This window comes from Brevundimonas sp. GN22, assembly GCF_054824005.1.
This window is the reverse complement of sequence record NZ_JSYD01000041.1, coordinates 1-57,029: the sequence shown is the minus strand read 5'-3', so window position 1 is coordinate 57,029 and position 57,029 is coordinate 1. Positions and strand designations below refer to the sequence as shown.

Here is a 57,029-nt window from a genome sequence, read left to right as displayed (position 1 = left end):
TCCAGCGCCTGAGCCGGAGCCGAGGTTTTCGGACCCTTCAGCTCTTCGTTCAGGTCCGGCGTCGCGGCAGGCAGGCCTTCAACCACCAGCGTCAGGCGGCGCGGGCCGCCATAGGTGGTCAGGCTTTCCCACGTCAGGCCGGCCTTCTTGAAGGCGTCGGACGCCATGCGCTCCAGATCACGCGCACCGCCTTGTTGCATGCGGGCGGGGATTTCTTCCGAGAAGATTTCAATAAGAAGCTGGGACATGATCAGGCGTTTTTCGCTTCGGCAGCCGCTTCCTCGCGGCGCTCTTGTTCGACTTGGGCGGTGGCGCAGGCCTTACACAGGTCGCGGATGCGGCCGATGTAGGACTGGCGCTCGGCCACGGCGATGGCACCGCGTGCGTCCATCAGGTTGAACAGGTGCGAGGCCTTCAGCACTTGGTCATAGGCTGGCAGCACCAGCGGCTGGCCTTGCGGACCCTTCATGGCCAGCAGGCGCGAAGCCTCGGCTTCCATGTCCTCGAAGCGGCGCTTCAGACCGGCGACGTCATAGCCGTGGAAGTTGGCTTCCGATTGCTGGCGCTCGTTCTCGAGGAAGACCTCGCCGTAGGTCAGGCCTTCCTTGTTGAACTTCAGGTCATAGACGTTGTCTACGCCCTGAACATACATGGCCAGACGTTCCAGACCGTAGGTCAGCTCGCCCGAAACGACGTCGACTTCAATGCCGCCAACGCCCTGGAAATAGGTAAACTGGGTGACTTCCATGCCGTCACACCAGACTTCCCAGCCCAGACCCCATGCGCCGACGGTCGGGTTTTCCCAGTCGTCCTCGACGAAGCGGATATCGTGCAGGCTGGGATCGATGCCGATGGCCTTCAGGCTGTTCAGATACAGCTCCTGAAGGTTGTCGGGGTTCGGCTTCAGGATGACCTGATACTGGTAATAGTGCTGCAGGCGGTTCGGGTTTTCACCGTAACGGCCATCACCCGGACGACGCGACGGCTGAACATAGGCAGCCTTCCACGGCTTCTTACCCAGAGCACGCAGGACCGTCGAAGGGTGCAGCGTTCCTGCGCCCACCTCGATGTCATAGGGCTGCAGGATAGCACAGCCTTGCTCGCTCCAATAAGCGTGAAGGGTCAGGATCAGGTCCTGAAACGAAAGAGGTTCAGTTGCGGCCACGGGTCGACATTCAGTCCGATTTCGGGAGGCGCGGACCATAAGCCGCTCGTCCGTGCGCGGCAAGGCAACCAACCCCCTTCATTTGTCAGCAATCAGCTTTGCCGTAAAGAAACGTCGTTATGCACGAACTCATCGATCCTATTCGTCGCCGCGCCGCCCGCATTTTGGGTACCCAGCCTGTACCTGTGGGGATCGAGGGCGGCGTTTTCAGCATCAGCTTCGACGATTTTCCCAAGAGCGCATGGGAGGTGGCGGGGCCGATCCTGAAAGATCACGGCGTATTGGCCACCTATTTCGTCGCGGGCGGGCTGTGCGATGCCGAGAATATCGGCAAGCGCCAGTTCTCGGTCGAGGACCTTCTGGCTTTGCATGCCGCCGGCCACGAGGTCGGGTGTCACACTTTCGACCACGTTAGCGCCCTCAGGATCACTCCACAGGCGCTGGGTGCCCAGATTAGCCGGAACGCGCAATGGGTGGCTGAGCGGTTGGACGGGCACCGCATGACCCAGTTCGCTTGGCCGTTCGGGGATGTGGCCCTGTCAGCTAAAGCCGTGGTCGCGCGACATTTCGAACGCTCGCGCGGGGTGCGTGACGGCGTGAACCTCGGGAAGGCGGACCGCAACAACCTGCAAGCTATCGGTTTGGAAAGCCGTCGCCTGCCCCACTACGATCTCGAAGGCCTGATGGCTCGCACGGCGCAAAACAATGGCTGGCTGATCGCCTATGGCCATGATGTCGAGCGTGAGCCGTCGCCGTATGGATGCACGCCGCAGGACCTGTTGCGGGTGATTACGCTGGCGCGTCAGGCAGGGCTGGCGATTGCGACGGTTTCTTCGGCCTGTTCGATGATGGCGGCAGCGCGCGCCTGACGTGCCCTCTCCGACGCGGCCCACTTCAATAGGGCACGGCGCGGCCAGACCATAAGCCAGGAGCGGGGCGTGTACTCACCCGCCTCGATCAAGGCGCGGCGGGTCGGGGAAGTCGCCCCTGCCCGCTGTGTGTGGATTTCGCCCGGCCCCTGATGGATCATGAAGGCCCCGTTTTTCAGAGGCGTTTCGCGCAGATAGGCCAGACGCGGGCTGATCTTGCTGAGCGGCGGATCATAAAACCAGCTCGAACCAATCCCCCCCACCAGCCCGGGGTATTTCTCGAGAATGCCCGCCATAGCGAGCCATGCGCGGTCCCAGCCTTCGGCAGTAAAATCGGCGGTGTCCCGGCTTTCGGTATGGACTTCCAGCCACGTGCCCCAGCCCTTGGCCAGCACCCAGCGGAACGGCGGCGATATACCCAGGCCAGCGCGTGAATGGCGCAGCGCCTGCCCCGGGCCCACAGGCGACGAAAGATCGATCAGGTGGGTGCGGGTGGCCGGAACACTGAGCCCCATAGCGAAGCGCACATCCTTGGCCCAATGGTCGGGATCATACGCCCCCTCGCCCTCGCTCAACTCGCCCGACAAACGGTCCAGCCAGTAGGGATAGGCGTCAAAGACCTCGGCAGGCAGGTTGTAGGCCGCGATCCGCCGCGGAAGCTCCAGACACCATGTCGCGATAATCCCGCGCCGAAGATGGCCCGTGGCCTCGTCATCAGGCGTCGTGCCGATAACCTCGTTGACCTTCTTTGCGCAAAGCTCGAAGTCCCAATGGGGTGCCGCAGTCACACTGTTGATGACAGCGTCCGGCAGCAATGCCTCCAGTCGCAGACGGTCTTCCGTCGGCAGCGAGGCCAGCGTCAGATGGAAACCATCAGTCTGTTTTGGGCTCAGGACCAGCATGGCACTGGGATAACACTACGATGTCACGAAGCCGTTAATCGCTAGCCATAATGGATTTTAACGGTTTATCCGAGGACCAGAGCCGGAGCGCCCAGTACCGTCGGACGTACCCACCAGCCGTCACGTTCCAGCGCAAAGGCCGCATCCAGCGCGGCGGCTTGATCGTCGAACAGTCCAAAGACCGTGGCCCCCGAACCGGACATCCGGACCATGCGGCAGGTCTCAAGATCCGAGAGCGCTTCAATCACCGATCCAATGGCCGGAGTTTCCGAAAGGGCGGGAGCTTCCAGATCGTTGCGCTGCTCCGCGAGCCACGCAATAACATCTACCGACGATGTCGAGGCTGGTGGTTGCGGTCGATCGGCGCGTCCCGAGGGATTGCGGTCAAAGGCGCGGTACACTGCCCCCGTGGGGGACGGCAGGCCCGGGTTCACCAGAACCGCATGCAGAGCCGGCAGATCGGCGGGTTCCAGCACCTCGCCCACGCCGGAAGCATAGGCAGGTTGGGCGCGATAGCACATGGGGCCGTCTGCACCGACGCTGCGGGCTACCCGTTCCAGCACCTCATCACCCAACCCTAGTTCCAGCAGCATATTGGCCGCACGAAGCGCCGCTCCGGCATCGGACGAACCACCGCCCAATCCCGCAGCCACGGGCAAGCGTTTATCCAGCGTCATCGCCAACGGCAGGTCATCGCGGCCCAGATGCGATGCCAGCGCCAGCAGAGCGCGAACCACCAGATTGTCCGCATCCTCGCCGATGCCCTGTGCGAAGGGCCCCACGACTTCGAAGCTAAAGCTTGGCGCATGCGAGACCGTGATACGGTCACCGACATCGGCAAAGGCTACCAGACTATCGAGGGGATGATAGCCGTCAGCCATCACCGGCGCGACGTGCAGATACAGATTGACCTTGGCGGGGGCCAACAGGGTCAGGGTGTCAGTCATCGGCGGCGTTCAGTCTCAGGTCTGGGTGGTATCTCAGGGCTGGGTAGCGGGCACGACCGCCGGAGCAACCCTGTCATAGGGAAGCTGGTTCAACCTGTCTTTCAGCTTGGCCTCGACCTCGGCGCGACGCTTGTCGTCGACGTCCAGCGTCAACACCCGTTGCCATTGGAAGCCAGCCTCTTTCTGGCGTCCCAAGGCCCAATAAACATCGCCCAGATGGTCGTTGATCTCGGCGTTGGCCGGCTCCTTGGCCACGGCCTTTTCGATGGGTTCAAGCGCCTGCTCGGGCTTGCCGCTCTTGAAATAGCCCCAGCCCAGCGAGTCCAGATAATGTCCATCTTCGGGATCAGCGGCCAGGGCGCGCTGGATCAGAGCAATGCCTTCGTCGACGCGTTCGCCGCTTTCGACCCAGAGGTAGCCGAGATAGTTCAGCGCGCTAGGCTCATTGGGTTGCAGAGCGAGGGCGGCGTTCAACTCCGCTTCGGCCTCGGCACGGCGGCCCACAGCCTCCAGTGCGGCACCGCGCATGAAGCGGACTTCGTAAATCTGGTCAGCAGTATTCAGCAGCGGACCGTTGAGGATTTCCAGCGCCTCTTCGAAGCGTTCCATTTTGATCAGCATATTGGCGAGGGCATAGACGATAGGCGCATCGTCCGGCGCGGCCTCGGCAGCCAGCTTGAACTCGGCCAATGCCTCTTCGTTCATGCCGCTCTTGTCAAAGCTCATGCCGCGCTGGGCACGGGCGTTGGCATAGAGCGGTCCCTCGCTGGGCGGAATCTCCGCCAGAACCGCACGCCCGGCACCCGGCAGATTGCCGTTAATCAAGGTCTGGCCAATGTAGGCCTGGGTTTGCGCATTGGGCGAAATCTGTTGTGACAGTCGCAGATACACGGCGGCGAACTCATTGGCGTTCTGGGCCACCATCTGGTCTGCGGCGGTGCGCAGGGACATGGCGACACCTTCGCGGTAGCGCAGGGTCGCTGGCGGGCGCTGTTTGTTCATTACCCGCTGCTGGGCCAGATAGATGCGCGGTTCGGCCTGCCCTGCCTGAATGGCAGCAGTGTACAAGGCCAAAGCTTCTTCACCGCGACGGCGACGCTCCAGAAACTCGCCATATCCAAGACGGAACAGGCTTCCGGCCACGGCATGCGCGGTCAGTTCCTTCCACTCGTTCTCGGCCTCTTCGTAACGTCGGCGGATTTCGAGCAGGCGCGCGCGGTTGCTGCGGGCGACCAAGGTACTGATGGGGTCGAAGTCTGCAGGCGGAGCCGCAAGCGCGCGGTTCCAGTCGCCCGCTTCGGCGGCGATCCAGACCTGCGCATAGGTAGCCGCGCGATCATGCGGCATTTCTACAGGGCGCTCGGCCAGCAGGCGGTTGGCCTTGCGCGCACCGTCGGCCAAATAGGTTTCAATGCCACGGATCAGTTGACCCGCTTCGGTGATGGTCGGTGACACCCCCGGCGCATCCGGAACAATGCCCGCTGCGAATTTCAGGTCACCTGCGAGAATAGCAGCGGTAAATGCCTGTTCGCGAAGGCGGGGCTGCTCGGGGGTCAGACGGTTCGCCTGCTGAAGCAGGACCGCACCTTGCTGCGTATCGCCCGAGGCCAAAGCCGAGCGTCCCGCAAGGTAGTAACCGTAGGCACTGCGGCCTTCCGGCGTGGTCGGAACGGGAGCCCATTCCTGAGGAATGGCGACCACCGGCTCGGGCGGAAGCTCCGTGCTCGCGGGTTCTCCGTCCTCGCCCTGCTCTTGCGGCTCTTCGACCTGTTCGTCTTCGGCGGGGGCCATACGGATCAGCGGCACCTGCGACGGCTCGGGAGCGGGAACCGGTTGCACCTCCTGCGCCAGAGCGGGAGACGCCACGATCAGCGCAGCGACAGAGACGGTCAGCAAAAGAGGGCGAATAGGCATCATACGGCCGACAGTTCACTTTTTCTGTGCGGTCGGCAAGGTGGCGTAACCCGCCGCGCACAAAAAAGGAGGCGTCGCGAACATCGCAACGCCTCCTTTAAAACATTCAAACCCTACAGGGCTTTACATGCCAGATTACATGTTCGGATAGTTCGGGCCGCCTGCGCCTTCCGGCGTGGTCCAGACAATGTTCTGCGACGGATCCTTGATGTCGCAGGTTTTGCAGTGGACGCAGTTCTGGGCGTTGATCACGAAGCGCGGATCGGTCTTTTCGGCTTCATTGGCGTAAACTACCTCGTACACACCCGCCGGGCAGTACAGACGAGCAGGCTCGCCATATTTGGGTAGGTTGACGTTGATCGGCACCGACGGGTCCAGCAGCTTCAGGTGAGCGGGCTGATCTTCGGCGTGGTTGGTGTTCGAGATGAACACCGACGACAGCTTGTCGAACGACAGCTTGCCGTCCGGCTTCGGATAGGCAATCGGCTTGTGCATCGAGGCCGGTTCGGTCGAGGCCGCATCCGTCTTGTGGTGCTTCATCGTACCGAAGAACGAGAAGCCGCCCGTCAGGTGGTTCACCCACAGGTCGAACATGCCGATCGCGCCGCCCAGCATGGTGCCGAACTTGGTCAGCAGCGGCTTGGCGTTACGAACGATCTTAAGTTCCTTATAGACCCACGAGGTCTTGTAGGACGCTTCATAGGCTTCCAGCACGTCGCCCTCGCGACCAGCGATGACGGCATCATAGGCGGCATCAGCAGCCAGCATGCCGGTCTTCATGGCATTGTGGCTGCCCTTGATGCGCGGCACGTTCACGAAACCGGCCGAGCAGCCGATCAGTGCGCCGCCCGGGAAGGCAAGCTTCGGCACCGACTGGAAACCGCCCTCGGTGATGGCACGTGCGCCGTAGGAGATACGGGTGCCGCCTTCGAGGTGATGCGCAACCGACTCGTGGTGCTTGAAGCGCTGGAACTCGTCAAACGGCGACAGGTACGGGTTCTTGTAGTTCAGGTGCGTCACAAAGCCGACCGACACATAGCGGTCGCCGAAGTGGTACAGGAACGAACCACCGCCGGTCTTGTCATCCAGCGGCCAGCCCGTGGTGTGCTGCACCAGACCCGGCTTGTGGTTTTCCGCCGGAATCTGCCACAGCTCCTTGATGCCGATGCCGAACTTTTGCGGTTCGGCAGCGTCGCAAAGGTTGTGCTTGGCCATGATGGTCTTGGCCAGCGAACCCCGCACGCCTTCGGCGATGAAGACATATTTGCCGTGCAGTTCGATACCCGGCTGGAAGTCGCCGGTCGGCTTGCCTTCGCGGTCGATACCGAACACGCCGGCGACAACGCCCTTCACGCGGCCATCGTCACCCCAGACAACGTGGCTGGCCGCCATGCCCGGATAGACTTCGACGCCCAGAGCTTCGGCCTGCTCGCCCAGCCAGCGGGCCAGATTGCCCAGCGAGCCGATGTAGCAGCCGTGGTTGTGCATGAACGGTGGCAGGGCAAACATCGGCAGGCCCATCTGACCTGCCGGGCCAAGCACCAGAAATTTGTCTTCCTTGACCGGAGTCTCGAGCGGCGCGCCCATTTCCTTCCAGTTCGGGAAGAGTTCGTTCAGCGCCTTGGGATCGATCACTGCGCCCGACAGGATGTGGCCGCCGATTTCGGCAGACTTTTCCAGAACGGCGACGTTGATTTCCTTGCCATCCTTCTCAGCACGCTGCTTCAGACGGATCGCTGCCGACAGGCCAGCAGGACCACCGCCAATGATGACGACGTCATATTCCATGACCTCGCGCTCGACACCGGTCAGCGCCTCCAGCGGCGGCAGATTGTCGATGACAGCCTCTTGCCAGGCGTTCTTGGCGCCGCCTTCGGTTACTTGTTCGGTCATGTGATCCCCGGAATCCATAATATCTTCGTGGTTATAAGCCTTATCGGTAGGTGACGCGGGGGCGGTCAAGGCTTAATGGCTATAACTGGAATGAACGCTCAAACTTCGGATATCGGCGCCTACGAATCCCTGCTCGCCTTTTGGCGCGATGCGGGCGTTGACGCCTGCTATCTAGACGAGCCGGTTGATCATACCGTTATTCAAGCTCTGCCGACACCTGCGGCTGTGCAAAAGCTTGCCGCCGTACAGCCGGTGCGCGGCCCGCTCGGGACAACCAATACCGCTGCCGGCGTTCCGGCGGCGCGGCAACTGGCCACGCAGGCTGACACCCTGGATGCCCTGATCGCCTCCGTCGCTGCCTTTGACGGATGCGCCCTGAAGATGATGGGCGCGCGCAACGCGTTGTTCGGGCGCGGCGCGGCAGATGCGGATCTTCTGGTGATCGGGGACGCCCCGACCGGCGACGATGACAATGCCGGACAGGCGTTTTCGGGACCCGCCGGACGCTTGCTCGACCGGATTCTTGTCGCCGCAGGTGTGGCCGACAGGACATATCTGACGCAAACCGTCTTTTGGCACCCGCCCGGAAATCGTCCTCCCACACCGGAAGAACAGGCCGTCTGCCTGCCCTTCATCGAGCGCGCCATCCAGCTCATTCAGCCTAAAGCTGTGCTGTTGATCGGCGCAGTCGCTGTTCGCGGGATTTTGTCGAGTAACGAGAGCCTGTTACGCCTCCAAGGCCAGTGGAAGGAGTGGACGCCGGAGGGGCATTCCGCCCTGCCCGTTATGACCACTTTCCACCCCGGTTTCCTGTTGCAACAGCCGCTCGCCAAGGGTGCCGTTTGGCGCGATATGCTTGCCGTAACGGCCAAGCTGTAACCTTAAAAAGTTGAGTGGATGTCCAAAAACGGGCATTATTCCCCGATCTGGTGACCAATCCACAGAGCGATCTGTCCGGTTCGCAAAACCGTCAGTACGCCGATGAAGGGGGCCTCCGCGCTCATGAAGTTCGACAACAGAGCGCAGTGCGCCTTTCGATTTTCTGTATCCCGCCCACAATCCGCACTGGCCCTGATTGCACTGCTCGCGCCGCTGGCACTGGCAACGCCATCCGCAGCGACTGAAGCGACCGATGTGGCGACGGGAGCGGCTGCGTCTTCCGCTGTGCCCTATGATGCCGATCAATCTTCGCCGTCGGCCCTCAGCAGCGCGGATCGCCTGACCTACACCACCGCCTTCGATGCCCTGCGTCGCGGCGATCTGGAGACCGCCCGCGCCAGCGCCCAGCGTGTTCAAGATCGCATCCTGCTGGGGCAATTGGAGTTCGAGCGCCTCTTCCACGCGAACCATGTCGCCACCTACGACGAACTCGTCATCTGGCTTCAGAACTTCTCGGACCTACCGATGGCCGAGCGGGTCTATAGCCTGGCCATGCGTCGCCTGCCCGACGGCGTCACCCCGCCCCCGCGTCCGGGCGGTTTCCTGACGCGCACTTGGGACAGCGTGACCCGCGCCGGACAAAGTTCTATCGATCCGTCGCGTGCCGCCCGCGTCATGCTGAACAATGACGATCTTCAAGGTGCCTACGATACGGGCATCGAGTTGGGGGACTGGTGGACCTCGGCCATGGCCGCGTGGCGTATGAGCCGTTTCAACGACGCCTACGTCGCGTTCCAGCATGTGCTGGATGATCCGACTGAAGACCCGTGGGTCCGCGCGGGCGCAGCCTATTGGGCCTCGCGCGCCGCAGCCCAGACCAGCCGTCAGGACCGCGTCCAGCCCCTGCTGCAACAGGCTGCCCGCTGGCCCGCAACCTTCTATGGCCAGATTGCCCTGCACCAGCTGGGGCAGGAACTGGTGATCAACAATACCGGCCCGCGCTCCTACTACGCCGTCAACCGATCCGCTGGTGGTGGGGAGACCGCCCCTCAGGTGGACGGTCGCGCATTGAACGCCTTTGTCCATCAGGACGAGACTGCGCGCCGCACGCTGGCTCTGTATGAAGTGGGTCGCCGTTCGGATGCCGCCGAGGCCGCGCGAGAAGGTCTTCGCCGCTCGCGCGATCTGCAAGCCCGGCAAATGTGGGCAGGCCTGTATAATCTGGTTGCCCCCGGTCGCGCCGCCGAGCGCGCCGCATCGTCGGTCGATGTTGCCGACTATCCGATGCCGACCCTGTTCCCAGAGGGTGGCTATACGGTTGATCAGGCCCTTGTGTACGCCTTGATCCGCAAGGAGTCAGCGTTTGACCCCGGTGTCCGTTCGGGCGCGGGTGCCTATGGCCTCATGCAGGTCATGCCGTCGACAGCCGCCTATATGACCGGCGATCAGTCCTATACCCGCCAGCCGCAACGCCTGCTGGACCCGTCGCACAATATGAAACTGGGTCAGGACTATCTGAACCGCCTTATGTCCATCGAGAGCTTCGGCGGCGATATCCTGAAGACGGTTGCGTCCTACAACGCTGGCCCCGGACCGATGATCGCGGCCATGCGCAAGTTGGGCACAGACGCCGATCCGCTATTGCTGATCGAGACGATCGACGTGCCGCAAGCCCGCGATTACGTGGAAAAGGTGGTCGCGGCCTATTGGATCTACAAGCGCCTGATGGGCGGCCCGCTTAACACGCTGGACGCAGTCGTTTCCGGTGCTCGCGCTATTCCGGTGTCGCTGGACTACCAGCCCCCGCTGCCCCAGCCGACCCAGACGGCGTTTGCCGAACAGGCTCCGACGGGCAACTAAACCTGTCCTAGTAGAAACTGCTCTGGACCAGTGCCCACCCGACACCCAGCGCCACCACTAAAATGGCGTAGGCTCGTGTGCGGCGTCCCCAATTCGTACCCCGGTCGATTGTTCGCATGCTGTCCGCCCTGTTATCCAACAGACTTTGGCGGGCAAGTTTTAAAACATCGTTCTCTTAGCTGTCGAAAGTTCCAATCTTTCAGACGCTAGCGGCCTTTTCCCATTCCAGATAATCGGGATTGGACAGCAAAGTCGCGGCATAGGTTTTGGCAATGCTCTGGTCGTCCCCGTGCGCACCCAGATCAAGCTGGAAATGACGCACCCGTGCAGCCACAGGCGTGAAAAGGGCATCGGCGATAGACCAGCGCCCGAACAGCCAAGGCCCTTCGCTACCGAACCGCTGACGCATCTGCGTCCAAACACCGACCAACCGCCTGATGTCTGCGGACAGATCGGGATGCTCGGGCGCAGGCGCGACTGAAGGTCCAACTTGCGGATGCTCATAGCTGGTGCCGCAGTAGTGCCGCAGCGCGTGATAGCCTGAATGCATTTCAGCCGTGACCGCGCGGGCATAGGCGCGGGCCATAGCGTCTGCTGGCCAAAGACCGGCTTCTGGATAGGTCTCTGCGGCCCACTCGCTGATGGCCAGACTGTCCCAGATCTCGTCTTCGCCAATCATCAGTAGAGGGACAAGCCCCGATGGCGACACCTTGGAAAGTGCCGCCTTTTGCTCGCGCGTATCATAGCGGGCATCGAGCGTTATGAAGTCGGCACCAGCCCTTTTCAAAACCAGATAGGGCCGCAAGGACCATGTGGAATATTGCCTTGGACCTATGAGCAGCTTCATTTCGCCCGCCTCCCCTCAAAAGCGTTAGTGGCTGGATGACAGTTTCAGCACAACCAGCCCCGACACGATAAGCAGACCCCCGGTCACCCGCATAGGCGTAATCGCCTCGCCCAGAACCGTAATACCGACAATGAAGGCACCAACGGCCCCGATACCGGTCCAGATGGCGTAAGCCGTTCCCAGCGGTAGCGATTTCATCGCCACTGCCAGCAGGCCAAAGCTGACGATCATGAAGCCGATGGTGCCGATGGACGGCCAAAGCTTGGTGAAGCCCTCGGAGCTTTTCATCAGAAAAGCCCAGACGATTTCAAACAGACCGGCGAGAAAAAGGAAAACCCAGGCCACGACAGACTCCCTATGCATGGCATGTCGGGTCGTCCCGACGTGAATGCCCGCTATGGGGGAGGTCGTCCTCCTGATCGGCCATAAAATAGGACCGTGTTCCGCGAAGTCAAACTGCCCTGCTCTATGAAGGTTTCGTGACCCCTGCATAACATGGCTTTGCGCGCCTTGACTCATGGCGCGTTGGGAAGGAATGAGCGCAACCATGATCACGCGCTACACCCGCCCCGAAGCCGTCGCCATTTGGTCCCAGGACACCAAGTACAAGATCTGGTTCGAGATCGAAGCCCACGCCGCCACCAAGATGGCCGAGCTGGGTGTGATCCCGACCGAAGCCGCTGAGGCGATCTGGACCAAGGGCAAGGATGCCACCTTCGATGCCGACCGCATCGACGAGATCGAACGCACCACCAAGCACGACGTCATCGCCTTCCTGACGCACGTTGCGGAAATCGTCGGCGACGAAGCCCGCTTCCTGCACCAGGGCATGACCTCGTCGGACGTTCTGGACACCTGCTTCGCCGTGCAACTGGCCCGATCGTCGGACCTGCTGCTGGCCGGCGTTGATCGCGTTCTCGCCGCGCTGGAAACCCGCGCCAAGGAACACAAGTACACCGTCTGCGTCGGTCGCTCGCACGGCATCCACGCCGAGCCGGTAACCTTCGGTCTGAAGCTGGCTGGCTATCACGCCGAGTGGCAACGCGCCCGTCGCCGTCTGGTCACCGCCCGTGAAGAGATCGCCACCTGCGCCATCTCGGGCGCGGTCGGCACCTTCGCCAACGTCTCGCCGGAAGTTGAACAATACGTCGCCGACCAGATGGGTCTGCAGGTCGAGCCGGTCTCGACACAGGTCATCCCGCGCGACCGTCACGCCGCCTATTTCGCGGCTCTGGGCGTCATCGCCTCGTCGATCGAGCGTCTGGCCACCGAAATCCGCCACCTGCAGCGGACTGAAGTGCTGGAAGCCGAAGAGTTCTTCGACAAGGGTCAAAAGGGTTCGTCGGCCATGCCGCACAAGCGCAACCCGATCCTGACCGAGAACCTGACCGGCCTCGCACGTCTCGTCCGCTCGTCGGTTGTTCCGGCTATGGAAAACGTCGCCCTGTGGCACGAGCGCGATATCAGCCACTCGTCGGTTGAGCGCGGCATCGGTCCGGACGCCACCATCCACCTCGACTTCGCCCTGCATCGTCTGGCAGGCGTCGTCGAGCGCATGAACATCTATCCGGACAACATGCAGAAGAACATGGACCGCCTTGGTGGTCTGGTCTTCTCGCAGCGTGTCATGCTGGCTCTTACGCAGGCTGGTATCAGCCGTGAAGACGCCTATGCCGCCGTGCAAGAGAACGCCATGAAGGTCTGGCGTGGCGAAGGACGCTTCATCGACTTCCTGAAGGCAGACGAGCGCGTGACCCTGCCGGACGCCGAACTAGAGGCCCTGTTCGACATTGGCTACCACACCAAAAATGTCGACGTGATCTTCAACCGCGTCTTTGGCGGCTGATAGGCCAATCGCGTTTTGAATGTGGGGAGGCTCCGAAGGGGCCTCCCCTTTTTCTTGTCTGACCAATCCTCCCCCGCTAAGCCTTGAGCGTAGGGGAGACGATCCATGAGTGTGCCGACGATCCGCATCAATCCGCGTGTAAAGGCCGCCGCTGCGCGTGCCGACTATATGCGTGCCGGCTTCGTACAGATTCCCGACATCTTCGAGCCGGACGTGGCCGAACACATCGCCACGATGCTCGAGACACTGCCCTACGATCTGGCATTCGAGGGCGAAGATGGCCGCCCTGTGGTGCTAAAGCCTGATCAAACCGCATCGGACGCCGATGCCGTGGCCCAACGGACGGCGGATATGATCCGTCGCTCGGGAAACGGGTACGGTTTTATCTATCGCGTTTATCCGCTGATCATCGCCTATCTGGAGCAGCGCGATCCGGGACACCCGATCCACCGCCTGACCGAATTCCTCAACGCCGAGTTTGTGGCCTTCGGGGCGTTTGTCACCAACCAGCCCGCAGTAGCCAAGGCCGACGGTCAGCTGACCCGCTATGGCCCCGGCGATTTTATCGGACTGCACAACGACGTCGGTAGCGAAGATAGCGACCGCCTCACCGCCTATACGCTGGGCTTTACGCGTGATTGGCGCCCCGACTGGGGGGGGCAGTTGCTGTTCCACGACGAGAACGGCGATGTCACGTGCGGCTATATCCCTCGGTTCAATACCCTGACGCTGTTCAGCGTGCCCCAGATGCACTCTGTCGCCCCTGTGGCACCCTATGCCCAACGCCCCCGCCACTCGGTCGTGGGCTGGCTGCGTAACCATCAGGGGCGCTGATATGGGCGAGCGCGCGATCGGCTTTGCGCCGCAGGTCAGCCCCGAAACGCGCGTCCTGATCCTTGGCAGTTTGCCGGGCGTCGCATCGCTGGCGGCCGGTCAGTACTATGCCCATCCGCGGAATGCCTTCTGGCGGATCATGGGGGATCTGGTGGCAGAGGATATCGCAGGCCTGCCCTATGAAGCGCGCCTGTCAGCCATAATGAGCCACGGTTTCGGCCTTTGGGATGTTCTGGCCTCGGCAGAGCGGGCCGGAAGTCTGGACGCCGCCATCCGCTCGCCCGAGGCTGCGGACCTTCTGGGCCTGATTTCAAGTTTGCCCGCCTTGCGCATTGTCGCTTTTAACGGCGCCAAGTCGGCCCAGATCGGCAGACGTATCCTTGAGGGCAATATCGGCACGGTGCGTCTGGTGGACCTGCCATCCTCCAGCCCGGCACACGCTCGCCCGTGGACCGAAAAAGCCGGCCAGTGGCGCGACAGACTTGGGATCTCCCAAACGGACTAATGTCCGGCACCGATCACATTTCGGGCGAAATCTGCATCCTTTGCCGTCCTGAACCGTACTTCTCCCGCAGTCGCCAGAGCGCGACCGAACAGGGAGAACCCAAGATGATCAAAACTCGCACGACTTTCGGCCTTATCGCAGGCGCTGCGGCTGCGCTGACTCTTGCCGCCTGCGGTAATAATTCGTCGACGCAGAATTCGGCACCGGCCAACGAGCCTGCCACTCCGGCACCGGCGACCACGCCGGCTGCTGCACCGACGCAGGACATTGTGGCCGCCGCCAGCACCGCGCCTGATTTCACCACCCTGACTTCGGCAATCCAGTCGGCCGGCCTGCAACAGCGCCTGTCGGGCACCGGTCCGTTCACGGTGTTCGCGCCGACCAATGCGGCGTTTGACAAGATTCCGGCGGCAGATCGCAACGCCCTGATGCAGCCGGCCAAAAAGGCCGATCTCAGCAAAATCCTGACCTATCACGTGGTCCCGGGTAAACTCACCGCTGCAGACCTTGCAACCCAAGCCGCCGCCAATGGCGGTGTTGCGACCCTGACGACGGTTCAGGGCGGCAAGCTGACGCTGCGTGACACCGGTGGCGGCCGCTGGGAAGTGACCGACGCCAAGGGCGGTAAAGCCATGATCACCGTCGCCGATCAGGCCCGCACCAACGGTGTCGTCCATGTCGTCGACACGGTATTGATGCCCTGAATGAAACCGACTGCTGTTTTGTGAGTTCTACAGTCGCGCTGGCAGTGCGCATGTCTGCCCTCTGAGTCCCCCCGAGGCAGGCCAGTAAAAAAAGGCCCGCAACCTTCCCCTCCGGTTGCGGGCCTTTCCTTTATCTCGGTGGAGCCGAAAGGCCCCGAAACTTATTCGCCCGAACGAATCTGCTCGCGTGCGATCGAGGCCAGCTCGTCCATCTTGGAGCGCACTTCGCCCTCGGAGACGGTCAGGCCAGCGCCCTTGAAGTCGCCCGCGATCTTGCGGAACACGTCTTCTTCGCCCGGCTGTTCAAAATCAGCGCGCACGACGGCAGCGGCGTATTGGTCAGCGCTCTCGGCGGACAGGCCCATCTTCTCGGCCGCCCACAGACCCAGCATCTTGTTGCGACGGGCGATGGCCTTGAATTCCTGTTCCTGATCGAGGGCGTATTTGGCCTCGTAGGCCTGTTCCCGATCTTCGAAGGTCGTCATGCGCGTCGTAACTCCTGCTAACGGACTGATTTGGGTCTCCGTATGCGGCTCTATGGCCTTGAGGATGCCCAAACGTCAACAAGCCTTAAACACGTTGATAACGCCAGTCTCAAGTTTGGATATTTGTGTCACAGCCGCCGTTCGGCTAAAGGGCACTCGGTTCTATTTAGCCGCCATCGATTCAAAGGCCGCGCCGCCCCGACGTTTAGGGGCGCGCGCTTTTTGTTTTGAAGGCCACCGTTACCTCCCCGTTCGGGAACGCCAGTGATGAACACCAAGCGCAAAATGCTCTATGAGGGCAAGGCAAAGATCCTTTACGAGGGTCCTGAGCCTGGCACGCTGATCCAGTACTTCAAGGATGACGCGACCGCCTTCAACGGCGAAAAGAAAGCCCAGCTGGAAGGCAAGGGCGTCATCAACAACCGCATCAGCGAGTTTGTGATGAGCCGTCTGAACCAGATCGGCATCACCAACCACTTCATCAAGCGCCTGAACCTGCGCGAGCAGCTCATCCGCGAAGTCGAGATCGTTCCGCTGGAAGTCGTGGTCCGCAACATCGCTGCCGGTTCAATCGCCAAGCGTCTGGGCCTGGAAGAAGGCACGCCGCTGCCGCGTTCGATCATCGAGTTCTACTATAAAAAAGACGAACTCAACGATCCGATGATCTCCGAAGAGCACATCACCGCCTTCGGCTGGGCCACGACCCAAGAGCTGGACGACATTCTGGCCACCGCCATCCGCGTGAACGACTTCCTGTCGGGCATGTTCTCGGCTGTCGGCATCACGCTGGTGGACTTCAAGATCGAGTTTGGCCGCGTCTACGAGAACGATTTCTCGCGCGTCATCCTTGCCGACGAAATCAGCCCTGACTCGTGCCGTCTGTGGGACACCGCCACGGGCGAGAAGCTGGATAAAGACCGCTTCCGCCGCGATCTGGGCAATGTCATCGAGAGCTACACCGAAGTGGCTCGCCGTCTCGGCATCATGAAAGATATGCCGACTGTAATCCAAGGGGGGCTGCATTAATGGCCAAGGTTAAGGTTCACGTCTTCCTCAAGCCGGGCGTGCTGGATGTTCAGGGCAAGGCCGTCGAAGGCGCTCTGCAAGGTCTGGGTTGGTCTGGTGTTTCCAACGCCCGCGTCGGCAAGATGATCGAGTTCGATCTGGCCGACGACGTCACCGACAAGGACGCCGAAGTTAAGGCCATGTGCGAGAAGCTCCTCGCCAACACGGTCATCGAATCTTACAAGATCGAGATCGCCTGATATGAGAGCCGCCCTGATACTCGGGGCGGCTTTTTTAGTGGCCGCCTGTCAGCAACCACAGCCTAAGATCCACACGACCGGACCAGAGCCGGAGATGCTGGTTTGCGAGATCGGCTTTGAGGCCAATGTGCGTGAAATCAAAGCGCGCAAAATGATCGAAAGCGATGAGCGAGAGCATGGCTCTTCAGCATACTTCGACAGGCACCTCGAGCGAGTGTACATCGTAACGCAACCCGACCATCCCGCTCATCCAGCCATATTCATGCGGTGGGTCGTGCTGACTACCGAAAGCATCAACTTCATGACCGATGCCTGCGGTTATGGAGACCGAGATGCGTTGAACGAAGCGGTGGGAAGATATCGCGCATTCGATAAATTATTGGATGCCGAGTATCCTTGTTACACCTGCGACAACCTCCGATCGCCTACGCTGAAATATCAATTTGAAGCGGAGTATGGCCCATCGCCGTGGTAATTCGTCCTGAAACCTCGCGCGACGCCGATGCTATCCGTGCATTGACGACGGCAGCCTTCAGCGGTCATCCCCACAGTGACGGGTCCGAGCCACGCATCATCGACGCTTTGCGCGATGCCAAGGCCCTGACTATTTCCATGGTGGCAGACCTCGAAGGCCAGATTGTTGGCCACTCCGCCTTCTCTCCCGTCCAATGGTGCGACCAACCCGGATGGTTCGGGCTGGGGCCTGTATCGGTGCATCCCGCTCTTCAGGGGCGCGGTATCGGGCAAAAGCTTATCGAAACCGGTCTTGAGCAGCTGCGCACTATCGGCGCTAGGGGCTGCGTTGTGCTGGGCGATCCGGCCTATTACAGCCGCTTCGGGCTCAAGCAGGACGAACGCCTCACCTACCGCGGACCCCCGCCGGAATATTTCACCGTACTGATCTGGAATGAGCCGACAACGGCCTTATCAGGTCAGGTGCGGTATCATCCTGCATTCGGTTAAAGTCCCCCGCCAAACATATCTTGCCTCTTGCGGGACGTCGTTCGCTTGCCCATCAAGGGTAGAGTTCAAGCGTCAATCTGTGGAGGCAACGCGCCCATGACCTTTACCCTGACTTCCAATGACCTGACCGACGGGGGCCAACTGCCGGACGCGCAGGTATACGCCAAGGGCAATGTCTCGCCGCACCTCGCTTGGTCGGGCGCGCCGGAAGGTACCAAGTCGTTTGCCATCACCTGCTATGATCCTGATGCGCCGACCGGTTCGGGCTTCTGGCACTGGACCGTCGCCAATATTCCGGCGGATGTGACCGAACTGGAAGCCGGTGCCGGTGCGCCGGATGGTGGCAAGCTGCCGTCGGGCGCCATTCAGGGCCGCACCGACTTTGGCCAGCCGGGCTTTGGTGGCGCTGCCCCGCCCGCCGGTCACGGCCCGCACCGCTATATCTTCACTGTCTTCGCCGTCGATACCGACCGTCTGGACGTGACGGCCGACAACTCCGGCGCGGTGTTCGGCTTCAACCTGCACTTCCACACCCTCGCCAAGGCCTCGATCACCGGCATCTACGAAAACAAGGGCGAGTAAGGCGCGATGGTGGCTCCCGACAGATTGTCGGCGTTGCCCGGCCTGTACAAACAATTGATGGCACAGCCACGGATGCCTGTCGTCCGTGGCTTCCTGCCCGAAACCGATGCCCTGTATGTCTTCTATGTGCAGGATGAGCCCGTCCTGACAGGTGCCCCGCCGCATCTGGACGAGGCTTCGTTGTTGTACCCGTCCTTCAGGGCGTCGATCTCGATTCAACTGGTGCGGGCGGCGTCACTGGCGGACAGCGTGTTTTCGAACTTCCGCCGGCGCGCTGTTCCGTTTGCGCCCTTGGCACGACAGCCGGTCGAAGCCCGCTGGCTGAGGGTCGAAAACGACGACGACCGGTTGATGCTCGAAATCTTCGTCTCGCAAAAGCTGGGGCTTTCGGTCTCACATCCCAAGGTTCGCGACTGGCTGAGCGGGATGCAGGACCACCAAATGCCGGGCCCCGCGTTGTAATGGGCCGCAGGAGGGCTATATCCCGCCCTCCTCCCCCACTACGCCAAAGCCCCACATGCCTGCTGATACGCCGACCACGCCCGACTTCCTGCCTGCCTGTCGGCTGGCGCTGGTATTGATTGCACTGGCGATGGGCGGCTTCGCTATCGGCGTGACCGAGTTCGCAGCCATGAGTGTGCTGCCGGACTTTGCCAAGGGCCTGGGCGTGGACGAGCCCACCGCCGGGCACGTCATCAGCGCCTATGCCGCCGGCGTCGTCATTGGTGCCCCTATTCTCGCTGTGCTGGGGGCGCGGCTGCCGCGCCGGTTTCTGCTGATCGGCTTTATGGGCCTGTTCGCCATTGGCAACGGACTGAGCGCCATTGCGCCGAACTATTCCACCATGCTGGTCTTCCGTTTCCTCAGCGGTATTCCGCACGGAGCCTATTTTGGGGTCGCGGCCCTGCTGATTGCCAGCATTGTACCGATCCAGTTCCGCTCGCGTGCCGTGTCCACAACATTGTTGGGCCTAACGGTAGCAACCGTTTTCGGGGTGCCCGTGGTCAACATGGTCAGCCAGAACTTCGGCTGGCGCTGGACCTTTGCCATTGTGAGCGCCGTCGCAGTGCTGACCATGGTGCTGATCGCCCTGTTCGCTCCGCGTGACAAAGGCGATCCCGACGCAGTGCCCATGCGCGAACTGGGCGCACTCAGAAGCGGTCAGGTCTGGTTGACGCTGGGCGTCGGTGCCATCGGGTTTGGCGGGATGTTCTGCGTCTATGCCTATCTGGCCTCGACGGCGCAGGCGGTGACGGGTGTAGGTCCTTCACTGTTGCCGATGATCTTCGCCATTTTCGGCGTCGGCATGATGATCGGCAATATTCTGGGGGGCTGGGCCGCCGACCGGTTCGGCATGAAAGCCGCAGCAGGACTTCTGTTGTGGAGTGCATTCGCACTTTGCCTCTACCCCGCCGCAGCACAGAATCTGTCGACCCTGCTGCCTGTCGTCGTGATGATCGGCATGGGCGGCGGTCTGGGATCGGTCCTGCAGACGCGTTTGATGGATGTGGCCGGTGATGCGCAGACCTTGGCCGCCGCGCTCAACCATTCGGCGTTCAATCTAGCTAATGCGCTAGGTCCCCTGCTGGGCGGAATGGCGATTGCAGCAGGGTTTGGCTGGACTTCGACAGGGTTTGTCGGGGCGGGTTTGGCGCTGGGCGGCTTCGCGATCTGGATCGTCGCCTACGTGACTGGTCGCAAAACTGTCGCGAAAAACCCCTGACCATCGACTGACATTTTCCGAGAAGGGTGCTAGGAGGCCCGCCCATGAGCGCAGCCGTCATCGTATTCCCCGGTTCCAACTGTGACCGCGACTGTAAGGTCGCCGTCGAACGCTCCACTGGCGAGCAAGTCTCCATGGTCTGGTACGCAGATAGCGAGCTGCCCAAGGGTCTGGACCTGATCGTCATTCCTGGAGGGTTCTCCTACGGTGACTATCTGCGCTGCGGCGCGATGGCTGCCCAATCGGCCATTATGCCAGCCATCAAGAAGGCCGCCGAAGACGGCGTGGCCATCGTGGGCATTTGCAACGGCTTCCAGATCCTGTGCGAAACGGGCCTGCTGCCGGGTGCGCTGCTGCGTAACAAGGGGCTTAAATACATCTGCAAGCCGATCAGCCTGCAGGTCGCCAACCCCAACACCCGCTTCACCAAGCTGTATGGCGAACAGTCCGAAGTCATCATGACCCAGGGCAATGGCGACGGTAACTACTTCGCCGATGCCGAGACTCTGAAGCGTATCGAAGACAACGGCCAGGTGGTCTTCCGCTATGTCGACAACCCGAACGGTTCGGTGAACGACATCGCGGGCATCACCAATGAAGCCGGCAATGTGCTTGGCATGATGCCCCACCCGGACCGCGCTTTCGAAGCCGAGCTGGGCAGCGCCGATGGTGCCACCCTGTTCCAGAGCATCTACGAAACGCTCTAAGGCGATTTATATAACGATTTCAGACACCTCCGCTCCGCAGGGATCGGAGGTGTTTTCGTTTTTCCCCATCACTGAACGGGAATAATCCGAACGACGTTATTTTCGCTTTGACAGAAATATTCTGCCCGCTCAACTAGCGGTTACAGGGGGAATATTCATGTTACGCCAACTCGCCGCCATCGCGGCTCTGATCACGCTGAGCGCGTGCGCCACACCTTATGTCGCCACGCCGTATGAACGCACACAGCACAACATCCGTCAGGTCTCGCTGATCGACGATTCATTGCCCGAAGATGCGATCGCCTTCGAGATCGCCTCGGTCGGTTCCAACTTCGGCCTGATCGGCGCTCTGGTAGATGCCGGTATCCAGGCCAGCCGCCGCAATGCGGTGAACGAGGCTCTCGATAGCGTCAGCTTCGACGCCGAGACCATGCTGGAGCAACGTCTGTCCAGCAGCCTTGCCAACCTCGGCTATAGCGTTGCGCCGCTGACCGAGAACACCCGCACCAAATACGATTTCCTGAAAGAGTATCCCGATAGCGCCACCGCCGATGCCCTGCTGGATGTCGCGGTTCAGCACTATGGCTATCTGTCTTCGGGTGCGGGTCAGCCGTTCCGCCCGTCGGTTGCGGCCAAAGTCCGTCTGGTGAAGGCGTCGGACAAGTCCACCATCATGGAAAACATCATCTACTACAATGTTTTGCATGCACCCGACGGCACCATCACCCTGCCGCCCAATCCGGAATACGAATTTCAGAACCGTGACGCTCTGTTGGAAGATCCGCAGCGTCTAGCGGATGGCATCTCGGATGCGCTGAATCAGGTCGTCGCGACCACTGTGCGACTGCTCCAATAATGGACGGGCCGATGTTTGCGCGTGTGGGCATTCTCTCGGGTCTGATGGCGGGGGTTGCGGCCTGCGCCTCGGCTCCGCCCATTCCGGCACCGGTGCTGAGCTATGCCAATGCGGGTTGCTCGACGACGCCCGACCTGAGCGCGCCCTTGTCGATGACGCCCGACAAGGAACGCGCGGTCCATCTGGTGGTCGCCGAAGTGGACGAGACAGCGGCCTGCATCATGCGAAACGGGGCTGCGGTGCCCTACGTCCTTCTCGCGCTGCCACAAGACTATGAGGACAAGACCCTCATCGTCGGCTCACAACTGGACCAGAACCGCATCTTCGCGCCCGAGGTTGTGGTGTTGGATGCGCAGGGTAACCAGACCCGCACCTTCAATCGTGACGAGTATTTCTATCGCGGCAGCATCTATTCGGTGCAGTTCCGTCCGCGTCAGGACGAGCGATATGTGCTGGTGGCCGCAGCGCCCGACATGGTGGGCAAGGCCTATGACGCGATCCAGATCGGTATCAGCACCACCGCGGTTTACACACCGTATGGCGGCGCGACGTTCAACTCGGGTACCGAGGCGGCCACATCCCGAACCTTTGCCTACAACGGCACGGTCAAGGTTTTGGTCAACGACGCCGATACCAAGGAAGAGAACTGATCCGACGTAATGTCCGGTCAAAAACGAGCCCCGCCTGATCCATCAGGCGGGGCTTGTGACTATTTGCGATCCAGCACACTGGCCGCGCGGCCACTGTCCGATTCGATGGTGTCGTCTTTCTTCTTGCCGGGGTGGGATGTTTCCAACGTCCCCTTCTCGCCGCTCTCGCCGATTGCGGCCAGTTCGCGAGCGCCGACTCCGAGCCCTTGACGCACGGCGCGGTTGGTATCGACTTCTTCGGGTTCGTTATCGAAATCGTCCTGTGGGCGATCAGCCATCTTGGCCTCCTTTGAGGGTTACCCTGTTCCAATCCACCAACAGCCAGGCCGGTTCCGTGAACCTTCGCGCCCGCCAAACGTAGTTATGCCGTTGCCTGTAACTCCGCAGGTCATGGTTGGGAGCTGCCATGTCGATCGTCCGTCCGTCCCCCGCACAGAAAACCCGCCGTGTGGTGGTACTGGCCGCCGCCGTGTTCGCGGTTGTGGTGCCCTTGCTGCAAAATCTGCTGAACTGGGGACTGACGCAGGCCGAGTTCGCCGCCGATGGCAACTCGACGTTGCGGGTCGCCGGCTATGCTTTCTCGATCTGGGGCCTGATCTACGCAGGAATTTTGGCCTATGCGATCCGGCAGGTACTGCCCAACACGGGTGAGAGCACCCTGATCAACCGGATGGGCTGGCCCTCAGCCGTAGCGTTCTTCGGTATCGGTCTATGGATCATCATGGCGGCGCTGAACCTCAAGGCTGCCAGCGTGATCGTTATCTTCGCCAGCCTTCTGGCCGTGCTGTTGCCGCTGTTGGCGCTGGCGGGTGTGATCCGTTCTACGCCATTGATGCACCGTGACCGGATGCTGCTGATTTGGCCGCTGGCTGCCCTGGCGGGTTGGCTGACGGTGGCATCGCCCCTCAACCTGATTACGACGGCCACAGCGCTGGAGGCCCTTCCGGCGGCCCTCTCTCCGCTAGGCTGGGCGATTCTAGCAGTTGTGGTCGTGACAATCGTCGGCTTGGGCGTCAGTTGGGCCCTGCGGACGCTGGCCTATCCCCTGCCCATTGCATGGGGCCTGATCGGTGCCTTTGTCGCCGAACAGGAAACCCAGCCCGCGCTCGCCTTTACGGCTTTGGGTGCCGCGCTTCTGCTGGTCGTGGGCGGCGTGATTTTTGCCTTTGGCCTGCGTCGTGGCGCAATGCGCGTGGGTTGACACAAAACAGTCGCCAAACGGTGGCTGACAGATGCTCCGTACAAGGCTAATACGCGCGCCATGAGCGCGCCCCAAAAGACCATCGCCCAACTGGCCGAAGAGTACGGCCTCGCCCCTAACGAATATCAGGTCCTGCTGGACCGGTTGGGCCGTGAGCCCAATCAGGTCGAGCTGGGCGTCTTCTCGGTGATGTGGTCCGAGCACTGCTCGTACAAATCATCGAAGAAGCAGCTGATGAAGTTCCCCGTTACGGGCGAGCGCGTGATCTGCGGTCCGGGTGAAAACGCCGGCGTCATCGACATCGATGACGGCGATGCCTGCATCTTCAAGATGGAGAGCCACAACCACCCGTCCTACATCGAGCCTTTCCAAGGCGCGGCGACGGGCGTTGGCGGCATTATGCGTGACGTCTTCACCATGGGCGCACGCCCTGTGGCCCTGCTGAACGCCCTGCGTTTCGGTGAGCCGGGTCACGAGAAGTCCAAGCGTCTGGTATCGGGCGTGGTGGCCGGTATCGCCGGTTACGGCAACTGCGTCGGCGTTCCGACTGTTGCGGGCGAGACCAACTTCCACAAGGGCTACAACGGCAACATCCTCGTCAACGCCATGTGCGTAGGCTTGGCCCGTGCCGACGAGATCTATTATTCGGCCGCACCGGAAGCGGGCCACGACGTGGTTTACTTCGGCTCCAAGACCGGCCGCGATGGCATCCACGGCGCGACCATGTCGTCGGCAGAGTTCGACGATGAGTCGGACGCCAAACGCCCGACCGTTCAGGTTGGTGACCCGTTCGCAGAAAAGCTGCTGATCGAAGCCACGCTTGAACTGATGCAATCGGGCGCGGTCGCCGCCATTCAGGACATGGGTGCCGCTGGCCTCACCTCCTCGTCGGTCGAAATGGCCGGTAAGGGCGGCGTGGGCGTCGAGCTGGACCTCGACAAGGTTCCGCAGCGCGAAACCGAAATGACCGCCTATGAGATGATGCTGTCGGAATCGCAGGAGCGTATGCTCGCGGTTCTGAAGCCGGGCTATGAAGAAACCGGCTACCGCATCTTCAAGAAGTGGGGTCTGGACTTCGCCATCATCGGCAAGACCACCGACACCGGACACCTCGTGCTGAAGCACAAGGGCGAAACCGTCTGCGACGTGCCGCTGGCTCCGCTGTTCGATGATGCGCCGCTGTATGACCGCCCATGGGTTCAGCCGGAACTGCATCCCGCCCTGACGCCTGCCGACGTTCCGGCACCGGAAAGCTGGAACGACGCAGTGTTGTCGGTCCTGACCTGCCCGGACATGGCGTCCAAGCGCTGGATCTGGGAACAGTACGACCGTCACGTGATGGCCGACACCCTGCAAGATTCGGCCACCGGCGCTGATGCTGGCGTGGTTCGTGTTCACGGCACGGAAAAGGGTCTGGCCGTCACTTCGGACTGCACCCCGCGTTACGTCCAGAACGATCCGTATGAAGGCGGCAAGCAGGCTGTGGCCGAGGCTTGGCGTAACCTGACTGCGGTGGGTTCGCGCCCGATCGCCATCACCGACAACCTGAACTTCGGCAACCCGCAGCGCCCTGAGATCATGGGCCAGATCGTGCGTGCCACCGACGGCATGGCCGAGGCTTGCCGCGAGCTGGACTTCCCCGTCGTTTCGGGCAACGTCTCGCTCTACAACGAGACCAACGGCGTCGCCATTCCGCCGACGCCGACCGTCGGCGCTGTCGGCCTGCTGCCGAACTATGACGTTGTCACCGGCTTTGGTGGCGCAGCCGAGGGCGATGCCCTTGTGCTGATCGGCGAAACCAAGGGTTCGCTGGGCGCATCCATCTATCTGCGCGAAGTGCTGAACCGTGAAGACGGTGCACCGCCGCCGGTGGACCTGAAGCTGGAGCGCAAGACCGGCGACTTCGTGCGTTCGCTGATCGAAGCTGGCGAACTGACGGTTGTCCACGACCTGTCGGACGGCGGTCTGGTTGGTGCTGCGGGCGATATCGCTCTGGCATCGGACGTTGGCGTCGAACTGAACGCTGGCGAGGCTGCGGCCCACGGCTTCTACTTCGGTGAAGATCAGGCCCGCTATCTGGTGGCTGTCACCAACGCCGACGAGATCGTGGCCAAGGCCAAGGCTGCCGGTCTGGTCGCTTCGGTTGTCGGCAAGGTCGGCGGTAAGGACTTTGCCGGTGCTTCGGCAGCTGGCGAGCTGTTCCGTATTCCGGTCGCTCACCTGCGCGAAATGCACGAAAGCTGGATGCCGAACTGGATCGAGGGCTGATCGCAAGATCGGCCTTTGACCAAAGAACGGACTTTATGATGCGTCGATATCTCCTGTGCCTGGCTGTTCTCGGTGTCGCTGCCTGCGAAGGCGGCGGCGACCCTGTTGATCAGGCGGTACGGGAGATTTCGGCCAACTATCACGCTCAGGCCGTGAAGGACGGGACGATTTCCTCGCCCGAGCCTGTGAAAACTGCCGAGGCCGACAAGGCGCTGGTCGAGCAGATGATTGCCGACCACGAAGCCGCCATCGCCAAGGCGCGCGAGGTCATCGCCACCAGCGATGATGCGCAACTGAAGGCGCTGGCTCGCCGGACCATCACAACCCGCACTGCGGAACTCGCCGAGTTGAACGCACGCCGCTGACGGACGTTATCCTGTGACACTGCCCGCAGACTGGCCGTCACACTGATCCCTTCTTTTTGACAACATCGTCAGTATGCTCTCCCGGTAATGAGAAGGAGTGCTTCATGACTGACGCCGCCGCCTCGACTGCATCGGTTTCACAGGGTTTTCGCCCGTGGGTGCCGGAGCAACGCACCGAGCCCATGGCTCTGGTGCCGTTCCTGCTGCAAAGCTGGCGTGACCCGCTCAAGCTGTGGGGCCGTTTGCACTTCAAGGAACTGTATGTCGCCGGTGCCTCGCCATTGGGACGGACCTTGGTAGTTAGTGATCCTGTTGGTGTCCGTCACGTGCTGACTGACAACGCCTTCAACTATGAAAAGGGCGATCTGCAACGGCGGGTACTGGGGCCAATGCTGGCCGATGGTCTGTTGCTGACCGAGGGCGACCAGTGGCGTCGTGCGCGCCGGATCATGGCCCCGCTGTTCACCCCCGCCTATACCGCCAAGACCGCCGAGATCATGGACGCCGTTTGTCGCCGCCGTGTAGAAAGCTGGCATCTGGAGGACGGTGCCAAGGTTCTGAACATCGACAGCGAGATGAGCGGCCTGACGTTCGACATCCTGTCGGCCACCATGTTCTCGGACGATCTGGACGGCGATGCCGCGGGCTTCGAGAAGGCGCTGAACAACTTCCTCAATGTCGGGGCGCGGATCAGCCCGCTCGATGCGCTTAAAGCCCCCGACTGGATCCCTCGTCTTGGCAAAATCGTCACGCGTGGCGATGCCCGCTTCTTTCAGGAGCGCGTGGCGGCTCTGGTGGCGCGTCGCAGGAAGCGCATCGAGCAAGACGGCGACGCGCCCGATGACCTGCTTACGGCCCTGCTGTCAGCACGGGACGAAGAAGGTGACGGCTCGGGCCTGTCCGACCACGAGGTCATGTCCAACATCCTGACCTTCATCCTTGCCGGTCACGAGACGACGGCGCGGACACTGGGCTGGACCCTGCATCTAATCACCCGAGACAAGGCGGTGGCCGGCAAGCTGAAGGAAGAGGCCGACGACTGGGACCGCTCGCCCTCCGCGATCAAGTCGCTGGTCTGGCACAAGGCGGTGATCGAGGAGGCGATGCGCCTGTTCCCCCCTGCCCCCGCCATGATCCGTCAGGCCGTCGCCGACGATGTCATCGAGGGTCATGAGGTCAAGGCGGGCGACAGCATCGTCATCGCCCCTTGGCTGATCCAGCGTCACGAGAAGCTGTGGGACGAGCCGGATGTGTTCAAACCGGAACGCTTCCTGCCCGAGAACCGCAAGAGCATCGACCGCTATGCCTGGTTGCCATTCAGTGGCGGCCCGCGCATCTGCATCGGTGCGGCGTTCGCGATGCAGGAAGCTGTAGTGGCACTGGCCGAGATCATGAAGGCGGCGGATGTTGAGGCCATCACGCCTATCGATCCTAGACCTGTGCACCAGATCACCCTGCGCAGTCGCGAGACCCTGCGACTGCGCTTGCGGGCAAGGCGCGATATTTAGCGGGCAGGTTCGGCCAGATACGGGACCGCGTCCTCGATCTCGAAGCCGGGGGTGTTGCCGATCAACTGGCGCAGCCAATAGCCGTGGCCGGCACCATAGACGACGACGATGCGATCCCCCGGCTGAGCGACGCTCATGAGCTTGCTGACGATGCGCGCATTACGCTCGAACCAGCCGGCGTTGAGGGCTGCGCCCGGTTGTGACTGCCCATCGCCTGCCGTCAAGACCGAGAAATAGAAGCCGGCATCATTCCGGATGCTTTGGGGCCGGTTCATATCGGCCAGAATGTCGCCGATGCTGTCGACGGATTGGCGACGCTCCAGTTCAGCCATAGAAGCCGCGATCGGGGCGTTCACCTTGGCAAAGGCTTCGGTGTGGCCGTTTGCATTCCACCAAGCCATCACAGGCTCGAAGGGGAAGTAGTCGCGCTCGTTCGACTGTTCATCGATGGCATAGACGCGGCCGTTTCCGATCTTGGCGGCCAGTCGATAGCCGATCTGGTACCGCTCGTCGGGCTGGGTGGTCAGCACTTCGGTGGTGAAGGTCGGATAGACGTGATCCAGCAGGGTTTGCGTATTCTGGGGCACGCGTTCGACCGCGACCGCCGTCGGTGCAAAGGCCATGAGGCGATTGGACAGGGCTTCCAGTTCGGCCTGCTTGTCCGGTGTGGTCACCGGCGCAATGCGGGCGTTGTTCAGGTCCATGCCCGGATTGCCAAAATGATATGCGCCGATAATCATGACCTTCACCGGCTCGGGCGATTGAGCACTGGCGGGTTGGCCCGCCATGAAGAGCGAGACGGCGACAAAGGCGGCAGCAGTGAGTTTATGCATAGGCTTACCCTGTTGGAACTAAGGGTAAGATGCAAAAAAGGGCGGCCACAGATGCAGCCGCCCTCATTAAATCTTCTACAGATTTAGAGACTTAAAGCGTGGGGACGGCCTGTTTCAGACGGCCACCGACACGGATAGGCTCGATGCGTTTGGCAAGGCCGGTGCGATCGTCGGTTTCGACGAAAACGCCACAGACCGTGGCCGGACCGTGGGCCGGAGCGTAACGGCCACCCGACAGGCGGGTGGTGAAACGGCGCAGCGGCTCTTCCTTGTCGTTGCCGATGACCGAGTCATAGTCACAGCAACCGCCAGCGTCCGTCTGGAAGGCGGTGCCGCCCGGAAGGATTTGCGCGTCGGCGGTCGGGACGTGAGTGTGGGTGCCAACAACCAGCGAGGCGCGGCCATCGCAGAAATGGCCCATGCCCATCTTCTCGGCGGTCACTTCGGCATGAATGTCGACGATGACGGCATCAGCCACGACGCCCAGCGGAGCGGCTTCCAGTTCGCGCTCAACCGCGCTGAACGGGTCGTCCATCGGGTCCATGTGGACACGGCCCAGAACATTGATGACCAGTACGCGCATACCGTCAGGCGTGACGAAGACGTCGGCACCACGACCCGGTGCGTCCATCAGCTTGGGATAGTTGGCCGGACGGATCAGGCGCGGCTCGCGCACGATATAGGTCAGGGCTTCGCGCTGGTCCCAAGAGTGGTTGCCCAGCGTGATGACGTCTGCGCCCGCCGCATAGATTTCGTTGGCGGTGTGTTCGGTGATACCGAAACCGCCTGCGGCGTTCTCGCCGTTCACGACCACGAAGTCGAGTTTAAGGTCGCGGCGAAGTCCCGGAAGGTGGTCTGTTAGACCATCGCGTCCGCTCTTGCCGATTACGTCACCGAAGAAAGCCAGTCTCATAGGAAGGCTCTATACCCGTTCTCGGTGAGAACACCATGCAGACGTATGTCATGCGCCTCGACAGGCAGGGCATCCACCTCCTGCCCTGCGAAAGCGAGACCTACGCGGACGGCCTCCGTCAGGACTTCAAACGTGCGGTCATAATAGCCGCCCCCCTGCCCCAACCGGTAGCCGCGCGCGTCGAAAGCCACGAGCGGCGTGATCACCAGATCAGGGACGATGGTGCTGGCAAGGTCCAGCGGTGCAGGGCATCCGGCCTCGTCATCTTCCAAAGGATCTCCCGGCGACCACAGGCGGAACTCCATCGGCTGGTCCCGCGAGGTCACGACCGGAAGGGAAAGCGTGCGGCCTTGGGCCAACAGTGCAGTGGCCAAGTCATCGGTCGGAACCTCGGCCCCGATGGCGGAATAGAGGGCGACAACTTCGCCCGCTGGCAGGCTCAAAGCCCGTGCGACGATCTCCGCGACGCGCTCAGGCTGGTTCAGCAGCTTGCGTTCGGCGCGCATACGGGTGCGGATGTCGGCTTTGTCCATGGCGCTATGAAACACAAAACCCCGCCCTGCGGAACAGGACGGGGTTTGGGGTTGGCGGCGCCACAAGAACCGTGGGGCGATGAATCCTCTCGAACCTGAAAGACAGGTGGGCGCCATATACTCAGGCCCTCGGGCCCATGCAGGGACAGCTCCCTTCGAGATGATTAAGGCCGGGAGGAATGTAGTCCCCGACGAGGGCCGCAGCCGACCCGCCAATGGCTTAGATAGGGCCAGCGGGCTTGCGGCTCAAGGGGCAAAGATCAGGCCGCCCGAACAGTTTTCGCAATCAGCTCGACCAAATCCAGTTGATCCTCGTCCACATCCAGCCCCGCTACCAGCTTGGGCTTGTGCCTAACCTTCGGCGTCGTCGTGCGTGGATCATAGCTGGGCTGGGAATCCAGCCAGTCCAGAAGGTCCAACTGGCGTTCGTCGCGTTTGCGCGCACGCGCACTGCCCCGCGCCGCACTGCGACGTCGTTTGGGCGACAGCGATGCGGAGTGGGGGCGTATCAGCTAAAAGCTTTGCGCCAGTTTCTCGAGACGGGAAGCGACAGCGTTCAGGGCCTCGGCCACGCCGTCATTGTTAGCCGGCTCGGCCACAGGCGCTGCCGGTGCCACACGGCCCCGACGGGCCTCTGACAATTCGTCGGCCAGCATCAAAGCGCCCATCAGGAACAGCTTCAGGTCACCGACCTGACCGACCTGATCGGCGACCTGGGAGACGCGGCTGTTGAACTCTTGCGCCAGTTGGGTGACGCGCGCTTCCTGACCGTCGGCACAGCCAACGGGATAGGAGCGGCCATTCACTTCAACAGTTACTGTCGCCATCAACGCGACTCCACTTCGGATACATCACTAGGGTCTGTAATGGATTCGCCGGCTGGCTGTTCCAGAATCTCGCGCACCGCCGAGGCGGCAGCCGCCAGCGCGGAGGCGGCTTCCTGTCCGGCAGCTTCCAATTCGGCCACACGAGCGGCACTGCCAGCCTGAGACGGATCCGGCGCGAACAGGTCATCATCCGGCAAAGTTGCCGTCTTGGACTTGTCTTGCAGTTCCTGAAGCTTTCGCTCCAGCTCATTCATTGCCCGTTCGATGCGGGCCTTGGCAGCAGTCAAGGCGTCCATATGCGTCCTTTCTTCAGATTCGCTATAGAACCCGTAGGCGCGGCGGGGTAAAGCGGCGCCGTCCCCATTTCTCTGTTCTGAAAAAGGCTTTGCCGTGACAGACGCTCTTTCGATGTTCTCGAAACCCTCCCCGCAGATGATGGCAAACGCCATCCGAGTGCTGGCCATGGATGGCGTAGAAAAGGCAAAGAGCGGCCACCCGGGCATGCCAATGGGCATGGCGGACGTAGCGACAGTCCTGTTTTCGAAATTCCTGAAGTTTGATGCTTCGGCCCCGAACTGGGCTGACCGCGACCGCTTCATTCTGTCGGCCGGTCACGGCTCGATGCTGATTTATTCGCTGCTGCACCTGACCGGTTACAAGCAGGCCACCCGCGAACAGCTGGAAAACTTCCGCCAGTGGGGCTCAAAGACCGCAGGCCACCCGGAATACGGCCACCTCGAAGGCGTTGAAGTCACCACCGGCCCTCTGGGTCAGGGCATTGCCCACTCGGTCGGTTTCGCCATGGCAGAGCGCCATCTGGCCGCTCGCTTCGGCGAAGACCTCGTGGACCACCGTACCTGGGTAATCGCCGGTGACGGCTGCCTGATGGAAGGCATCTCGCAAGAAGCCATCGCAATGGCCGGCCGTCTGAAACTGAACAAGCTGACTGTGCTGTGGGACGACAACGCCATCACCATCGACGGCTCGGTCGCCCTGTCGGACTCGACCGACCAACTGGCCCGCTTCAAAGCTTCGGGCTGGGCGGTCAAGGCCATTGACGGCCACGACCACGGCCAGATCAAGAAGGCCCTGGCTTGGGCGACCAAGCAATCGGTCCCGACCCTGATCGCCTGCAAGACCAAGATCGGCAAGGGCGCTGCCACCATGGAAGGCAGCCACAAGACCCACGGCGCGGCTCTGGGCGATGTCGAAATCGCCGCCACCCGTCAGGCCATGGGCTGGACCTCGGCTCCGTTCGAGATTCCGGCTGATCTGGACAAGGAATGGAAGAAGATCGGCAAGGCCGGTGCCAAGCACCGCAAGGCTTGGGAAGCCCGCCTGCTGAACCATCCGCAGCGTGACGACTTCACCCGCGCCATGGCTGGCGATCTGCCCAACAATGCGTTCGCCGCTTTGGAAGCCAAGCTGAAAGCACTGGTCGCCGACAAGCCTGCCATGGCGACCCGCCAGTCGTCGGGCGAGGCTCTGGCCACCGTCTTCGACGCGATTCCGGAACTGGTGGGCGGCTCGGCTGACCTGACCGGCTCTAACAACACCTTCGTCGCCAATACCCAGATCTTTGACGCCCCGAGCTATCAGGGCCGCTATGTGAACTACGGCATCCGCGAGTTCGGCATGGCCGCCGCCATGAACGGTATGGCCCTGCACGGCGGCGTCATTCCTTACGGCGGCACCTTCATGGTGTTCTCGGACTACAGCCGTCCGGCGATCCGTCTGGCCGCGCTGATGGGTATTCGCGTGATGCACGTCCTGACCCACGACTCTATCGGTCTGGGCGAAGACGGCCCGACCCACCAGCCGGTCGAGCATCTGGCTGCTCTACGTGCCATTCCGAACCTGCTGGTCTTCCGTCCGGCGGACACGGTCGAGGCTCTGGAATGCTGGCAGGTCGCCCTGCAGAACAAGACCATGCCATCGGCCCTTTGCCTGTCGCGTCAAAAGACCCCGGCTGTCCGCACCACTGACGCTGGCGAGAACCTGTCGCGCAAGGGTGCCTATGAGCTGAAGGCCGCCGATGGCGCAGCCAAGGTCAGCCTGTTCGCGACCGGCACCGAGGTCGCCATCGCGCTGAAGGCCGCCGAAAAGCTGGAAGCCGAAGGCATCGCCACCCGCGTGGTTTCGGTCCCGTCGTTCGAGCTGTTCGCCCAACAGCCGAAGGCCTACCAAGACTCTGTCATCGCTCGCGGTACGGTCCGCATCGCGGTCGAAGCCGGTCTGGAACAAGGCTGGGCCAAATTCATCGGCGAAGACGGCGGCTTTGTCGGCATGACCGGCTTTGGTGCCTCGGCTCCGGCCGAAGTGCTCTACAAAGAGTTCGGCATCACCGCCGAGGCTGTGGTCGAACAGGCCAAGCAGCGCCTTTAAAAATCAGGCTGCTTAATCAGCATTGCAGGGCCGGTCGGGAAACTGACCGGCCCTTTTGTTATTCCATCAGGGGGTGACGTGCTCGCCCTCACGCGGTGATATGGCCAGCGCGCACATACGGAGATCGCAATGTTACGCACGTTGATGTTTGCTGCCTGTCTCGTTTTTGGCGGTGAGAGCGCCATAGCGAGCACGGGTCGGGCCGAGCCCTCACCTGCCCCGACAGCTGCGAGCAGTATTCCGCTCACGATCCTGTCGGATGTGATGGGCAAGGTGCGCGAGGTTAATGTGCTTTTGCCGCTCGGATACGAAACCTCGCAGGAGCGATATCCGGTCATCTATCTTCTGGACGGAGGTATGGCGCAGGACTGGCCTAGCTATAGCGCCCGAATTCGCGCGGCTATGGCAGACGGCCGCGTGCGGCCTGCCATTCTCGTCGGCATCGCCACCGAAGATCGCCAAAACGAGTTGACCCAGCGCTCGACCGACCGTCGCCTCGCGCGCCAATGGCCCAACCACGGACAGTCAGATCGTTTCCGCCGCTATATCGAAACAGAGGTCAAACCTCAGATCGAGGGCCGCTATCGCACGAATGGCGATGATGCTGTGCTGGGGGAGTCCGCCGCAGCCCTGTTCATCGTCGAGACTTATCTGCGACAGCCCACGCTGTTCGACCGGTACTTGGCAGTTAGTCCGAGCCTGTGGTGGGACCGCGAGGCACTGTCCAAACATGCTGCGGCCCTATTGGCCGCGCATCCCGAGGGCGAGCGGCAACTCTTGCTGACCATCGGCGACGAAGGCGGTCAAATGCAGGCGGGCATGGATCGTTTGGTCGCGGCACTGCGAAATAACCCGCCAAAGGGGCTGGTCTGGGCGTACGAACCACGCCATTCGGAGACCCATTCTACCGTCTTTTCGGCCTCGGCTATCGATTTCCTCAGCCGTGCCTATCCTGTGCAGGAGCCCGTAAATCCGTGAACCAACCTTTCCGTCTCGGCACCCCGCTTTCTGATTCCGCCGTACGCGTCATGCTGTTGGGCTCGGGTGAACTCGGCAAGGAGGTGGCGATTGAGCTTCAGCGCCTCGGGGCGGAGGTGATCGCGGTGGACCGCTATGCCAATGCGCCCGCCATGCAGGTGGCGCACCGCAGCCACGTCATCCCGATGACAGACCCGCAGGTGCTGAACGGCCTGATTATGGCCGAAGCCCCGCACATCATCGTGCCGGAGATTGAGGCCATCGCTACCGACGCGCTGGCTTTCATCGAGGATGCCGATCTGGCCAAGGTGGTGCCGACCGCGCGCGCGACACAGCTGACGATGAACCGCGAGGGCATCCGCCGTCTGGCCGCCGAGGAGTTGGGTGTGCCGACCAGTGCCTATGCCTTTGCGTCGAGCGCCGAGGAACTGGCTGCGGGAGCTGAGAAGGTTGGCTTCCCCTGCTTTGTGAAGCCGGTCATGTCGTCCTCGGGCAAGGGCCAGTCCTATGTCGAGAGCGCCGACCAGATCGCGGCCGCATGGGACTATGCCGAGCAGTCGGGGCGTGTGGCGGGTGGCAAGGTCATCGTCGAGGGCCGCATTGATTTCGACTTCGAGATCACCCTGCTGACCGTGCGTTCGCGCGATGTCGACGGCATCACCCGCACGGACTTCTGCGCCCCGATCGGCCACCGTCAGGTCAAGGGCGACTACGTCGAAAGCTGGCAGCCGCAAGCCATGACCGAGGCCGCGCTGAAGTCCGCACAGGACATCGCTGCCAAGGTCACGGACGCTCTGGGCGGCTGGGGCGTGTTCGGCGTCGAACTGTTCGTGAAGGGCGATCAGGTCTGGTTCTCGGAAGTCAGCCCGCGTCCACACGATACCGGCCTTGTGACCCTCGGCAGCCAACAGCAGAGCGAGTTCGCCCTGCACGCCCGTGCAATCCTCGGCCTTCCCGTCGATGTGACCTTGCGCGAGCCGGCCGCCAGCGCCGTCATCTATGGCGGGATGGAAGCGGCGGGCATTGCCTATGATGGCGTGGCCGAGGCTCTGGCCGTGCCGACCTCCGAACTGCGTCTGTTCGGCAAGCCGGAGAGCTTCGAGCGCCGTCGCATGGGTGTGGCTGTCGCTCGCGGTGAAACCACCGAACTCGCCCGCGCGCGTGCCACCGAGGCCGCCCAAAAGGTCAAGCCTGTCAAAGCTTAAGCTAGAACGCTTACGACCTTAGTCGCCCATTCCCGTACCGGCGGTTGCGCATCCGCGTATTTGGGTAACAGTATCCTCCCGCAAGACCGCTTTTCAGGCGGCGCGGGAGGATACTATTTTGGGTAAGCTAAAGAGCGGCCTCATATTCGGGGCCATTGCCATACTCGGCGCGATTTCGGTCGGGGTATTGGCACTGCACAAGGGCGAGAGCATCAGCGCCGTCTGGCTGGTAACAGCCGCCCTTTGTATCTACGCCATCGCCTATCGCTATTATGCGCGATATCTGGCCGGTAAGGTTCTGAAGCTCAATCCGAACCGCCCGACGCCCGCGGTCCGTCACAATGACGGGCTGGATTACGTCCCTACCCCGCGCAATGTTCTGTTCGGCCACCACTTCGCAGCTATTGCAGGGGCTGGTCCTCTGGTCGGGCCGGTGCTGGCCGCGCAAATGGGTTATCTGCCCGGCATGTTGTGGATTTTGGTCGGTGTGGTTGTCGCCGGTGCCGTTCAGGACATGCTGGTGCTGTTCATGTCCACGCGCCGCGACGGCAAGTCACTGGGCGACATGGTCCGCACCGAAATGGGTCCCATCCCCGGTGTCATCGCGCAAGTCGGCGTGTTGATGATCATGGTCATCATTCTGGCGGTGCTGGCACTGGTCGTGGTCAAGGCATTGGCCGAGAGCCCGTGGGGCACGTTCACCGTCGCCGCGACCATTCCCATCGCGATCTTCATGGGCCTCTACACCCGTTACCTGCGCCCCGGTCGTGTGGGCGAGGTGTCGCTCATCGGCGTGGTGCTTCTGATCGGATCGATCATTCTGGGCGGTCAGGTGGCCTATCACCCTGTTTGGGGTCCGGCCTTCACCCTGTCGGGAACGACGCTGGCGATTGCGATGATGGCCTATGGCTTCTTCGCATCGGTAATGCCGGTTTGGCTGCTGCTGGCCCCGCGTGACTATCTGTCGACCTTCCTCAAGATCGGCGCGATTGCAGCTCTGGCCATCGGCATCCTGATCGTCCGCCCGCACATGCAGATGCCCGCCATCACCCAGTTTATTGACGGCTCGGGTCCGGTCTTCTCGGGCGCACTCTTCCCGTTCCTCTTCATCACCATTGCCTGTGGCGCGGTCTCCGGCTTCCACGCCCTGATTTCGTCGGGCACTACGCCCAAGCTGCTGGAGAACGAGAGCCAAATCCCGCTCATCGGCTATGGAGCCATGCTATGTGAAAGCTTTGTGGCTGCCATGGCGCTGATCGCGGCGTGCGTGCTCGATCCGGCGGTCTATTTCGTGATGAACAGTCCGGCGGCGGTCATCGGCACCGATGTGAACTCCGCGGCTGCGGCTGTGGCCCAGTGGGGCTTCCACATTACGCCTGAAGCGCTGGACCAACTGGCCAAGGATGTCGGCGAACATTCTATCCTGTCGCGTGCGGGTGGTGCCCCCACCCTCGCCGTCGGCATGGCGCATATCCTGTCCAGCGTCATCGGCGGCAAGGCGATGATGAGCTTCTGGTATCACTTCGCCATTCTGTTCGAGGCACTGTTCATCCTGACGACTGTGGATGCGGGCACCCGTGTTTGCCGTTTCATGATTCAGGACTTGCTGGGCGTGGCCGTGCCCAAGATGCGCAACACGCAAAGCTGGACCGGAAATGTCATCGCGACTGCGTTGACGGTCGGCCTGTGGGGCTACTTCCTCTATGCGGGCGTGGTCGATCCGCTGGGCGGCATCAACAGCCTGTGGCCCCTGTTCGGCATTGCCAACCAGATGCTGGCAGCGATCGCACTGATGTTGGGTGTCGTCGTCCTGTTCAAGATGAAGCGTCAGCGGTTCGCGTGGGTGGCTGCAGTCCCGGCGGCGTGGCTGCTGGTGTGCACCCTTACGGCAGGCTTCCAGAAGCTGTTCCATCCGGATGTGCGCGTCGGCTTCCTGTCGCACGCCCGCAAGTATCAGGATGCCGCAGCCTCGGGCGAGCTTCTGGCCCCTGCCAAGTCTGCCGCCGACATGCAGCACATCATCTTCAATGACTATGTGAACTCGGCACTGACGGCCGGCTTCCTGTTCGTTGTGGTGGTAATCCTGATCTATTCGGTGCTGGCCTGCCGTAAGGCTCTGGCCAACCCTAACCCGACGGCGGTGGAAATCCCGTCGGAAGCCGAACTGCAGTTGGAAGGCTCGGTCCGTGCCTGATCAGGCTCTGACCCAGACGCTGTGCGATTGTCGCGACACCCTGCTCCGTTGGGGCAAGGACGCGCGTCGCACGGCCAGCCTGATGATCGGACAACCGGACTATGAGGCCTATGTGGCCCATGCCCGAGCTAATCATCCGGAGGATCCGCCTATGGATCGAACCGCCTTCTTCCGCCTGCATGAAGCGCGACGCTTTGGGGCAGGCGGCGGTTTCAAATGCTGCTGATTCTCGAACAGCCACGTGCCCCGATCCGGCCCAGCCGGGTCGGGGCTGCTGTTTTTTGGACGAAAAAACTGTTCCTGTAACTGATGTTCGCCATCTGTGAGCGCCCAAGGCTTGCACTTGCGCGCTCATCGTCCCATTGAGACGCCAAACTTTCGTCGTTCCTGACTTGGAGATCCAACCATGACCGTTCGCGTCGCCATTAACGGCTTCGGCCGTATCGGCCGTCTTGTTCTTCGCTCGATTGTCGAGCATGGCCGCAAGGACATCGAGGTCGTGGCGATCAACGACCTCGGTCCGGTTGAGACCAATGCCCACCTGCTGCGTTATGACTCGGTTCACGGCCGTTTCCCGGGCACCATTACCTCGGGTGAAGACTGGATCGACGTCGGCTACGGCAAGATCAAGGTCACCGCAGAGCGTGACCCGTCCAAGCTGCCGCACGCTGAACTGAACGTCGACATCGCGTTCGAGTGCACCGGCATCTTCACCTCGAAGGAAAAGGCTTCGGCTCACCTGACCGCAGGTGCCAAGCGCGTTCTGGTTTCGGCTCCGGCTGACAACGCCGACAAGACCATCGTCTTCGGCGTGAACCACGAAACCCTGACTGCCGACGACATCGTTGTGTCGAACGCTTCGTGCACCACCAACTGCCTGGCACCGATTGCCAAGGTTCTGAACGAACTGGTCGGCATCGAGCGTGGCTACATGACCACCATCCACGCCTATACCGGTGACCAGCCGACCCTGGACACCATGCACAAGGACCCGTACCGCGGTCGCGCTGCTGCCCTGTCGATGATCCCGACCTCGACCGGCGCTGCCAAGGCTGTCGGCCTGGTTCTGCCGGAACTGAAGGGCAAGCTGGACGGCTCGTCGATCCGCGTCCCGACCCCGAACGTCTCGGTCGTTGACCTGAAGATCGTTGCCGGCCGCGCCACCACCAAGGAAGAAGTCAACGCAGCTCTCGAAGCCGCCGCCAACGGCGCGATGAAGGGTGTTCTGTTCACCTCGAACGACCCGCTGGTGTCGATCGACCTGAACCACCACAACGCCTCGTCGACCGCTGCCCTGCCGCAGACCCAAGTCATCGACGGCACCCTGGTGCGCGTGCTGAGCTGGTACGACAACGAGTGGGGCTTCGCCACCCGCATGTCGGACACCGCCCTGCAGATGGCTAAGTTCCTTTAAGACTGAAAGATCGCCCTCAATGTCATGGTATTACTGTCTCATTGAGGGCGAGAATTTTCCGGGGAGCCTGCTTGGAAAAAGCGGGCTCTTTGGCTTTTTTGCTACACACTATGTGCAAGCCAAATCACCCGATGAAGCTGAACTCGAAGCCTTAGCCTTATTGCGATCTGACCCTGTTCTCGCAAAAGGAAATAAGCAAACAGCGCCGGATGCTAAGGTTTACTTCTCGCAGATCGAAGAAGTGGCCGCGCCAACGGGCCCCAACGCAGGCATGACATGGTTTTCCATGGAAACGCCTCTACAAAATTCTGAGCAAGCATGACCTTCCGCACTCTCGACGACGCTAAAGACCTTTCCGGCAAGACTGCCCTCGTCCGCGTGGACTTCAACGTTCCGATGGAAAACGGCGCTGTCACCGACGACACCCGCCTGCGCGTGGCCCTGCCAACCATCAACAAGCTGCGTGAAGCCGGTGCCAAGGTGGCTCTGCTGGCCCACTTCGACCGCCCCAAGGGCGAGCGCGTGCCGTCCATGAGCCTGAAGCCGGTCGTCGCGCCGCTGGAAGCCCTGCTAGGTGCTCCGGTGCGTTTCGCTGACGACTGCATCGGCGATGAAGCCAAGACCGCTCTGGCCGACACCGACGCTGGCGGCGTGGTGCTGCTGGAGAACGTTCGCTTCCAAAAGGGCGAAGAAAAGAACGACGCAGACTTCGCCAAGGCTTTGGCTGAAATCGGCGACATCTTCGTCAACGACGCTTTCTCGGCCGCGCACCGCGCCCACGCTTCGACCGAGGGTCTGGCCCGCGTTCTTCCGGCCTATGCTGGCGAGTCCATGCGCCGCGAACTGGAAGCTCTGGACAAGGCTCTGGGCACGCCGGTCAAGCCGGTGATCGGTATCGTCGGCGGTGCCAAGGTTTCGACCAAGCTGGACCTGCTGAAGAACCTCGTCGCCAAGCTGGACTACCTCGCCATCGGCGGCGGCATGGCCAACACCTTCCTGCACGCCCAAGGTGTCGATGTCGGCGGTTCGCTCTGCGAGAAAGACCTCGCCGACACCGCGCGCGAGATCATGGAAGAAGCCCGCCAGAAGGGCTGCGAGCTGCTGCTGCCGGTTGATGTAGTGGTGGCCAAGGGCGTCAAGCCGGGCATCGAGCACGGCGTTCGCGCGCTGGACCGTATCGCTGCTGACGACCTGATCCTCGATGCAGGGCCCGAAACCGTGGCCCGCCTGACCCGCGCTATGGGTCTGTCCAAGACCCTGATCTGGAACGGCCCGCTGGGCGTGTTCGAGGTTCCGCCGTTCGACGCTGCGACCGTGGCTGCGGCCAAGGAAGCCGCCTCGCTGGCGACCGCTGGCAAGCTGACAGCTGTGGCCGGTGGCGGTGACACGGTCGCTGCTCTGAACCACGCTGGCGTGGTCGACGACATGACCTTTGTTTCGACTGCTGGCGGTGCCTTCCTCGAGTGGATGGAAGGCAAGGAACTGCCGGGCGTCGAAGCGCTCCGCGCCTGATTTTGTTAGGGGGACGGATGCCCGGTGTGTCCGTCCCTTTGCTTATCACCCGTATAACGTGACTTCACGGCGAACCCGCTGTAAGTCCGACCTCAAAGACACACCGTTTCTGGAGACCTCTGATGGCACGCATCACCCTGCGCCAGCTGCTCGATCACGCCGCTGAAAACGACTACGGCCTGCCCGCCTTCAACATCAACAACATGGAGCAAGGCCTGGCCATCATGGAGGCCGCCGACGCCGTCAATGCGCCTGTGATCATTCAGGCTTCGCGCGGTGCCCGCTCCTATGCCAACGATGTGGTTCTGGCCCGTCTGATCGACGCACTGGTCGAGCTGTATCCTCACATTCCGGTCTGTATGCACCAGGACCACGGCAATGGTCCGGCGACCTGCGCCACCGCCATCCAGTATGGCTTCACCTCGGTGATGATGGACGGCTCTCTTGAAGAAGACGCCAAGACCCCTGCTTCCTACGAGTACAATGTCGACGTCACCCGTCGCGTCACCGAAATGGCCCACTCGTGCGGCGTTTCGGTTGAAGGCGAACTGGGCGTTCTGGGCTCGCTGGAAACCGGCATGGGCGAAGCCGAAGACGGCCACGGCTTTGAAGGTAAGCTGGACCACTCGGCCCTGCTGACCGATCCGGACCAAGCTGTCGACTTTGTGAAGGCCACTAAGGTCGACGCTCTGGCCATCGCCATGGGCACCTCGCACGGCGCGTATAAGTTCACCCGCCAGCCGGACGGTGAAGTGCTGGCCATGAACGTGATCGAAGAGATCCACCGCCGCCTGCCGAACACTCACCTCGTCATGCACGGCTCGTCGTCGGTGCCGCAAGACCTGCAGGACATCATCAACGCCTATGGCGGTGCCATGCCGCAGACCTGGGGCGTACCGATCGACGAGATCCTGCGCGGCATCAAGAACGGCGTGCGAAAGGTGAACATCGACACCGACAACCGCATGGCCATGACGGGTGCCATCCGTAAGATGCTGTCCGAGAAGCCGGCAGAGTTCGACCCGCGCTACTATCTGAAGCCTGCCAAGGAAGCGATGCGCAAGCTCTGCCAAGAGCGTTATCAGCAGTTCGGCTGTGAAGGCATGGCCGACAAGATCAAGCCGCTGTCCACCGCCCAAATGGCCAAGCGTTACGCTTCGGGCTCGCTCGATCCGCAAATCGGTTAAGATTAGACACCGAAGACTTCAAGCTCCCTCGCAGCCAACTGCGGGGGAGTTTTTATTTATGCTTAAGCTCAATTAATATTCGTGCGCATAGGAAATCTGGTGAACAATAGATTCATCATTTTACAAATATTTAAAAATGCAAAGCAGGGTAAATAATGGCCAAGTTACCGACTTTGGTCGGAACTAATCCCTAGCCGACCGCTTGTTCGCTTCAGCAAACCATTAGTTTCTGGAGTGGATTATGAAGATTTCGCAAAAGCAGGCGCTTCTCTGCGCCGTTGCGACGGTCGCACTGACTACTGCCACCGCCGGTCAAGCACAGCAAGTCACGCCGGGTGCCGTCGCAACTGGAGGACGATCCGTCGCTGTAGGCGATGGCGCGACTGCCACCCAGCTCACCACCACCGCAGTCGGTAACAGCGCGGATGCCACGGGATCTGCCAGTACCGCTGTGGGCGCAGACTCTACTGCCAGTGGCGGTAACACCGTCGCCATCGGCGTAGGCGCGACCGCATCCCAGAATAACGCGACTGCCATCGGCAACACCGCGACCGCCAGTGGTCAATCGTCGGTTGCGATCGGCTATAACTCGGCCGCGACGGGCAATAGCTCTACATTCGTCGGCACGGGGGCTGGTCAAGGCGCAGCCGGGATCCGCTCTACGGGTCTAGGCACTGGCGCGGGATCGAACACCACCGGCGAGTCCAATACCGCTATTGGTTTTTCGACGGGTCAAAACGTCGTCGGCTCGCGTAACACTGCCCTCGGTTCCAACAGCACTGGCACCGGCGTGGTCGGCGATCTGAACTCTTCGTTCGGTTATGCCGCTGCCTACCAGACGATCGGTTCCCAGAACACGTCGATGGGCGCGTACGCAGGCCAGAACGCGCGCTCGAACTACGGCGTATCCGTCGGTGCAAACTCGGGTCGCTACCTTACCGGTATGGGCAATGTCGGCATCGGTAACCTCGCAGGCACCGGGTCGCTGGGCAATGTAGTCGACGTTGATTACGCAACCTCGGTAGGTACGGGCGCACAAGCACGTGGCGATTACTCGGTCGCCATCGGCGCAGCTACGCTGGATGCCGCCACCGGGAACATGACCCAGGTCGGTCCGAATGCCACCGGTGTAGGCTCTATCGCCGTCGGCGGTAATGCTGTCGCGGGTGCCAAAGCACGCGGCGACAATACGATCGCCCTTGGTGCAGAGTCCGTATCCGAAGGCAGTTCGTCGGTAGCGATCGGTCATGCTGCCAACACCACGACCGCAAATAGCGTCGCGCTTGGCGCAGGCTCTACCGCCGACGCGGCTGTAGGCACGGCTTCCGCTTCGATCGGCGGCACCACCTATAACTTCGCTGGTACCGCCCCCGCAGGCTCGGTCGGCATCGGTTCGGCAGGTAGCGAGCGCACCCTGACCAACCTCGCCGCAGGACGCCTCGACGCAGCTTCGACCGATGGCGTGAATGGCTCCCAGCTGTTTGCGACCAATCAGGCTGTAGACGCGCTGGCCGCTTCGGCTGGTAAATCCGAGTTTGTCAGCATCAATGCTCTGCCGACAGCACAGGGCAATGTGAACTCAGATGGTGCGACCGGCGACAACTCGATCGCCATCGGCATGAACACTACGGCCACCAATACCGGCACGATTGCCATGGGTCACGATGCCAAGGCATCGGGTCTGCAGTCGGTAGCTATCGGTACGTCGGCCACAGCAGGCAGCGACTTCTCGGCGTTCGTTGGCACAAACGCCGGTGCCTATAGCTCGGGCCAACGCAGCACGGGCGTAGGCTATGGCGCTGGCTATAACACCCAAGGCGAGAACAATGTTGGCATCGGCTAAAACGCGGGTCGCGATGTCACCGGTGCCATGAACACCGCTATTGGTGGCGGCAACACTGGCTCGAACGTTACGGGCAGCGGCAACTCCAACTTCGGCTTCCTTGCCGGCTACAATGTTACGGGCTCGGAAAATACCTCGCTGGGTATGGCAGCGGGTGGCATCAGCCAGACCAACTACGCCGTCTCGGTCGGTAGCTATGCCGGCCGCTATGCTCAGGGTAACGGCAACATCAACATCGGCTCCTTTGCAGGCAGCGGAACCTCGGCAACGAAGGTCGTTGCAGACAGTGGCATGTCTCTGGGTAACGGATCCGAAGCGGGTGCCAACTATGCCATCGCTATCGGCTCGGGCCGCTTGAATGCAAATGGCACCCCCGCCACCGACGGTGCTATTGCTACGGGTATCGGCTCAATCGCCATCGGCAGCAGCGCCACCCAAGCCGCCAAAGCCACCGGCGCACGCGCCATCGCCATGGGTGAAGGCGCCCAAGCTACGGGCGCTGACTCGATCTCTATCGGTACCGGCAATATCGTGCGGGGCAATGCATCCGGTGCGATCGGCGATCCTAGCATCATCGACGCCGCTAACTCGTACAGCGTCGGCAACAACAACACGATTGGTCTGGGCGCAGACAACAGCTTCGTGCTGGGTAACAACGTCGCCATTGCCGATGGCATCAGCGGCGCAACCGCATTGGGCAATGCCTCCCAAGTGAACGTCGCCAACGGCGTAGCACTGGGTTCCGGATCGATCTCGGATGCTGCGGTTGCCACGTCCGGCACCACTATCGGCACCACCAACTACACCTTCGCCGGCGTTGCCCCGACTTCGTCGGTTAGCATCGGTGCCGCCGGTAGCGAGCGTACCTTGACCAATCTGGCCGCAGGTCGCCTGACGTCAACCTCGACCGATGCAGTCAACGGCTCGCAACTGTTCGCAACGAACCAGGCTGTCAGCGCGCTTGCTGCTACGGCAGGCAAGGTTCCGTACGTCAGCATCCGCCGCACCGGCGCGGCTGCCGGTAACGTCAACTCCGATGGTGCAACCGGCAACAATGCCATCGCCATCGGTCCGGATGCCGCCTCCACCGGTAACAACACCGTCGCGCTGGGCTTCAATGCGCGCGCCAACAACAACGAAGGCATCGCCATCGGCCAAAACACCATCGCAGGTGGCAACTCGGCTGTAGCCATGGGTAACAACGCCCAGGCCGCACGCCTGAGCACCTCGCTGGGTGCCAATACCCTCACCACCGGCGAACGGGCAACCGCATTGGGCGAGCGTTCCCAAGCTTTGGCCAACAACTCGATTGCAGCCGGTAGTGCCGCGATTGCGGAAGGCCTGCGTTCTGTCGCTATTGGTAACGAAACCCAGGCGAAGGGTCAGGACAGCATTGTGATCGGTCGTCAGGCCGGTATCGGCACGACCGCGACCTCTAACACCCAGCTCGCTATCGGTAGCTTCGCGGGCCAGAATGTCAGCGGCAACAGCAATATCGCTGTCGGTGACAGTGCCGGCAGCACCGTCACCGGCAACAACAACCAAGCCTTCGGTGACAGTGCCGGCCGCACCGTCGACGGCTTCAACAACCAAGCCATCGGTACGCGTTCAGGTAATACTGTCACCGGTTCGCGCAACATGGCGCTGGGCTGGGAAAGCGGCAATACCGTCAGCGGAAACAATAACGTTTCCCTCGGCAGCTACACCGGCACCCAGGTCAATGGCTTCTTCAACAACGCTCAAGGTTATTGGGCGGGTACAGGCGTGACCGGTAACTACAACATCGCAACGGGTAACGGTGCGGGTGCGTATGTGAACGGTAACAGCAACATCGCAATCGGTAATCGCGCCGGTACGCTTGCTAGCTCCGTAGAGAGCCCGCTGAACGCACAACCCATCCTGGTCAACACGACTCCGCTAAATGTCACCGACACGGTGGCTCTGGGTAGCCAGTCGGTGTCGACCGTAAACCAGGGTGTCGCCGTCGGTACACGGGCTCGCGTTGACGGCACCAACGGTCTGGCCTTCGGTGCCGATGCTCGTTCGACCGAAGCTCGCAGCATCGCTATGGGTGATGGCGCAACGACGTCCGCTGTTGTCGGTACCGCCAACACCACCATTGGCGGCAACACCTATGCCTTCGCGGGCACCGCTCCGGTCGGTACCTTCAGCATCGGCTCTGCCGGTAACGAACGCACACTGACCAACCTTGCCGCAGGCCGCATCGATGCGGCCTCGACCGATGCGGTCAATGGCTCGCAGCTGTTCGCGACCAATCAGGTTCTCCAAAACCTGACGGCAGCATCGGGGACCGCCCGTTATGTCAGCATCAACGACGCCGGCACGCCGAAGGGCAACGTCAACTCGGACGGGGCCACGGGTGCCGATGCAGTCGCCATCGGTCCTAATGTCACCGCTATCGGCAACGAGAGCACTTCCATCGGCTCCAATAACTCCGCTGACGGTAACAACAGCCTGTCCATCGGCACCGGCAACCAAGCCAATGGCACCCAAAGCCAGGCAATCGGCGACGATAACGAGGCCGTAGGCGAGTATGCAAAGGCGTTCGGCACCAGCAACCTTGCTTACGGCGAACGTTCGATGGCTATGGGCGGTGAAAACATCACCGAAGGCGCTTACTCACAGGCCATCGGCTATCAGAACTATACGTCGACCGAATACTCGCAGGCGATCGGTGCCAATAACCAGGTCGATGGTGAACGCGCCCAGGCCATGGGTATTGCCAACCTGGCCTCTGGTAACTTCTCGCAAGCCTACGGTGCCAACAACGAGACGAGCGGTGAAAACTCGCAAGCCTTCGGTAACAACAACTTGGCTTCCGGCAACCAATCCCAAGCGATCGGTTTGAACAACACCGCCTCGGCTGACAACTCGCAGGCCGTCGGCGAAAACAACCAGGCCACGGGCAACTACTCCCAGGCCTTCGGTGCGGACAACGTCGCGTCGGGCAACTACGCTTCGGTCTACGGTGCAAACTCGACGGCTACGGCCGATCGTTCGATGGCCTTTGGCTACAACGCCCAGGCAACCCACGCCGACAGCATCGCGCTGGGCTCGAATGCATCGACTTCGGCTGCTGCGGGCACCGCCTCGACCACTCTGCAAGGCACCACCTACAACTTTGCAGGTACCGCCCCGGTCGGCACGGTGAGCATCGGTTCGGCCGGCAACGAGCGCACCATCACCAACGTCGCCGCAGGTCGCCTCGACGCGAACTCGACCGACGCGGTGAACGGCTCGCAACTGCATGCCACCAACCAGGCACTCAACACCCTATCCAGCACCACCGGTGCCGGCTGGAACATTAGCGCCGACGGTGCCAACGCCACCGCGGTTGGTACGGCCAGCGCCACGGGCAACTCGATCGATCTGTCGAACACCGATGGCAACATCGTGGTCGGCAAGACCGCCACCTCGAACGATGTCACCTTCGATCTGGCCGACGATGTCACCATCGGCAATAGCCTGACCGTCGGCAGCACCGTGGTTGACGGTTCGGGTATCACCACCAATGCACTGAACGTCGGTCCGAACTTCACGGTCGACAGCACGGGTGCGAAATACACCGGTCCGATCACCGACGGCAGCCACATCGCGAACAAGGACTACGTCGACAACACCGTCGCGGCAGCCGCTAGCGACATCGGCGTGAACTTCACCGGCAATGACGGCGGCGTTGTACGTCGTACCAACGGCCAAACCCTGTCGATCCGCGGCGATGCCTCTACGGCTGGCAACTATGACGCCGGCAACATCCGCACCGCTACCGATGCCTCGACCGGCGAAGTCATTGTCCAGATGGCCAGCGCCCCGCGCTTCGGCAACGTGGTGATCAATGACGGCGAGAGCGGTCGCATCACCGGTGTCACCGATGGCGTCCTGTCGCAAACCAGCAACCATGCTGTTAACGGCAGCCAACTGGTGGCACTGGGCGACCAACTGGCCGCAGCCTTCAGCTCGACCTCGACCTACGACCCTGCGACCAACACCTTCTCGGCGCAGATCGCGGTCGGCGATACGGTCTACAACAACGCTCTGCGTGCGGCGATCTCGTCGTCGAACAACGGCGGCAACAACGGCTCGGGTGGCTCGACCAACCCGGAACCGTCGTTCGTTGTGCCGGGTGGCTATGCACAGTTCATCCCGGGCGAGAACATCGTCAAAACCCAGAGTGCTGACGGCGTGACCGTTTCGGTCAACCGCAACATGACCAATCTGGAAAGCATCTCTATCGCCAACGGTCCGACGATCAACCAGAACGGCATCAACATGAACGGTGACCGCATCACCAATCTGGCCGACGGTGTCGACCCGATGGATGCCGTGAACGTTCGCCAGCTGAATGCCGGTCTGTCGAACACCCTGCTTCAGGCCAATAACTACACGGATACTGCGATCAACCGCCTGGGTGGCCAACTTGAGGACTACCGCCGCGATGCCAACGGCGGTACCGCCGCCGCCATGGCCATGAGCACGATCCCGCAAGCACAAGAGCCGGGTGCCAACATGGTCGGTATGGGTGTCTCGACCTGGGGTAACGAACAGGCTCTGGCCGTTGGTTACTCGCGTTACACCACTGATGGCCGCTTCGTCCTTCGCGCTACGGGTACCTACAACACCCGCAGCCAGGGCGGTGCAGCCGTCGGCGTAGGCTTCCAGTTCTAAGGAACCTCACGGGCGGGATCATTTGGTCCCGCCCATTTTATTCTGATGCGCAACAACTGGGCCGGACAACCGTTACGCTTGTCCGGCCCGTCTTTTCTCAGCTCACCAATGGAACTCCCGTGATCAGAACCCGATACCTAGCTCGATACGCTGCGGTTCTTGCCATTGGCATGGCGGTGCCCGCGCTAGTTGCCTCCCGTGCAGCCGAAGCGCAGGCCACGGGCCCCAACGTCTATCTCGACGCCAGTATGGTCATCGTCGCAGCCATCGATCGCTACGAGATGGGCACGGTATGGGAACTGGCCTCGCCAGTTATGAAGTCGTCCGTTCCGCAAGATCGCTTCATCGCCAATATCGCCCAACGACGCGCCCTTCTGGGCACGATCCGCAACCGCGAATGGATGTCGGTTATGCGTGTGCCTGTGACCGATGCCAGCGGCGGCCTGCCCCCCGGCCAATACGTTTCTGTGCGCTTCGCCACCACGGGCAACAATGCCAAGGTGATGGAAGAAGTCGTCTCCTTCCGCCGCGATGACGACGGCCAATGGCGGCTGGTGGGCTACACCCTGTCCTAAGGCCCTGCCCAACACGGCGCGACGCATGCTATCTGGCCCTATGGCCATTGATACCCTGCACACCGACGACGACAGCGCCGAGATCCTACAAGCGCAGATCGAAACCGCCGGCCAACGTCTGGACAAGGCGCTGGCCGAAGCGTTCCCGACCTTGTCGCGCGCTCGCCTGCAGGCCCTGCTCGCAGAAGGTGCCGTTAGCAAAGACGGCCAAGTGATCACCTCGGGCAAGGCGAAAGCGACCACCGGCGTCTATGAAATCACCCTTCCGCCGGTCACCGCCGCCGATCCGGAACCGGAAAACGTTCCGCTCACCGTCCTGTTCGAAGACGAGCACCTTATCGTCATCGACAAACCATCCGGCATGGCGGCCCACCCCGCTCCCGGCTGCGAGACGGGTACCCTCGTCAACGCCCTGCTCTATCACTGCGGTGACAGCCTCTCTGGCATTGGGGGCGTGGCCAGACCGGGCATTGTCCACCGTCTGGACAAAGACACCTCGGGCGTGATGGTCGCTGCCAAGTCCGATAAGGCCCACGCAGGTCTATCAGCCCTGTTTGCCACACACGACATCGAACGCACCTATATCGCCCTCGTGCGGGGTGCGCCGTCGCCGGACAAAGGCCGGATCGAGACCCTGATCGGACGCTCGCCGCACGACCGGAAAAAGATGGCGGTGCTGAAATCCTCGGGCCGCCAAGCCATCACCGACTATGTCGTGCAGGCTCGATACGGCATCCCCGCCAAGTCCGGCGCGGCTCCCATGGCCTCGCGCGTCGCCTGCACCCTGCACACTGGTCGAACCCACCAGATCCGCGTGCACATGGCTTCAAAAGGCGCGCCTTTGCTAGGCGATCCGGTGTACGGATCAGGTGCACCGGTTCTTGCGATCCGTACCGCCCTCGAAGAGCTACAGTTCCACCGCCAGGCCCTTCACGCCTCGGTACTGGGCTTCGTCCATCCGGTGACCGGTCAGGCACTGCGCTTCGAGACGCCCCTCCCCGCCGACATGCAGGCCTTGGAAGAGCGTCTCGTTGCGCTTGATTAGAAACAAGCTCTGTGTTAGTTACTAATCTAACATCGAGCCATTGATCCGATTGGCGCGTGATGACGTAAAAAAGGCAAATCTGTCGCGGTTTCGCCTCTTTAAATTCATGCAACGGATTTCTATCTCGAACCATTGAGAGGCGAGGAAGTGGTGCACAGGGGTGGCCACATCCGCAGTGCCTGCTCTTGCAACGGTCGGAGGGACCACATGGCTAACACCACTCTGACGGTAATGTCGCCTGAACAGGGACTGTCCCGTTACCTTTCGGAAATCCGCAAGTTTCCGATGCTCACCAAAGACGAAGAATTCATGCTGGCCAAACGCTGGTCCGAGCATGAGGACCCTGAAGCGGCCCACCGTCTGGTGACATCGCACCTTCGCCTCGTGGCAAAGATTGCCATGGGTTATCGCGGCTACGGCCTGCCGATCGGCGAAGTCATTTCCGAAGGTAATGTCGGCCTGATGCAGGCTGTCAAAAAGTTCGACCCCGACAAAGGCTTCCGCTTGGCCACCTACGCCATGTGGTGGATCCGTGCGTCCATTCAGGAATACATCCTGCGCTCGTGGTCGCTGGTCAAAATGGGCACGACCGCGGCCCAGAAGAAGCTGTTCTTCAACCTGCGCAAAGCCAAGAGCCAGATCTCGGCCTTTGAAGAAGGCGACCTTCTGCCTGAACACCTCGAACAGATCGCAACCAAGCTGGGCGTGACCCAGCAGGAAGTCATTGACATGAACCGCCGCCTCGGCGGTGACTCGTCGCTGAACGCTCCTATGCGCGCCGATGGTGAGTCCGAATGGCAAGACTGGCTGGCCGACGACGAGGCCGTGAGCCAGGAAACCCAACTGGCCGAGAACGAAGAGCGCGGCATCCGCATGACGCTCCTTCAGGAAGCCATGGAAGAACTGACGGACCGCGAAAAGCACATCCTGACCGAGCGTCGCCTCAAGGATGATCCCGTCACCTTGGAAGAGTTGGCTGGCCAATATGGCGTCAGCCGCGAACGCGTCCGCCAGATCGAAGTCCGCGCCTTCGAGAAGCTGCAAAAGGCCATGCAGGCCGCCGCACTCGAGCGCAATCTCGCTACGGCCTGACCGGCCTTACGACCTCCCCCCCGAAGCGAAAGGGCGACTGGATCACTCCAGCCGCCCTTTTTCTTATCCCGCTCGGGAAACGTTCAAGTCTGGAACCAGCGCCAGCAAGGCCTTCACTGGCCCCGCCAATTGGTCGCGACTGATCCGCCCTAAATCAATCTCTGCTTCCAGCCCTACCGCAGCCATCGCCAGATTGGCATCGCCGGTCTTCACCGCGATAGCCTTGAGCGTGCGCGCCTGTTCCCGAATGGCGCGAACCGCCTGCGCAGGGTCATTCGCGAACTGGTTGATTGCAGAGACCAGAATCCGCAGCGCCTGCTCCTTCATCGACTCCATCGAGGGCGTGGAATCGTTGTCAGCCTTGCGCTTGCGCGGCCCCGCATAATCGGTCGAGTTAAAGCGGCGGCGATCGGGCCCGACGTAGCCGACCGCCTCGACCCAGTCGCGCGGCTTTGTGGCAAGGTTCTCGACCCGACGATAGAGGTCGCCGCTCGTGAACGGCTTTCTCAGAAACTCGTGGATACCCGCATCGCGAGCGCCCTTGATCGAGGAAGCCGTCGCCTCAGCCGTCACCATGATGATCGGCGCGCGACGCGACGATAGCGACGAGCGCCGGATTCTTTTGGCCAGATGCTCCCCGTCCAGACGCGGCCCGCTCCGCTCCAGAATAAACAGACCGGGCTCCATTTCACGGGCGAGATCGATCACCCGCGCCTCGTCCGCCTCGATAGCCACATCACGACTACCAAACCCCTTCAGCAGGTCCGCCATAAGCTTGGCCGCTGCCGGATTGGGATCGACAATCACCACGCGCCGCACAACGGGCGCGATCTTTTGCATGGATTTGGTGTCTAGAGCGAACAAAGGCTGACCTCCTGTCAGGAGATCAGCCTTAGCTATTACCGGTTAAGCATAGGTTGTTTCTGCTACGCTTGTTCGCCGTTTTATCCCTGGAACGGATCACGCATCAGAATGGTGTCGTCACGCTCGGGACTGGTCGACAAAAGAGCCACCGGTGCACCGATCAGTTCCTCGATACGGCGCACATATTTCGTCGCCTTGGCGTTCAGGTCCTTGAAGCTGCGGACACCGCCCGTGCTCTCGTCCCAGCCTTCCATCTCTTCAAACACCGGCTCGGCCGCTGCCTGATCCTTCAGGCTCGAAGGCAGGTAATCCAACACTTCGCCGTTGATCCGATAACCGACGCAGATTTTCAGCGTCTTCAGGCCATCCAGAACGTCCAGCTTGGTCAGGGCGATACCGTCGATGCCATTGATCGCCACTGACTGGCGCACCAGCACGGCGTCGAACCAGCCACAACGACGGGCACGACCGGTGTTCACACCCACTTCGCGACCAACGGTCGCCAGATGCTCACCCACCTCGTCGTTCAGCTCGCACGCGAACGGGCCTTCACCCACGCGAGTCGTATAGGCTTTCACGATGCCCAGCACATAGCCCACACCACGCGGTCCCAGACCCGATCCTGCCGCAGCCTGACCGGCCACAGTGTTGGACGAAGTCACGTAGGGATAAGTGCCGTGATCGACATCAAGGAAGGCACCTTGCGCACCTTCGAACAGCACGCGCTTGCCGTCCTTCTTGGCCTGATCCAGCACACGCCAAGCGGGCTTCACATAGGGCAGGATTTTCGGCGCGATCTCGAGAAGCTGCTGCAACAGAGCCTGCGGATCAATCGGCTCCAGCCCCAGACCCGCACGCAGCGGATCATGGTGCGAGCGCAAACGGTCAATCTTGACCTTCAGGTCTTCTTCATTGGCCAGATCGCAGACGCGGATCGCACGGCGGCCAACCTTGTCTTCATAGGCCGGACCGATACCGCGACCGGTCGTGCCGATCTTGGCCCCCGGAGCCGACGCCGCCGCTTCACGCGCTACATCCAGCGCCGGATGGACCGGCAGGATCAGGCAGGCATTGTCGGCAATCGTCAGGATATCCGGACCGATATGCACGCCTTGCGCCTCGATCTTCTCGATCTCGTTCACAAGGTGCCACGGGTCCACGACCACACCATTACCGATGATGGACGGCTTGCCCTGCACCACGCCCGAAGGCAGCAGCGCCAGCTTGTAGACCTTGCCATCGACAACGAGGGTGTGCCCCGCGTTGTGGCCGCCCTGGAACCGCACCACCATATCGGCGCGATTGGACAGCCAGTCCACGATCTTGCCCTTGCCCTCGTCACCCCATTGGGCGCCGACTACCGCAACATTAGCCACTGCACTGATCTCCGCGAGTAAAACGCGGTAGCAGCCTATAGCCCCTGAATCATCGGCTGTCGCGCTTGGAAAGCAGCATTAGCCGATTTCGCTAACCGCCGTCGCGAACGCCCACTCCAGCCACGGCCCTGCCGCCACCACATCGGCCGTCTCCACGGTCGATCCGCACCACAGGCGCAGACCCGGCGGCGCATTACGGTGCGGCTCCATGTCAAACACCGCCCCCTCGCCTTCCAGAAGCGCCTTGAACCGTTTCACAAAAGCCTTCTGGCCCTTGTCATCCAACGCCGAAACCTGTGCATCGGTAAACTTCAGGCACACCGAGGTCGTGGATCGGATGTCCTCGCGTTCCGGCAGAAAATCGATCCAGTCCGTCCGTTCCACCCATGCCGACAGCGCCTCGTAGTTGGCCTTTGTCCGTGCAATCAGTGCATCCAGCCCGCCGATCTCGCGCGCCCACTCCAGCGCGTCGATCCAATCCTCGATCGTCAGCACCGAGAAGGTGTTGATCGCCACGCCATCGGCCAGACCACTATCGAACTTGCCGTCCTTGCCCGTCAGACGCAGCACCTTCGGCACAGGCCAGGCCGGCACATTCTCGTCCAAACGCGCCACCGCACGCGGCGACAGCACCATCACGCCGATGCCAGCCTCGCCGCCCAACGCCTTCTGGAAGCTAAAGGTCGTCACATCCAGCTTGTCCCAAGGCAGTGGCTGGGCAAATGCCGCCGACGTCGCATCGCAAATGCTCAGACCTTCGCGGTCCGCAGCGATCCAGTCGCCATCCGGCATCTTCACGCCCGAGGTGGTCCCGTTCCAAGGGAACACCACATCGCTCGACCAATCGACCTGCGACAGGTCCGGCAACTCTCCCCACGGGGCCTTCACCACCGTCGGGTTCAGCTTCAGATGATCGCGGACATCCTCGGCCCACGTCAGGCCGAAATTCTCATAGGCCACCACCGTCACCGGCTTTGGCCCCAACATGCCCCACAGCGCCGCCTCGACAGCACCGGTGTCCGACCCCGGCGTGTACAGCATGACGTAATCTTCAGGCGGGTTCAGAACCTCGCGCGTCAGGCGCAGGCCATAGGCAAACCGCTCGACTACCTCGGGCGCACGAATACCGCGCCCCTGCAGGTTCTCCGGCAGCGCCGACAGCTTATAGCCCAGACGCTTGGCCGTCGGCCCCGCTGAAAACCACGGACGTTCAGGCTTCACTACAGGCTTGGCAGTCATATCCGGCCCCGGAACTAGCGCTATGGTCAAACGTCCCGTGACTCACCCGCCAAGAGACGCAGCCCTGCCATAAGCCATCACTTGCCCGGCGTGTAGGGCCGATTTTTGCGCCAGTCCTCGGCGAAGCGCTCCAGCAACTCGTCGGACTCTTCCGGCAACGTCACCATCAGCTTGGCAAGCAGGTCCCCGCGACGCCCCTCGGCGAACGCCCCGCGCCCTTTCAGACGCAGAACCTTGCCCGAGTTCGAGCCTTTGGGGATGCTCATCATCACCTTGCCCTCAGGCGTTGGCACAGTGACCTTGCCGCCCAAAACCGCATCCGGTACCGAGACCGGCAGGTCCATATGCAGGTCCGCGCCTTCACGGCGATAAAGCGGATGCGGGAGGATGCGCAGTTCGATCATGGCATCGCCCGACTGGGTCCGACCCGGTGCGCCCTGCCCTTTCAGACGAACGACCTGACCGTCCGATGCCCCTTTCGGAATCGCAACATCCACCATGCGACCATCCGAGAATTGGATACGACGCGTCGTGCCGGCGATCACTTCCTCAAGGCTGACTTCCAGCGTGGCACGGATGTCCTGCCCCTTGCCGCCGCCGAAACCGCGACCGGCCCCGCCCCCACCAAATCCGGAAAACAGATCCGACAGGTCGATATCTTCAAAGCCGCCGCGATTACCCGAACCGCCAAAGCCCGAGAAGCCGCCGCCCGGCCCACCACGCGCACCGCCGCCGCCAAAGCCACGGAACTGCTCGCGCCCGTCGGCATCTATCTCGCCGCGATCATATTTGGCCCGCTTTTCAGCATCACCCAACAGATCAAAGGCCCCGGTTACGCGCTTGAAACGCTCTTCGGCTGCCTTGTCTCCGGGGTTTTTGTCCGGATGCAGTTCTTTCGCCAGCTTGCGAAAGGCCTTCTTGATCTCGTCGGCACTCGCGCCTTTGGAAACGCCAAGTTCCTTGTAGGGATCACCAGCCACGCTCGTTGCACTCCGGGGTTCTAATAAACACTCCCCCGTCAGTTAGGGCATCGGACTGGCTTCCGGAAGAGCCTGATGTTCAGGGGATGATTAACGCCTCATCGCCCCAACCCCATCGATCCCCCCATTGAGACACACCAAAGCACGTACCTCCGGCCATCCCCTCGGGAAAATCGGCAGCAAGATCAGCCGTGGAATAGAGCGCCTCGCCCCCCTCTACTTCCCACTCGCGCACCGCCTGCCCGCCTGACAGCACGCGCACACGGAACCGCACGACACCGGCCACCGCGTCGTCATCGTGCCATCCGTCACCACTTCCGCGCACACACGCCGTCCAGGTCAGCCTCAGCCCGTCCTCAACCTGTGTCAGCCGCAAGTGAACAGGTCGCCACGGCATCCACGCACGTCCTCGCCACACCGCATCGCTCTGGGTAATGCGCGGGCCCGCCGGTGCCAGCCCCTTGGGACCAGCACGCCAAATCCTCGACAGCCCCCGCTCACCCTCGTCCACCGTCAAACGCGGCATATCGCGGCCCAGCACCACGACAGCAGCCCCGACTACGGCTCCCCGCTCGGCTTCCGCTCGGGTACCCAACCGGCCCCGTAAGAGGTTGGTCAGAACCCACTCATCCTCGCCAACCAGTTGCGCATCACGGAACTGCATAACCTCCCAGCCTTCGCCGCTCTCGATAGCCAGCGCATTGCCGCCATCCAGAACCGCACCGCCCCCTAGGCTCTGGAGAGACCCTCCACCTAATCGCAGTCGAACGGCATTAGCCCGATCCCACCGGTCCACAGGTCCAGCCCCCAGCGGCGACAACAGTTCGCCAACGACGGCCGACTCGTTGATCTCCGCTCTAGCGGTCAACGCCTCAGCGCTCGCCCCACCGTGAACCACCATCGGCCACCAAGGATCAGCCGCCACAGCCACAACAGCTCGCGCATCATCCTCTTCACCGGGCAGTCCCGGCAGATCCAGCACACGGAACCAGGGCGCACCGACGACTTCAACGTCCCCGCTTCCGCCGCGCCAATCCTCGACAAGGTCCTCCTCGTCCAGTGCCAACCACGGCACCAGTTCGGCCTTCACCTCCTCCTCATAGGCCAGCCGTTCCACGCGCCAGACACCGTCACGGCCCTCCAGCGAGACCTTGTCTCCCGCTTCCAGCCGCAAAGCCTCCAGTGGTCCCAGATGTACCGTGAGGGTCTCGGCCTTTACCGCCTCCAGCACCCGCCTTGCCGCCGAACGAGCGAAACCCGGCCCCACCACCATGGGCAGGTCCATATCCAGCACATGCCCCAAGGGCGCAGCGCCTTGGGCCCGCTCTACCACGTAGTCGGTCTGCACCATCACCGCTCCGGTGCTGTAGTCCTGTGCCTCGCTGATAAACCGCACGCGCACGCCCTGCGGCTGATCGACCAGTTCGCGCGTCGCGACCACCGGCCCGCCCTCTTGCGGCATAGCCAGCGCGTCCAGCCCGAACTCGACGTCCACGGCGCCGGCTCCAGACACAACGATCCTACCGCTCTTGTCCGCCGCGACCGCACCTACCGCCATCAGCAACGGCCCCAGCGCCGCCCGCGTCGTCATAGGTCTGTCAATCACCAAG

55 protein-coding genes, 1 other RNA gene and 1 pseudogene (1 of these 57 running past the window's edge) are annotated in these 57,029 nt (G+C 61.8%); 35 read left to right on the top strand and 22 right to left on the bottom strand.

The annotated features are described in order from the left end of the window. Nucleotides 1-248: the 5' portion of a glycine--tRNA ligase subunit beta gene (gene glyS / locus OB03_RS06565; protein ID WP_461343593.1), read on the bottom strand. The gene continues 1,858 nt to the left of window position 1, outside the view; only the first 248 of its 2,106 coding nucleotides appear in the window; its start codon is at nucleotides 246-248; its stop codon lies beyond the left edge, outside the window. A gap of 2 nt (nucleotides 249-250) precedes the next feature. Continuing rightward, on the bottom strand, nucleotides 251-1,165 hold the full coding sequence (locus tag OB03_RS06560) for a glycine--tRNA ligase subunit alpha (protein WP_461343592.1): 915 nt from the start codon (nucleotides 1,163-1,165) through the stop codon (nucleotides 251-253). 119 nt (nucleotides 1,166-1,284) lie between these two features. Between OB03_RS06560 and OB03_RS06555 the strand changes: the two genes are divergently transcribed. Beyond that, nucleotides 1,285-2,034: a polysaccharide deacetylase family protein gene (locus OB03_RS06555; protein ID WP_461343591.1), complete on the top strand. Its 750-nt coding sequence runs from the start codon at nucleotides 1,285-1,287 to the stop codon at nucleotides 2,032-2,034. Here OB03_RS06555 and OB03_RS06550 read toward each other — a convergent pair. The 4 genes from OB03_RS06550 to OB03_RS06535 form a co-directional block, all read right to left on the bottom strand. Further along, nucleotides 1,968-2,936 carry a hypothetical protein gene (locus OB03_RS06550; RefSeq protein WP_242913808.1) on the bottom strand — a complete coding sequence of 323 codons (969 nt, stop codon included), beginning with the start codon at nucleotides 2,934-2,936 and terminating at the stop codon, nucleotides 1,968-1,970. The two genes, OB03_RS06555 and OB03_RS06550, sit on opposite strands and share 67 nt — an antisense overlap. Before the next feature lie 65 nt (nucleotides 2,937-3,001). Continuing rightward, a complete protein-coding gene (locus OB03_RS06545) occupies nucleotides 3,002-3,883 on the bottom strand; it encodes a 4-(cytidine 5'-diphospho)-2-C-methyl-D-erythritol kinase (RefSeq protein ID WP_461343590.1) in 882 nt (293 codons plus the stop codon). Between the two features lie 33 nt (nucleotides 3,884-3,916). Continuing rightward, nucleotides 3,917-5,797, bottom strand: coding sequence for a tetratricopeptide repeat protein (locus OB03_RS06540; RefSeq protein WP_461343589.1), 1,881 nt, complete (start codon nucleotides 5,795-5,797; stop codon nucleotides 3,917-3,919). 135 nt (nucleotides 5,798-5,932) lie between these two features. Continuing rightward, on the bottom strand, nucleotides 5,933-7,585 hold the full coding sequence (locus tag OB03_RS06535) for an electron transfer flavoprotein-ubiquinone oxidoreductase (RefSeq protein ID WP_242914068.1): 1,653 nt from the start codon (nucleotides 7,583-7,585) through the stop codon (nucleotides 5,933-5,935). Between the two features lie 195 nt (nucleotides 7,586-7,780). Here OB03_RS06535 and OB03_RS06530 point away from each other — a divergent pair, with 195 nt between their 5' ends. Both OB03_RS06530 and OB03_RS06525 read left to right on the top strand, forming a co-directional pair. Then, a complete protein-coding gene (locus tag OB03_RS06530) occupies nucleotides 7,781-8,569 on the top strand; it encodes a uracil-DNA glycosylase (protein ID WP_461343588.1) in 789 nt (262 codons plus the stop codon). A gap of 123 nt (nucleotides 8,570-8,692) precedes the next feature. Beyond that, nucleotides 8,693-10,429, top strand: coding sequence for a lytic transglycosylase domain-containing protein (locus OB03_RS06525; RefSeq protein ID WP_461343587.1), 1,737 nt, complete (start codon nucleotides 8,693-8,695; stop codon nucleotides 10,427-10,429). A 199-nt stretch (nucleotides 10,430-10,628) separates the two neighbouring features. Here the strand turns inward: OB03_RS06525 and OB03_RS06520 are convergent, their stop codons facing one another. Together OB03_RS06520 and OB03_RS06515 are read right to left on the bottom strand one after the other, a co-directional pair. Beyond that, the gene (locus tag OB03_RS06520) at nucleotides 10,629-11,276 is read right to left on the bottom strand and encodes a glutathione S-transferase (protein ID WP_461343586.1); all 648 of its coding nucleotides are present in this window, start codon (nucleotides 11,274-11,276) and stop codon (nucleotides 10,629-10,631) included. 24 nt (nucleotides 11,277-11,300) lie between these two features. Beyond that, complete coding sequence (locus tag OB03_RS06515; RefSeq protein ID WP_461343585.1) at nucleotides 11,301-11,621, bottom strand: DMT family transporter; 321 nt, start codon at nucleotides 11,619-11,621, stop codon at nucleotides 11,301-11,303. 202 nt (nucleotides 11,622-11,823) lie between these two features. Between OB03_RS06515 and purB the strand changes: the two genes are divergently transcribed. The 4 genes from purB (at nucleotide 11,824) to OB03_RS06495 (ending at nucleotide 15,165) form a co-directional block, all read left to right on the top strand. After that, a complete protein-coding gene (gene purB / locus OB03_RS06510) occupies nucleotides 11,824-13,122 on the top strand; it encodes an adenylosuccinate lyase (RefSeq protein WP_242914067.1) in 1,299 nt (432 codons plus the stop codon). Between the two features lie 105 nt (nucleotides 13,123-13,227). Further along, nucleotides 13,228-13,956 (top strand): 2OG-Fe(II) oxygenase, encoded by a 729-nt coding sequence (locus tag OB03_RS06505; protein WP_461343584.1) that lies wholly within the window; start codon nucleotides 13,228-13,230, stop codon nucleotides 13,954-13,956. 1 nt (nucleotide 13,957) lies between these two features. After that, a complete protein-coding gene (locus OB03_RS06500; RefSeq protein ID WP_242913800.1) occupies nucleotides 13,958-14,461 on the top strand; it encodes a DNA-deoxyinosine glycosylase in 504 nt (167 codons plus the stop codon). Beyond that, the gene (locus OB03_RS06495; RefSeq protein ID WP_242913799.1) at nucleotides 14,461-15,165 is read left to right on the top strand and encodes a fasciclin domain-containing protein; all 705 of its coding nucleotides are present in this window, start codon (nucleotides 14,461-14,463) and stop codon (nucleotides 15,163-15,165) included. The genes OB03_RS06500 and OB03_RS06495 overlap by 1 nt, the downstream gene beginning before the upstream one ends. A gap of 161 nt (nucleotides 15,166-15,326) precedes the next feature. Here OB03_RS06495 and OB03_RS06490 read toward each other — a convergent pair whose 3' ends face one another. Then, nucleotides 15,327-15,650: a DUF1476 domain-containing protein gene (locus OB03_RS06490; RefSeq protein WP_242913798.1), complete on the bottom strand. Its 324-nt coding sequence runs from the start codon at nucleotides 15,648-15,650 to the stop codon at nucleotides 15,327-15,329. A gap of 267 nt (nucleotides 15,651-15,917) precedes the next feature. Here OB03_RS06490 and purC point away from each other — a divergent pair, with 267 nt between their 5' ends. The 10 genes from purC to OB03_RS06440 all read left to right on the top strand — a co-directional run bounded on the left by purC (nucleotide 15,918) and on the right by OB03_RS06440 (nucleotide 22,396). Then, nucleotides 15,918-16,676: a phosphoribosylaminoimidazolesuccinocarboxamide synthase gene (gene purC, locus OB03_RS06485; RefSeq protein WP_461343583.1), complete on the top strand. Its 759-nt coding sequence runs from the start codon at nucleotides 15,918-15,920 to the stop codon at nucleotides 16,674-16,676. Further along, nucleotides 16,676-16,915, top strand: a complete 240-nt coding sequence (purS, locus tag OB03_RS06480) for a phosphoribosylformylglycinamidine synthase subunit PurS (protein ID WP_461343582.1) — start codon at nucleotides 16,676-16,678, stop codon at nucleotides 16,913-16,915. The genes purC and purS overlap by 1 nt, the downstream gene beginning before the upstream one ends. A gap of 1 nt (nucleotide 16,916) precedes the next feature. Continuing rightward, nucleotides 16,917-17,390: a hypothetical protein gene (locus OB03_RS06475; RefSeq protein ID WP_461343581.1), complete on the top strand. Its 474-nt coding sequence runs from the start codon at nucleotides 16,917-16,919 to the stop codon at nucleotides 17,388-17,390. Then, the gene (locus OB03_RS06470) at nucleotides 17,384-17,878 is read left to right on the top strand and encodes a GNAT family N-acetyltransferase (RefSeq protein WP_461343580.1); all 495 of its coding nucleotides are present in this window, start codon (nucleotides 17,384-17,386) and stop codon (nucleotides 17,876-17,878) included. Before OB03_RS06475 ends, OB03_RS06470 begins: the two co-directional genes overlap by 7 nt. A 96-nt stretch (nucleotides 17,879-17,974) precedes the next feature. Continuing rightward, nucleotides 17,975-18,460, top strand: a complete 486-nt coding sequence (locus OB03_RS06465) for a YbhB/YbcL family Raf kinase inhibitor-like protein (protein ID WP_461343579.1) — start codon at nucleotides 17,975-17,977, stop codon at nucleotides 18,458-18,460. 72 nt (nucleotides 18,461-18,532) lie between these two features. Further along, on the top strand, nucleotides 18,533-18,922 hold the full coding sequence (locus OB03_RS06460) for a hypothetical protein (protein ID WP_461343578.1): 390 nt from the start codon (nucleotides 18,533-18,535) through the stop codon (nucleotides 18,920-18,922). Between the two features lie 55 nt (nucleotides 18,923-18,977). Then, entirely contained in the window at nucleotides 18,978-20,183 is a 1,206-nt protein-coding gene (locus OB03_RS06455; RefSeq protein ID WP_461343577.1) for an MFS transporter, read from the top strand. 44 nt (nucleotides 20,184-20,227) lie between these two features. Beyond that, a complete protein-coding gene (purQ, locus tag OB03_RS06450) occupies nucleotides 20,228-20,890 on the top strand; it encodes a phosphoribosylformylglycinamidine synthase subunit PurQ (RefSeq protein ID WP_461343576.1) in 663 nt (220 codons plus the stop codon). A 157-nt stretch (nucleotides 20,891-21,047) separates the two neighbouring features. Beyond that, complete coding sequence (locus OB03_RS06445; protein WP_461343575.1) at nucleotides 21,048-21,746, top strand: hypothetical protein; 699 nt, start codon at nucleotides 21,048-21,050, stop codon at nucleotides 21,744-21,746. An 11-nt stretch (nucleotides 21,747-21,757) separates the two neighbouring features. Beyond that, on the top strand, nucleotides 21,758-22,396 hold the full coding sequence (locus OB03_RS06440) for a MalM family protein (RefSeq protein WP_461343574.1): 639 nt from the start codon (nucleotides 21,758-21,760) through the stop codon (nucleotides 22,394-22,396). 59 nt (nucleotides 22,397-22,455) lie between these two features. Here OB03_RS06440 and OB03_RS06435 read toward each other — a convergent pair whose 3' ends face one another. Further along, nucleotides 22,456-22,674 carry a hypothetical protein gene (locus OB03_RS06435; protein ID WP_242913787.1) on the bottom strand — a complete coding sequence of 73 codons (219 nt, stop codon included), beginning with the start codon at nucleotides 22,672-22,674 and terminating at the stop codon, nucleotides 22,456-22,458. 128 nt (nucleotides 22,675-22,802) lie between these two features. Here OB03_RS06435 and OB03_RS06430 point away from each other — a divergent pair, with 128 nt between their 5' ends. From OB03_RS06430 to OB03_RS06415, 4 genes are all read left to right on the top strand, one after another. Then, on the top strand, nucleotides 22,803-23,597 hold the full coding sequence (locus OB03_RS06430; RefSeq protein WP_461343573.1) for a hypothetical protein: 795 nt from the start codon (nucleotides 22,803-22,805) through the stop codon (nucleotides 23,595-23,597). Between the two features lie 60 nt (nucleotides 23,598-23,657). Then, nucleotides 23,658-25,865 carry a phosphoribosylformylglycinamidine synthase subunit PurL gene (gene purL, locus OB03_RS06425; RefSeq protein ID WP_461343572.1) on the top strand — a complete coding sequence of 736 codons (2,208 nt, stop codon included), beginning with the start codon at nucleotides 23,658-23,660 and terminating at the stop codon, nucleotides 25,863-25,865. 38 nt (nucleotides 25,866-25,903) lie between these two features. Beyond that, the gene (locus OB03_RS06420) at nucleotides 25,904-26,230 is read left to right on the top strand and encodes a DUF305 domain-containing protein (RefSeq protein ID WP_461343571.1); all 327 of its coding nucleotides are present in this window, start codon (nucleotides 25,904-25,906) and stop codon (nucleotides 26,228-26,230) included. 104 nt (nucleotides 26,231-26,334) lie between these two features. After that, nucleotides 26,335-27,738, top strand: coding sequence for a cytochrome P450 (locus OB03_RS06415; RefSeq protein WP_461343570.1), 1,404 nt, complete (start codon nucleotides 26,335-26,337; stop codon nucleotides 27,736-27,738). On the opposite strand, the gene OB03_RS06410 is transcribed toward OB03_RS06415, so the two are convergent. The 7 genes from OB03_RS06410 to OB03_RS06380 form a co-directional block, all read right to left on the bottom strand. After that, nucleotides 27,735-28,571: a DUF5694 domain-containing protein gene (locus OB03_RS06410; protein WP_461343569.1), complete on the bottom strand. Its 837-nt coding sequence runs from the start codon at nucleotides 28,569-28,571 to the stop codon at nucleotides 27,735-27,737. The genes OB03_RS06415 and OB03_RS06410 overlap by 4 nt on opposite strands. A 91-nt stretch (nucleotides 28,572-28,662) precedes the next feature. Continuing rightward, the gene (locus tag OB03_RS06405; protein ID WP_461343568.1) at nucleotides 28,663-29,484 is read right to left on the bottom strand and encodes a TIGR00282 family metallophosphoesterase; all 822 of its coding nucleotides are present in this window, start codon (nucleotides 29,482-29,484) and stop codon (nucleotides 28,663-28,665) included. Continuing rightward, the gene (locus tag OB03_RS06400) at nucleotides 29,481-30,017 is read right to left on the bottom strand and encodes a 5-formyltetrahydrofolate cyclo-ligase (RefSeq protein WP_461343567.1); all 537 of its coding nucleotides are present in this window, start codon (nucleotides 30,015-30,017) and stop codon (nucleotides 29,481-29,483) included. The genes OB03_RS06405 and OB03_RS06400 overlap by 4 nt, the downstream gene beginning before the upstream one ends. Before the next feature lie 53 nt (nucleotides 30,018-30,070). Continuing rightward, nucleotides 30,071-30,225: non-coding RNA, 6S RNA (gene ssrS, locus OB03_RS06395), on the bottom strand. A 52-nt stretch (nucleotides 30,226-30,277) separates the two neighbouring features. Next, complete coding sequence (locus OB03_RS06390) at nucleotides 30,278-30,436, bottom strand: hypothetical protein (protein ID WP_242913779.1); 159 nt, start codon at nucleotides 30,434-30,436, stop codon at nucleotides 30,278-30,280. Nucleotides 30,437-30,529: 93 nt separating this feature from the next. Beyond that, nucleotides 30,530-30,844 carry a cell division protein ZapA gene (locus tag OB03_RS06385; RefSeq protein ID WP_242913778.1) on the bottom strand — a complete coding sequence of 105 codons (315 nt, stop codon included), beginning with the start codon at nucleotides 30,842-30,844 and terminating at the stop codon, nucleotides 30,530-30,532. Further along, nucleotides 30,844-31,140, bottom strand: coding sequence for a hypothetical protein (locus OB03_RS06380; RefSeq protein WP_461343566.1), 297 nt, complete (start codon nucleotides 31,138-31,140; stop codon nucleotides 30,844-30,846). Before OB03_RS06380 ends, OB03_RS06385 begins: the two co-directional genes overlap by 1 nt. 112 nt (nucleotides 31,141-31,252) lie before the next feature. On the opposite strand from OB03_RS06380, the gene tkt reads away from it, so the two are divergent. The 14 genes and pseudogenes from tkt to rpoH all read left to right on the top strand — a co-directional run bounded on the left by tkt (nucleotide 31,253) and on the right by rpoH (nucleotide 50,960). Beyond that, nucleotides 31,253-33,229: a transketolase gene (gene tkt / locus OB03_RS06375; RefSeq protein ID WP_461343598.1), complete on the top strand. Its 1,977-nt coding sequence runs from the start codon at nucleotides 31,253-31,255 to the stop codon at nucleotides 33,227-33,229. 129 nt (nucleotides 33,230-33,358) lie between these two features. Then, a complete protein-coding gene (locus OB03_RS06370) occupies nucleotides 33,359-34,207 on the top strand; it encodes an alpha/beta hydrolase (protein ID WP_461343565.1) in 849 nt (282 codons plus the stop codon). Continuing rightward, the gene (gene purT, locus OB03_RS06365) at nucleotides 34,204-35,412 is read left to right on the top strand and encodes a formate-dependent phosphoribosylglycinamide formyltransferase (RefSeq protein ID WP_461343564.1); all 1,209 of its coding nucleotides are present in this window, start codon (nucleotides 34,204-34,206) and stop codon (nucleotides 35,410-35,412) included. The genes OB03_RS06370 and purT overlap by 4 nt, the downstream gene beginning before the upstream one ends. Nucleotides 35,413-35,530: 118 nt before the next feature. Further along, a complete protein-coding gene (locus OB03_RS06360; protein WP_461343563.1) occupies nucleotides 35,531-37,606 on the top strand; it encodes a carbon starvation CstA family protein in 2,076 nt (691 codons plus the stop codon). Then, complete coding sequence (locus tag OB03_RS06355) at nucleotides 37,599-37,832, top strand: YbdD/YjiX family protein (RefSeq protein WP_345791439.1); 234 nt, start codon at nucleotides 37,599-37,601, stop codon at nucleotides 37,830-37,832. Before OB03_RS06360 ends, OB03_RS06355 begins: the two co-directional genes overlap by 8 nt. A gap of 180 nt (nucleotides 37,833-38,012) precedes the next feature. After that, entirely contained in the window at nucleotides 38,013-39,020 is a 1,008-nt protein-coding gene (gene gap, locus OB03_RS06350; RefSeq protein WP_312812105.1) for a type I glyceraldehyde-3-phosphate dehydrogenase, read from the top strand. Between the two features lie 19 nt (nucleotides 39,021-39,039). Next, nucleotides 39,040-39,342 (top strand): hypothetical protein, encoded by a 303-nt coding sequence (locus OB03_RS06345; protein ID WP_461343562.1) that lies wholly within the window; start codon nucleotides 39,040-39,042, stop codon nucleotides 39,340-39,342. After that, entirely contained in the window at nucleotides 39,339-40,532 is a 1,194-nt protein-coding gene (locus OB03_RS06340) for a phosphoglycerate kinase (RefSeq protein ID WP_461343561.1), read from the top strand. Before OB03_RS06345 ends, OB03_RS06340 begins: the two co-directional genes overlap by 4 nt. Nucleotides 40,533-40,654: 122 nt before the next feature. Next, a complete protein-coding gene (fba, locus tag OB03_RS06335) occupies nucleotides 40,655-41,719 on the top strand; it encodes a class II fructose-bisphosphate aldolase (protein WP_242913770.1) in 1,065 nt (354 codons plus the stop codon). A 241-nt stretch (nucleotides 41,720-41,960) separates the two neighbouring features. Next, entirely contained in the window at nucleotides 41,961-43,562 is a 1,602-nt protein-coding gene (locus OB03_RS06330) for a YadA family autotransporter adhesin (protein WP_461343560.1), read from the top strand. A gap of 27 nt (nucleotides 43,563-43,589) precedes the next feature. Further along, nucleotides 43,590-48,233 (top strand): annotated as a pseudogene (locus OB03_RS06325) (beta strand repeat-containing protein); the annotation flags it as partial. A gap of 185 nt (nucleotides 48,234-48,418) precedes the next feature. Further along, a complete protein-coding gene (locus tag OB03_RS06320) occupies nucleotides 48,419-48,823 on the top strand; it encodes a DUF4019 domain-containing protein (protein WP_461343559.1) in 405 nt (134 codons plus the stop codon). Between the two features lie 40 nt (nucleotides 48,824-48,863). Next, complete coding sequence (locus OB03_RS06315) at nucleotides 48,864-49,868, top strand: RluA family pseudouridine synthase (protein WP_242913765.1); 1,005 nt, start codon at nucleotides 48,864-48,866, stop codon at nucleotides 49,866-49,868. A gap of 207 nt (nucleotides 49,869-50,075) precedes the next feature. After that, nucleotides 50,076-50,960, top strand: coding sequence for an RNA polymerase sigma factor RpoH (gene rpoH, locus OB03_RS06310; protein ID WP_242913764.1), 885 nt, complete (start codon nucleotides 50,076-50,078; stop codon nucleotides 50,958-50,960). A 63-nt stretch (nucleotides 50,961-51,023) separates the two neighbouring features. Here rpoH and OB03_RS06305 read toward each other — a convergent pair whose 3' ends face one another. The 5 genes from OB03_RS06305 to OB03_RS06285 all read right to left on the bottom strand — a co-directional run. Continuing rightward, nucleotides 51,024-51,824 carry a response regulator gene (locus OB03_RS06305; RefSeq protein ID WP_242913763.1) on the bottom strand — a complete coding sequence of 267 codons (801 nt, stop codon included), beginning with the start codon at nucleotides 51,822-51,824 and terminating at the stop codon, nucleotides 51,024-51,026. An 80-nt stretch (nucleotides 51,825-51,904) separates the two neighbouring features. Then, nucleotides 51,905-53,200, bottom strand: a complete 1,296-nt coding sequence (locus tag OB03_RS06300) for an adenylosuccinate synthase (protein WP_242913762.1) — start codon at nucleotides 53,198-53,200, stop codon at nucleotides 51,905-51,907. Between the two features lie 78 nt (nucleotides 53,201-53,278). After that, nucleotides 53,279-54,439, bottom strand: coding sequence for a phosphoserine transaminase (locus OB03_RS06295; protein ID WP_242913761.1), 1,161 nt, complete (start codon nucleotides 54,437-54,439; stop codon nucleotides 53,279-53,281). Between the two features lie 77 nt (nucleotides 54,440-54,516). After that, the gene (locus OB03_RS06290) at nucleotides 54,517-55,419 is read right to left on the bottom strand and encodes a DnaJ C-terminal domain-containing protein (RefSeq protein WP_461343558.1); all 903 of its coding nucleotides are present in this window, start codon (nucleotides 55,417-55,419) and stop codon (nucleotides 54,517-54,519) included. 79 nt (nucleotides 55,420-55,498) lie between these two features. After that, nucleotides 55,499-57,029: phage tail protein (locus OB03_RS06285; protein ID WP_461343557.1), on the bottom strand; the 1,531-nt coding region annotated here is incomplete at its 5' end.

Excerpts from the sequence above, each read along its gene's own strand:
- OB03_RS06555 (WP_461343591.1), top strand. The coding sequence starts at position 1,285 with ATGCACGAACTCATCGATCCTATTCGTCGCCGCGCCGCCCGCATTTTG.
- OB03_RS06550 (WP_242913808.1), bottom strand. The coding sequence starts at position 2,936 with ATGCTGGTCCTGAGCCCAAAACAGACTGATGGTTTCCATCTGACGCTG.
- OB03_RS06545 (WP_461343590.1), bottom strand. The coding sequence starts at position 3,883 with ATGACTGACACCCTGACCCTGTTGGCCCCCGCCAAGGTCAATCTGTAT.
- OB03_RS06540 (WP_461343589.1), bottom strand. The coding sequence starts at position 5,797 with ATGCCTATTCGCCCTCTTTTGCTGACCGTCTCTGTCGCTGCGCTGATC.
- OB03_RS06535 (WP_242914068.1), bottom strand. The coding sequence starts at position 7,585 with ATGGAATATGACGTCGTCATCATTGGCGGTGGTCCTGCTGGCCTGTCG.
- OB03_RS06530 (WP_461343588.1), top strand. The coding sequence starts at position 7,781 with ATGAACGCTCAAACTTCGGATATCGGCGCCTACGAATCCCTGCTCGCC.
- OB03_RS06525 (WP_461343587.1), top strand. The coding sequence starts at position 8,693 with ATGAAGTTCGACAACAGAGCGCAGTGCGCCTTTCGATTTTCTGTATCC.
- OB03_RS06520 (WP_461343586.1), bottom strand. The coding sequence starts at position 11,276 with ATGAAGCTGCTCATAGGTCCAAGGCAATATTCCACATGGTCCTTGCGG.
- purB (WP_242914067.1), top strand. The coding sequence starts at position 11,824 with ATGATCACGCGCTACACCCGCCCCGAAGCCGTCGCCATTTGGTCCCAG.
- OB03_RS06505 (WP_461343584.1), top strand. The coding sequence starts at position 13,228 with ATGAGTGTGCCGACGATCCGCATCAATCCGCGTGTAAAGGCCGCCGCT.
- OB03_RS06500 (WP_242913800.1), top strand. The coding sequence starts at position 13,958 with ATGGGCGAGCGCGCGATCGGCTTTGCGCCGCAGGTCAGCCCCGAAACG.
- OB03_RS06495 (WP_242913799.1), top strand. The coding sequence starts at position 14,461 with ATGTCCGGCACCGATCACATTTCGGGCGAAATCTGCATCCTTTGCCGT.
- OB03_RS06490 (WP_242913798.1), bottom strand. The coding sequence starts at position 15,650 with ATGACGACCTTCGAAGATCGGGAACAGGCCTACGAGGCCAAATACGCC.
- purC (WP_461343583.1), top strand. The coding sequence starts at position 15,918 with ATGAACACCAAGCGCAAAATGCTCTATGAGGGCAAGGCAAAGATCCTT.
- purS (WP_461343582.1), top strand. The coding sequence starts at position 16,676 with ATGGCCAAGGTTAAGGTTCACGTCTTCCTCAAGCCGGGCGTGCTGGAT.
- OB03_RS06475 (WP_461343581.1), top strand. The coding sequence starts at position 16,917 with ATGAGAGCCGCCCTGATACTCGGGGCGGCTTTTTTAGTGGCCGCCTGT.
- OB03_RS06465 (WP_461343579.1), top strand. The coding sequence starts at position 17,975 with ATGACCTTTACCCTGACTTCCAATGACCTGACCGACGGGGGCCAACTG.
- OB03_RS06460 (WP_461343578.1), top strand. The coding sequence starts at position 18,533 with ATGCCTGTCGTCCGTGGCTTCCTGCCCGAAACCGATGCCCTGTATGTC.
- OB03_RS06455 (WP_461343577.1), top strand. The coding sequence starts at position 18,978 with ATGCCTGCTGATACGCCGACCACGCCCGACTTCCTGCCTGCCTGTCGG.
- purQ (WP_461343576.1), top strand. The coding sequence starts at position 20,228 with ATGAGCGCAGCCGTCATCGTATTCCCCGGTTCCAACTGTGACCGCGAC.
- OB03_RS06445 (WP_461343575.1), top strand. The coding sequence starts at position 21,048 with ATGTTACGCCAACTCGCCGCCATCGCGGCTCTGATCACGCTGAGCGCG.
- OB03_RS06440 (WP_461343574.1), top strand. The coding sequence starts at position 21,758 with ATGTTTGCGCGTGTGGGCATTCTCTCGGGTCTGATGGCGGGGGTTGCG.
- OB03_RS06435 (WP_242913787.1), bottom strand. The coding sequence starts at position 22,674 with ATGGCTGATCGCCCACAGGACGATTTCGATAACGAACCCGAAGAAGTC.
- OB03_RS06430 (WP_461343573.1), top strand. The coding sequence starts at position 22,803 with ATGTCGATCGTCCGTCCGTCCCCCGCACAGAAAACCCGCCGTGTGGTG.
- purL (WP_461343572.1), top strand. The coding sequence starts at position 23,658 with ATGAGCGCGCCCCAAAAGACCATCGCCCAACTGGCCGAAGAGTACGGC.
- OB03_RS06420 (WP_461343571.1), top strand. The coding sequence starts at position 25,904 with ATGCGTCGATATCTCCTGTGCCTGGCTGTTCTCGGTGTCGCTGCCTGC.
- OB03_RS06415 (WP_461343570.1), top strand. The coding sequence starts at position 26,335 with ATGACTGACGCCGCCGCCTCGACTGCATCGGTTTCACAGGGTTTTCGC.
- OB03_RS06410 (WP_461343569.1), bottom strand. The coding sequence starts at position 28,571 with ATGCATAAACTCACTGCTGCCGCCTTTGTCGCCGTCTCGCTCTTCATG.
- OB03_RS06405 (WP_461343568.1), bottom strand. The coding sequence starts at position 29,484 with ATGAGACTGGCTTTCTTCGGTGACGTAATCGGCAAGAGCGGACGCGAT.
- OB03_RS06400 (WP_461343567.1), bottom strand. The coding sequence starts at position 30,017 with ATGGACAAAGCCGACATCCGCACCCGTATGCGCGCCGAACGCAAGCTG.
- OB03_RS06385 (WP_242913778.1), bottom strand. The coding sequence starts at position 30,844 with ATGGCGACAGTAACTGTTGAAGTGAATGGCCGCTCCTATCCCGTTGGC.
- OB03_RS06380 (WP_461343566.1), bottom strand. The coding sequence starts at position 31,140 with ATGGACGCCTTGACTGCTGCCAAGGCCCGCATCGAACGGGCAATGAAT.
- tkt (WP_461343598.1), top strand. The coding sequence starts at position 31,253 with ATGTTCTCGAAACCCTCCCCGCAGATGATGGCAAACGCCATCCGAGTG.
- OB03_RS06370 (WP_461343565.1), top strand. The coding sequence starts at position 33,359 with ATGTTACGCACGTTGATGTTTGCTGCCTGTCTCGTTTTTGGCGGTGAG.
- gap (WP_312812105.1), top strand. The coding sequence starts at position 38,013 with ATGACCGTTCGCGTCGCCATTAACGGCTTCGGCCGTATCGGCCGTCTT.
- OB03_RS06345 (WP_461343562.1), top strand. The coding sequence starts at position 39,040 with ATGTCATGGTATTACTGTCTCATTGAGGGCGAGAATTTTCCGGGGAGC.
- OB03_RS06340 (WP_461343561.1), top strand. The coding sequence starts at position 39,339 with ATGACCTTCCGCACTCTCGACGACGCTAAAGACCTTTCCGGCAAGACT.
- fba (WP_242913770.1), top strand. The coding sequence starts at position 40,655 with ATGGCACGCATCACCCTGCGCCAGCTGCTCGATCACGCCGCTGAAAAC.
- OB03_RS06330 (WP_461343560.1), top strand. The coding sequence starts at position 41,961 with ATGAAGATTTCGCAAAAGCAGGCGCTTCTCTGCGCCGTTGCGACGGTC.
- OB03_RS06320 (WP_461343559.1), top strand. The coding sequence starts at position 48,419 with ATGGCGGTGCCCGCGCTAGTTGCCTCCCGTGCAGCCGAAGCGCAGGCC.
- OB03_RS06315 (WP_242913765.1), top strand. The coding sequence starts at position 48,864 with ATGGCCATTGATACCCTGCACACCGACGACGACAGCGCCGAGATCCTA.
- rpoH (WP_242913764.1), top strand. The coding sequence starts at position 50,076 with ATGGCTAACACCACTCTGACGGTAATGTCGCCTGAACAGGGACTGTCC.
- OB03_RS06295 (WP_242913761.1), bottom strand. The coding sequence starts at position 54,439 with ATGACTGCCAAGCCTGTAGTGAAGCCTGAACGTCCGTGGTTTTCAGCG.